This window comes from Nonomuraea sp. CA-143628 (genome assembly GCF_050942315.1).
Taxonomy (GTDB): Bacteria; Actinomycetota; Actinomycetes; order Streptosporangiales; family Streptosporangiaceae; genus Nonomuraea.
On record NZ_CP192072.1, the window covers coordinates 337,660 to 393,802 of the forward strand.

Annotated in this window: 55 protein-coding genes and 2 riboswitches (2 of these 57 running past the window's edge); of the genes, 40 read left to right on the forward strand and 15 right to left on the reverse strand. The window is 69.0% G+C overall.

Translation table 11 applies throughout. From position 1 onward, the window contains the following. From ACQP2T_RS01640 to ACQP2T_RS01665, 6 genes are all read left to right on the forward strand, one after another. A protein-coding gene (locus ACQP2T_RS01640; protein WP_433514426.1) for a FadR/GntR family transcriptional regulator crosses the window boundary here: on the forward strand, window positions 1–579 show its 3' portion. It extends 123 nt beyond the left edge of the window; 579 of the gene's 702 nt are visible here — the last part of the coding sequence; its start codon lies off the left edge, out of view; the stop codon is at window positions 577–579. Window positions 580–596: 17 nt separating this feature from the next. Then, window positions 597–1,844 (forward strand): ABC transporter substrate-binding protein, encoded by a 1,248-nt coding sequence (locus ACQP2T_RS01645; RefSeq protein WP_433514427.1) that lies wholly within the window; start codon window positions 597–599, stop codon window positions 1,842–1,844. A 64-nt stretch (window positions 1,845–1,908) separates the two neighbouring features. Continuing rightward, window positions 1,909–2,754 carry a carbohydrate ABC transporter permease gene (locus ACQP2T_RS01650; protein ID WP_433514428.1) on the forward strand — a complete coding sequence of 282 codons (846 nt, stop codon included), beginning with the start codon at window positions 1,909–1,911 and terminating at the stop codon, window positions 2,752–2,754. After that, a complete protein-coding gene (locus ACQP2T_RS01655; RefSeq protein ID WP_433514429.1) occupies window positions 2,751–3,560 on the forward strand; it encodes a carbohydrate ABC transporter permease in 810 nt (269 codons plus the stop codon). Before ACQP2T_RS01650 ends, ACQP2T_RS01655 begins: the two co-directional genes overlap by 4 nt. Continuing rightward, window positions 3,560–6,571 (forward strand): glycoside hydrolase family 38 C-terminal domain-containing protein, encoded by a 3,012-nt coding sequence (locus tag ACQP2T_RS01660; protein WP_433514430.1) that lies wholly within the window; start codon window positions 3,560–3,562, stop codon window positions 6,569–6,571. The genes ACQP2T_RS01655 and ACQP2T_RS01660 overlap by 1 nt, the downstream gene beginning before the upstream one ends. After that, entirely contained in the window at window positions 6,568–7,800 is a 1,233-nt protein-coding gene (locus ACQP2T_RS01665; protein WP_433514431.1) for an enolase C-terminal domain-like protein, read from the forward strand. Before ACQP2T_RS01660 ends, ACQP2T_RS01665 begins: the two co-directional genes overlap by 4 nt. Before the next feature lie 101 nt (window positions 7,801–7,901). On the opposite strand, the gene ACQP2T_RS01670 is transcribed toward ACQP2T_RS01665, so the two are convergent. Next, window positions 7,902–8,495 carry a TetR family transcriptional regulator gene (locus ACQP2T_RS01670; RefSeq protein ID WP_433514432.1) on the reverse strand — a complete coding sequence of 198 codons (594 nt, stop codon included), beginning with the start codon at window positions 8,493–8,495 and terminating at the stop codon, window positions 7,902–7,904. Between the two features lie 95 nt (window positions 8,496–8,590). Here ACQP2T_RS01670 and ACQP2T_RS01675 point away from each other — a divergent pair, with 95 nt between their 5' ends. The 4 genes from ACQP2T_RS01675 to ACQP2T_RS01690 all read left to right on the forward strand — a co-directional run bounded on the left by ACQP2T_RS01675 (window position 8,591) and on the right by ACQP2T_RS01690 (window position 11,251). Continuing rightward, window positions 8,591–9,469 carry an oxidoreductase gene (locus ACQP2T_RS01675; RefSeq protein WP_433514433.1) on the forward strand — a complete coding sequence of 293 codons (879 nt, stop codon included), beginning with the start codon at window positions 8,591–8,593 and terminating at the stop codon, window positions 9,467–9,469. 101 nt (window positions 9,470–9,570) lie between these two features. Further along, window positions 9,571–10,182 carry a TetR/AcrR family transcriptional regulator gene (locus ACQP2T_RS01680; protein ID WP_433514434.1) on the forward strand — a complete coding sequence of 204 codons (612 nt, stop codon included), beginning with the start codon at window positions 9,571–9,573 and terminating at the stop codon, window positions 10,180–10,182. Beyond that, a complete protein-coding gene (locus ACQP2T_RS01685) occupies window positions 10,179–10,853 on the forward strand; it encodes a VC0807 family protein (RefSeq protein WP_433514435.1) in 675 nt (224 codons plus the stop codon). The genes ACQP2T_RS01680 and ACQP2T_RS01685 overlap by 4 nt, the downstream gene beginning before the upstream one ends. Further along, complete coding sequence (locus tag ACQP2T_RS01690) at window positions 10,850–11,251, forward strand: DUF6069 family protein (protein WP_433514436.1); 402 nt, start codon at window positions 10,850–10,852, stop codon at window positions 11,249–11,251. Before ACQP2T_RS01685 ends, ACQP2T_RS01690 begins: the two co-directional genes overlap by 4 nt. A gap of 216 nt (window positions 11,252–11,467) precedes the next feature. Here ACQP2T_RS01690 and ACQP2T_RS01695 read toward each other — a convergent pair whose 3' ends face one another. The 3 genes from ACQP2T_RS01695 to ACQP2T_RS01705 are packed head-to-tail and all read right to left on the reverse strand — an operon-like array spanning window position 11,468 to window position 14,420. Beyond that, window positions 11,468–12,244: an SDR family NAD(P)-dependent oxidoreductase gene (locus ACQP2T_RS01695; RefSeq protein ID WP_433514437.1), complete on the reverse strand. Its 777-nt coding sequence runs from the start codon at window positions 12,242–12,244 to the stop codon at window positions 11,468–11,470. Continuing rightward, entirely contained in the window at window positions 12,241–13,254 is a 1,014-nt protein-coding gene (locus tag ACQP2T_RS01700; RefSeq protein WP_433514438.1) for a DUF4432 family protein, read from the reverse strand. The genes ACQP2T_RS01695 and ACQP2T_RS01700 overlap by 4 nt, the downstream gene beginning before the upstream one ends. Then, window positions 13,251–14,420 (reverse strand): DUF4185 domain-containing protein, encoded by a 1,170-nt coding sequence (locus tag ACQP2T_RS01705; protein ID WP_433514439.1) that lies wholly within the window; start codon window positions 14,418–14,420, stop codon window positions 13,251–13,253. Before ACQP2T_RS01705 ends, ACQP2T_RS01700 begins: the two co-directional genes overlap by 4 nt. A 174-nt stretch (window positions 14,421–14,594) precedes the next feature. Here ACQP2T_RS01705 and ACQP2T_RS01710 point away from each other — a divergent pair, with 174 nt between their 5' ends. Continuing rightward, the gene (locus ACQP2T_RS01710; protein WP_433514440.1) at window positions 14,595–16,283 is read left to right on the forward strand and encodes a serine/threonine-protein kinase; all 1,689 of its coding nucleotides are present in this window, start codon (window positions 14,595–14,597) and stop codon (window positions 16,281–16,283) included. A 69-nt stretch (window positions 16,284–16,352) separates the two neighbouring features. On the opposite strand, the gene ACQP2T_RS01715 is transcribed toward ACQP2T_RS01710, so the two are convergent. The 3 genes from ACQP2T_RS01715 to ACQP2T_RS01725 form a co-directional block, all read right to left on the reverse strand. Next, on the reverse strand, window positions 16,353–16,817 hold the full coding sequence (locus ACQP2T_RS01715; RefSeq protein WP_433514441.1) for a hypothetical protein: 465 nt from the start codon (window positions 16,815–16,817) through the stop codon (window positions 16,353–16,355). After that, complete coding sequence (locus tag ACQP2T_RS01720) at window positions 16,814–17,338, reverse strand: hypothetical protein (RefSeq protein WP_433514442.1); 525 nt, start codon at window positions 17,336–17,338, stop codon at window positions 16,814–16,816. The genes ACQP2T_RS01715 and ACQP2T_RS01720 overlap by 4 nt, the downstream gene beginning before the upstream one ends. Before the next feature lie 568 nt (window positions 17,339–17,906). Continuing rightward, window positions 17,907–18,368 carry a hypothetical protein gene (locus ACQP2T_RS01725; protein WP_433514443.1) on the reverse strand — a complete coding sequence of 154 codons (462 nt, stop codon included), beginning with the start codon at window positions 18,366–18,368 and terminating at the stop codon, window positions 17,907–17,909. Window positions 18,369–18,526: 158 nt separating this feature from the next. On the opposite strand from ACQP2T_RS01725, the gene ACQP2T_RS01730 reads away from it, so the two are divergent. From ACQP2T_RS01730 to ACQP2T_RS01750, 5 genes are all read left to right on the forward strand, one after another. Further along, window positions 18,527–20,137, forward strand: a complete 1,611-nt coding sequence (locus ACQP2T_RS01730) for an ABC-F family ATP-binding cassette domain-containing protein (protein ID WP_433514444.1) — start codon at window positions 18,527–18,529, stop codon at window positions 20,135–20,137. Window positions 20,138–20,222: 85 nt separating this feature from the next. Further along, complete coding sequence (locus ACQP2T_RS01735; protein ID WP_433514445.1) at window positions 20,223–21,023, forward strand: hypothetical protein; 801 nt, start codon at window positions 20,223–20,225, stop codon at window positions 21,021–21,023. A gap of 168 nt (window positions 21,024–21,191) precedes the next feature. After that, window positions 21,192–22,637: a hypothetical protein gene (locus ACQP2T_RS01740; RefSeq protein ID WP_433514446.1), complete on the forward strand. Its 1,446-nt coding sequence runs from the start codon at window positions 21,192–21,194 to the stop codon at window positions 22,635–22,637. 9 nt (window positions 22,638–22,646) lie between these two features. Further along, window positions 22,647–23,312: a hypothetical protein gene (locus tag ACQP2T_RS01745; protein WP_433514447.1), complete on the forward strand. Its 666-nt coding sequence runs from the start codon at window positions 22,647–22,649 to the stop codon at window positions 23,310–23,312. 57 nt (window positions 23,313–23,369) lie between these two features. After that, entirely contained in the window at window positions 23,370–24,491 is a 1,122-nt protein-coding gene (locus ACQP2T_RS01750) for an NlpC/P60 family protein (RefSeq protein ID WP_433514448.1), read from the forward strand. Window positions 24,492–24,607: 116 nt separating this feature from the next. Here ACQP2T_RS01750 and ACQP2T_RS01755 read toward each other — a convergent pair whose 3' ends face one another. Next, window positions 24,608–25,096, reverse strand: a complete 489-nt coding sequence (locus tag ACQP2T_RS01755) for an inorganic diphosphatase (protein WP_357653916.1) — start codon at window positions 25,094–25,096, stop codon at window positions 24,608–24,610. Window positions 25,097–25,168: 72 nt separating this feature from the next. On the opposite strand from ACQP2T_RS01755, the gene dacB reads away from it, so the two are divergent. From dacB to ACQP2T_RS01810, 11 genes are all read left to right on the forward strand, one after another. Further along, window positions 25,169–26,590, forward strand: coding sequence for a D-alanyl-D-alanine carboxypeptidase/D-alanyl-D-alanine endopeptidase (gene dacB, locus ACQP2T_RS01760; RefSeq protein ID WP_433514449.1), 1,422 nt, complete (start codon window positions 25,169–25,171; stop codon window positions 26,588–26,590). 162 nt (window positions 26,591–26,752) lie between these two features. Further along, window positions 26,753–27,829 (forward strand): zinc-dependent metalloprotease, encoded by a 1,077-nt coding sequence (locus tag ACQP2T_RS01765; RefSeq protein WP_433514450.1) that lies wholly within the window; start codon window positions 26,753–26,755, stop codon window positions 27,827–27,829. Window positions 27,830–27,835: 6 nt separating this feature from the next. Further along, a complete protein-coding gene (tilS, locus tag ACQP2T_RS01770) occupies window positions 27,836–28,828 on the forward strand; it encodes a tRNA lysidine(34) synthetase TilS (RefSeq protein ID WP_433514451.1) in 993 nt (330 codons plus the stop codon). A 10-nt stretch (window positions 28,829–28,838) separates the two neighbouring features. After that, on the forward strand, window positions 28,839–29,390 hold the full coding sequence (hpt, locus tag ACQP2T_RS01775; protein ID WP_225293318.1) for a hypoxanthine phosphoribosyltransferase: 552 nt from the start codon (window positions 28,839–28,841) through the stop codon (window positions 29,388–29,390). A 226-nt stretch (window positions 29,391–29,616) separates the two neighbouring features. Further along, window positions 29,617–31,614: an ATP-dependent zinc metalloprotease FtsH gene (gene ftsH / locus ACQP2T_RS01780; protein ID WP_433514452.1), complete on the forward strand. Its 1,998-nt coding sequence runs from the start codon at window positions 29,617–29,619 to the stop codon at window positions 31,612–31,614. Further along, on the forward strand, window positions 31,611–32,189 hold the full coding sequence (gene folE / locus ACQP2T_RS01785) for a GTP cyclohydrolase I FolE (protein ID WP_358533581.1): 579 nt from the start codon (window positions 31,611–31,613) through the stop codon (window positions 32,187–32,189). The genes ftsH and folE overlap by 4 nt, the downstream gene beginning before the upstream one ends. Window positions 32,190–32,341: 152 nt before the next feature. Next, window positions 32,342–33,148, forward strand: coding sequence for a dihydropteroate synthase (gene folP / locus ACQP2T_RS01790; protein WP_433519695.1), 807 nt, complete (start codon window positions 32,342–32,344; stop codon window positions 33,146–33,148). Next, window positions 33,145–33,588: a nuclear transport factor 2 family protein gene (locus ACQP2T_RS01795; protein WP_214641971.1), complete on the forward strand. Its 444-nt coding sequence runs from the start codon at window positions 33,145–33,147 to the stop codon at window positions 33,586–33,588. Before folP ends, ACQP2T_RS01795 begins: the two co-directional genes overlap by 4 nt. Next, a complete protein-coding gene (gene folB, locus ACQP2T_RS01800; RefSeq protein ID WP_433514453.1) occupies window positions 33,578–33,943 on the forward strand; it encodes a dihydroneopterin aldolase in 366 nt (121 codons plus the stop codon). The genes ACQP2T_RS01795 and folB overlap by 11 nt, the downstream gene beginning before the upstream one ends. A 37-nt stretch (window positions 33,944–33,980) precedes the next feature. Beyond that, the gene (gene folK / locus ACQP2T_RS01805) at window positions 33,981–34,484 is read left to right on the forward strand and encodes a 2-amino-4-hydroxy-6-hydroxymethyldihydropteridine diphosphokinase (RefSeq protein WP_433514454.1); all 504 of its coding nucleotides are present in this window, start codon (window positions 33,981–33,983) and stop codon (window positions 34,482–34,484) included. After that, complete coding sequence (locus tag ACQP2T_RS01810; protein WP_433514455.1) at window positions 34,481–34,936, forward strand: DUF3180 domain-containing protein; 456 nt, start codon at window positions 34,481–34,483, stop codon at window positions 34,934–34,936. The genes folK and ACQP2T_RS01810 overlap by 4 nt, the downstream gene beginning before the upstream one ends. A 13-nt stretch (window positions 34,937–34,949) precedes the next feature. Here ACQP2T_RS01810 and ACQP2T_RS01815 read toward each other — a convergent pair whose 3' ends face one another. From ACQP2T_RS01815 to ACQP2T_RS01825, 3 genes are read right to left on the reverse strand one after another with little or no spacing between them, the layout of a single operon-like run. Beyond that, window positions 34,950–35,150 (reverse strand): hypothetical protein, encoded by a 201-nt coding sequence (locus ACQP2T_RS01815; protein WP_433514456.1) that lies wholly within the window; start codon window positions 35,148–35,150, stop codon window positions 34,950–34,952. A gap of 22 nt (window positions 35,151–35,172) precedes the next feature. Beyond that, window positions 35,173–36,279 (reverse strand): acyltransferase family protein, encoded by a 1,107-nt coding sequence (locus ACQP2T_RS01820; protein ID WP_433514457.1) that lies wholly within the window; start codon window positions 36,277–36,279, stop codon window positions 35,173–35,175. Beyond that, window positions 36,276–37,421: an NADH-quinone oxidoreductase subunit D gene (locus ACQP2T_RS01825; RefSeq protein ID WP_433514458.1), complete on the reverse strand. Its 1,146-nt coding sequence runs from the start codon at window positions 37,419–37,421 to the stop codon at window positions 36,276–36,278. The genes ACQP2T_RS01820 and ACQP2T_RS01825 overlap by 4 nt, the downstream gene beginning before the upstream one ends. A 120-nt stretch (window positions 37,422–37,541) precedes the next feature. Between ACQP2T_RS01825 and ACQP2T_RS01830 the strand changes: the two genes are divergently transcribed. Beyond that, window positions 37,542–38,126 carry a DoxX family protein gene (locus ACQP2T_RS01830; RefSeq protein WP_433514459.1) on the forward strand — a complete coding sequence of 195 codons (585 nt, stop codon included), beginning with the start codon at window positions 37,542–37,544 and terminating at the stop codon, window positions 38,124–38,126. Between the two features lie 2 nt (window positions 38,127–38,128). Here ACQP2T_RS01830 and ACQP2T_RS01835 read toward each other — a convergent pair whose 3' ends face one another. Beyond that, a complete protein-coding gene (locus ACQP2T_RS01835) occupies window positions 38,129–39,415 on the reverse strand; it encodes an aminotransferase class V-fold PLP-dependent enzyme (RefSeq protein WP_433514460.1) in 1,287 nt (428 codons plus the stop codon). A 42-nt stretch (window positions 39,416–39,457) separates the two neighbouring features. Beyond that, a riboswitch (SAM riboswitch) is annotated at window positions 39,458–39,573 on the reverse strand. 102 nt (window positions 39,574–39,675) lie between these two features. Between ACQP2T_RS01835 and ACQP2T_RS01840 the strand changes: the two genes are divergently transcribed. Then, on the forward strand, window positions 39,676–40,401 hold the full coding sequence (locus ACQP2T_RS01840) for a TerC family protein (protein WP_433514461.1): 726 nt from the start codon (window positions 39,676–39,678) through the stop codon (window positions 40,399–40,401). 9 nt (window positions 40,402–40,410) lie between these two features. Then, window positions 40,411–41,601: a cytochrome P450 gene (locus ACQP2T_RS01845; protein WP_433514462.1), complete on the forward strand. Its 1,191-nt coding sequence runs from the start codon at window positions 40,411–40,413 to the stop codon at window positions 41,599–41,601. 313 nt (window positions 41,602–41,914) lie between these two features. On the opposite strand, the gene ACQP2T_RS01850 is transcribed toward ACQP2T_RS01845, so the two are convergent. Further along, window positions 41,915–42,883, reverse strand: a complete 969-nt coding sequence (locus ACQP2T_RS01850) for an SAM-dependent methyltransferase (RefSeq protein WP_433514463.1) — start codon at window positions 42,881–42,883, stop codon at window positions 41,915–41,917. Window positions 42,884–43,128: 245 nt separating this feature from the next. Between ACQP2T_RS01850 and ACQP2T_RS01855 the strand changes: the two genes are divergently transcribed. The 4 genes from ACQP2T_RS01855 (at window position 43,129) to ACQP2T_RS01870 (ending at window position 48,298) form a co-directional block, all read left to right on the forward strand. Further along, window positions 43,129–44,019 carry a Rossmann-like and DUF2520 domain-containing protein gene (locus ACQP2T_RS01855; protein ID WP_433514464.1) on the forward strand — a complete coding sequence of 297 codons (891 nt, stop codon included), beginning with the start codon at window positions 43,129–43,131 and terminating at the stop codon, window positions 44,017–44,019. Further along, window positions 44,010–44,876: a pantoate--beta-alanine ligase gene (gene panC, locus ACQP2T_RS01860; RefSeq protein ID WP_433514465.1), complete on the forward strand. Its 867-nt coding sequence runs from the start codon at window positions 44,010–44,012 to the stop codon at window positions 44,874–44,876. The genes ACQP2T_RS01855 and panC overlap by 10 nt, the downstream gene beginning before the upstream one ends. A 116-nt stretch (window positions 44,877–44,992) precedes the next feature. Then, complete coding sequence (locus ACQP2T_RS01865; RefSeq protein WP_433514466.1) at window positions 44,993–47,512, forward strand: L-aspartate oxidase; 2,520 nt, start codon at window positions 44,993–44,995, stop codon at window positions 47,510–47,512. Window positions 47,513–47,515: 3 nt separating this feature from the next. Beyond that, entirely contained in the window at window positions 47,516–48,298 is a 783-nt protein-coding gene (locus tag ACQP2T_RS01870) for a type III pantothenate kinase (RefSeq protein WP_225293290.1), read from the forward strand. 64 nt (window positions 48,299–48,362) lie between these two features. On the opposite strand, the gene ACQP2T_RS01875 is transcribed toward ACQP2T_RS01870, so the two are convergent. Beyond that, window positions 48,363–48,839: a hypothetical protein gene (locus ACQP2T_RS01875; RefSeq protein WP_433514467.1), complete on the reverse strand. Its 477-nt coding sequence runs from the start codon at window positions 48,837–48,839 to the stop codon at window positions 48,363–48,365. Between the two features lie 171 nt (window positions 48,840–49,010). Between ACQP2T_RS01875 and lysX the strand changes: the two genes are divergently transcribed. Further along, window positions 49,011–50,468, forward strand: coding sequence for a bifunctional lysylphosphatidylglycerol synthetase/lysine--tRNA ligase LysX (gene lysX / locus ACQP2T_RS01880; protein WP_433519696.1), 1,458 nt, complete (start codon window positions 49,011–49,013; stop codon window positions 50,466–50,468). 681 nt (window positions 50,469–51,149) lie between these two features. Continuing rightward, entirely contained in the window at window positions 51,150–51,362 is a 213-nt protein-coding gene (locus tag ACQP2T_RS01885; RefSeq protein ID WP_214641953.1) for a LuxR C-terminal-related transcriptional regulator, read from the forward strand. 63 nt (window positions 51,363–51,425) lie between these two features. Here the strand turns inward: ACQP2T_RS01885 and ACQP2T_RS01890 are convergent, their stop codons facing one another. Continuing rightward, complete coding sequence (locus ACQP2T_RS01890) at window positions 51,426–52,469, reverse strand: C40 family peptidase (RefSeq protein ID WP_433514468.1); 1,044 nt, start codon at window positions 52,467–52,469, stop codon at window positions 51,426–51,428. 5 nt (window positions 52,470–52,474) lie between these two features. Continuing rightward, a riboswitch (cyclic di-AMP (ydaO/yuaA leader) is annotated at window positions 52,475–52,635 on the reverse strand. Between the two features lie 289 nt (window positions 52,636–52,924). Here ACQP2T_RS01890 and ACQP2T_RS01895 point away from each other — a divergent pair. The 4 genes from ACQP2T_RS01895 to ACQP2T_RS01910 form a co-directional block, all read left to right on the forward strand. Next, window positions 52,925–53,482: an amino-acid N-acetyltransferase gene (locus ACQP2T_RS01895; protein WP_357653942.1), complete on the forward strand. Its 558-nt coding sequence runs from the start codon at window positions 52,925–52,927 to the stop codon at window positions 53,480–53,482. Between the two features lie 97 nt (window positions 53,483–53,579). After that, window positions 53,580–54,905, forward strand: a complete 1,326-nt coding sequence (locus tag ACQP2T_RS01900; protein ID WP_433514469.1) for an RDD family protein — start codon at window positions 53,580–53,582, stop codon at window positions 54,903–54,905. Window positions 54,906–55,013: 108 nt separating this feature from the next. Beyond that, a complete protein-coding gene (locus ACQP2T_RS01905) occupies window positions 55,014–55,502 on the forward strand; it encodes an RDD family protein (RefSeq protein ID WP_433514470.1) in 489 nt (162 codons plus the stop codon). 521 nt (window positions 55,503–56,023) lie between these two features. Continuing rightward, window positions 56,024–56,143 carry the 5' portion of a histone-like nucleoid-structuring protein Lsr2 gene (locus ACQP2T_RS01910; protein ID WP_357653944.1) on the forward strand. The gene runs 213 nt beyond the window's last position, so only the first 120 of its 333 coding nucleotides appear in the window; it begins with the start codon at window positions 56,024–56,026; its stop codon lies beyond the right edge, outside the window.

Below are 56,143 nucleotides of genomic sequence, written 5' to 3' on the forward strand. Positions count from 1 at the left end.
TTCGCCGTCACCACCCCGACGCTGCGTGAGGCGCTGCGCAGACTCGAGGCCACCGGGGCCATCGAGATGCGGCACGGGTCCGGCATCTACGTCGGAGCCGACATCGAGCGGCTCGTGCTCCCCAACCCCAACATGCGGGAGATGCACGCCGCCCAGCTGCTCGAGTTGCTCGGCGCGCGCATCGTCATCGAGCCGCCGCTGGCCGCGATGGCCGCGGAACGCGCGACCGGCGAGGAGCTGGTCGCGCTCCAGCGCGTGCTCGAGGCCGCCGTCAGGCACCTGCGCGGCCAGGACGCCGAGCTGCACGACACCAACATGACCTTCCACCGGGCGACGGCCCGGCTGGCGGGCAACAGCGTGCTGCACGAGGTGGTCGACTCGCTGCTGACCGTCCACGGTCCCGAGCAGCGGGAGATCCTGCAGCTCTTCGACGACCGGCGCCGTGACTACGACGAGCACCTGGCGATTCTGGAGGCCATCGAGGCGCGTGACGCCGCGGCGGCCGAGGAGCGCATGCGGGCTCACCTGGTGGACGTCAAGACCGTAATAGAGCAGAGGTTGCAAGACCCCCCCAAATGAAACAAGGAGGCCGGGGCATGATCCGGTCACGCGTTGTCACGCTCGGCGTGGCAGCTCTCTTTCTCGCCGCCTGTGGCGGCAATACCGAGGCGCCGCAGAAGAAGTCCGAACTGTCGCTGTACAACGACAAGGGCGCCTGGAGCAAATACTTCGACGAGATGGGCGCTCTGTCGAAGCAGCAGATCAGCTTAGGCATGAAGCCGGTCGGCTACACCGATTCGGCCCAGTATCAGGCGTTCATCAAGGCGTCGTTCCGCACGAACGTCAAACCCGACCTCTTCACCTGGCAGACCGGCGGGATGCTGGCGGAGATCGTCAAGCAGAAGCAGGTGGCCGACACCTCGGCCATCTGGCAGGAGGCGATCAAGGCCGGCGACCTGTCGCAGGACCTGGCCCCCTATTACACGGTGGACGGCAAGCAGTACTGCGTGCCGATGAACGTCGCCTACTGGGGCATGTTCTACAACAAGAAGATCTTCGACAAGTACGGCCTGCAGCCCCCCACCACGTGGGACGAGCTCGTCAAGGTGGCCGAGACTCTCAAGAAGAACGACGTCAAGGCCTTCTACCACACCAGCGTGCTGTTCTCCTTCGTCTGGTTCGAGCAGCTCATGGCGGGCATGGACCCCGACCTGTACGACCGCCTCTCCACGGGCAAGGCCAAGTACACCGACCCCGGCGTGGTCCAGGTGATGGAGAAGTGGAAGCAGCTCATCGACGCCGGATATTTCATCAATCCTGGCGATAAAACCGACCCGGGCGACGTGCTGAAGAACGGCAAGGCGGCCATGGTCTCCTTCGGCACCTGGTTCAACACCAGCATGACCCAGCGCGACCTGAAGGCCGGCACCGACTACGGCTTCTTCGCCATCCCGAACGTGAACGCCTCGCTCCCCAAGACCTCGATGATCTTCGAGAGCGGCCCGCTCTGCTCGCTGACCAAGGCGGCCGACCCCGAGGCCAGCCAGAAGTACCTCAAGTGGTGGACCACGCAGCCCGCCCAGGACAAGTGGGCCACGACCCGCGGCGACGTCAGCGCCAACCCCAAGGTGACGATCAAGGACGAGGCGCTCGGCCAGGTCACCAAGGACGCGGGCGGCGGCAAGTATCGCCTGGTCAACCGCTACTTCGAGGCCACGCCACCGCCGATCCTGACGGCCGCGCTCGACGGCTTCGGCAAGTTCGTGACCGAGCCTGGCACGTACAAGGAAGTACTCGCGACTATCCAGAAGGCCGCTGACGAGTACTGGAGCACGCATCAGTGAACGAGGGAGCGCCGCCGCCGGAGGCGGCGGCTTTTCGGGCGACCGAGCCTCACGGAGTGAGGCCATGAGCACGCGCGCGCCTATCCTTGGCCGTTTCCGGTACGGCTATGTCGCTCCTGCCGCCTTGCTGGTCGCCGGGCTGCTCTACGTGCCCTTCCTGTGGACGGCGTACCTGAGCTTCACCAAATACGACGGGCTAGCGCCGCCCGAGTGGGTCGGCCTGCGTAACTTCGGCAAGCTGCTCGACGACCCGGCGCTGCTCACCGCTCTGGGCAACACGCTCATCTGGGTGGTCGGCACGATGGCCCTGCCGGTCGGGCTCGGCCTGCTGGTGGCGGTGCTGTCGTACGACCTCAAGGGCGGCGTCTGGTATCGGGTGCCGTTCATGCTGCCCTACGCGCTCAGCGGCGCCGGGCTGGCCATGGTCTGGAGCCCGATCCTCTCGCACGACGGCATCGCGAACATCCTGCTCGGCGTCGACACCGCCTTCCTGCAGAAGGCGCCGCACAACACGATCGCCATGCTGCTGGTCTGGACCTGGCAGCAGCTCGGCGTCAACACGCTGCTGTTCGTGGTGGGGCTGCAGTCCATCCCCAAGGCGCCGATCGAGGCCGCGCGGATCGACGGGGCCTCGGGGTGGACGCTGTTCCGGCATGTCATCTGGCCGCTGATGGCGCCCCTCACCGCGGTGGTGGTGGGGCTGGCGCTGGTGGCGAGCCTGAAGACGTTCGACATCGTCTGGGTGCTGACGCAGGGTGGTCCTGGGCGCAACTCCGAGACGCTCGCGGTGACCATGTACAAGGACACGTTCGTGGCCAGCGACTACGGCTACGGCGCCTCGGTCGCGGTGATGCTCACCGTGGTCACGGGGCTGGCGTCCTACCTCTACCTCAGGAGGCAGGTGCGATGATCCGGCGTGCCGTACTCATCGTGCTCGGCCTGATCTGGCTGGGCCCGACCTACCTGCTGCTCGTCAACGCCGCGCGGCCCGCGGCGTCGTACGACCCGTCGAAGGCGTGGCAGCCGTCCGGCAGCTTCGCGCTGTTCGACAACATCGCTCGGGCCATCGACAGCGCGAACCTGTCGGACAGCCTGGCCAGCACCGCGCTCTACAGCATCGTCTCGCCCACGCTCGGCGTGCTCATCGGGGCGCTGGCCGGCTACACGATCGTGGTGCTCCGGCTGCGGCATGGTTTCTGGTGGTTCCTGCTCATCTTCGGCGGCACGATCTTCCCGTCGCAGATGCTGCTCGTGCCGCTGTTCGTGGGTTACAGCGATCTCGGCCTGTACGACACCAGGGGCGGCCTGCTCCTGGTCTACACGGCGATCAACGTGCCGTTGGCGGCATTCGTGCTGCGTAACTTCTACAGTGGAGTGGCGTTCTCGATCTTCGAGGCGGCCCGTATGGACGGCGCCACCACCTGGCGGATCTTCTGGCGCATCTACCTGCCGCTGTCGGTCAGCGCGCTGGCGGCCGTGTTCATCCTCGAGTTCACCTTCATCTGGAACGACCTCATCTTCGGCCTGACACTCACGCAGACCGAGGACGTACGGCCGGTGATGACCGCGCTGGCCGGACTGATGACCGACGTCTACGCGGGCACCCCGGTGCCCGTGGGCCTCGCGGCGGGGCTCATGGTCTCGCTGCCGACGGTCCTGCTGTTCCTCGCCACCCAGCGGCTGTTCGCCCGTGGCCTGTCTCTAGGGAGTGTTTGATGACCAGCCGGTTGCTGCAGCGGAGCCTCGGCTCGCCGGACTACGACGGGATCAGGCAGGCGCTGCGCAACGACACCTCGACCGCGGTGATCGGCGTGCGCGGCGTGGAGGTGCGTGTCGCGGTGCTGCCGCTGTTCACCCACGACGGCCGCCAGGCGGTCAGGGTGACGAGCACCGTGCCGTTGACGCACGTGCTGGTGGGCGAGGACAGCGCCTCCGGCACCGACGTCACGCTGCTCGTGCCCGAGGTGACCGCGCCCCGCGTGCTGACCCTGGAGTCGCGCGACGACGCCGGGCTCATCGGCTCCGCGGAGATCACGATCACCCCGCAGCGCAAGTGGAGCGTGTTCGTCGTCCACCACTCCCACCTCGACATCGGCTACACCGACCCGCAGGGCACGGTGCTCCGCCACCACCTCGACTACCTCGACGCGGCCGTCCGGCTGGCCGAGGAGACCGCCTCCTGGCCGGACGACGCCAGGTTCAGATGGTCGGTCGAGTCGTCGATGCCGGCGCTGAAGTGGCTCGACGCCCGGCCCGCCGACCAGGTCGCCAAGTTCGCCGCGCTGGCCCGCGCCGGCGTCATCGAGGTGACCGCGCTGCCGTTCCAGCTGCACACCGAAGCCTGCTCGACCGAGGAGCTCTACCGGCAGCTCCGCTTCACCACGCGGCTCCAGGAGAAGTACGGCTTCGCCACCAAGTCGGCCATGCACACCGACGTGCCCGGCGCGGTCGTCGGCGTGATCGACGCGCTGAACGCCGCAGGGGTGCGCTACCTCGCCGCGGCGCACAACTGGGCCGGGCGGTCCGTGCCGTACCTGCACGGGGGCGACAAGCTGACCCGGCCGTTCCGGTGGCGGGCGCCGAGCGGCAAGGAGGTGATCGTCTGGTTCACCGACACCCCCCACGGCATGGCGTACATGGAGGGCAACACGGTCGGGCTCACCGACTCCTACGAGCTGGCCGACGACCTGCTGCCGCGTTACCTGTCGGCGCTGGCCTCGCGTGGCTACCCCTACGGGCCCGGTACGTTCGGCTGGCAGGGTCCTGACGCGCCGCGTGAGCCGTATGAGCTGGATGTGCTGCACCTGCGGGTCCAGGGCGCGCACGCCGACAACGCGGGACCCTCGATCGTGCCCGCCTCCATCGCGCGCAAGTGGAACGAGCAGTGGGCCTTTCCCCGGCTGCGGTCCGCGGTCAACAGCGACTTCTTCGAGCACGTGGAAGAGCGCTACCACGACCGCCTGGCCGTACACGAGGGCGACTGGACCGACTGGTGGGCCGACGGGCTCGGCTCCGGCGCCCGGCCCCTCGGCTACGTACGGCGGGCGCAGTCCGCGCTGCGTATCGCCGAGACGCTGCACACGATCGCCGGCGCCGACGCGACCGAGCAGATCGACGAGGCCTACGACAAGGTGGCGCTGTTCAACGAGCACACCTGGGGCGCGGCCAACCCCTGGGAGGACGCCGAGGAGGCGGGCGACTCGGGCGGCCTGCAGTGGACCCGCAAGTCGTCGGGCGCCTACGACGCGCAGGACGACGCGGCCGACCTGCTGCACGCCGCCGCCCGCCGGTTCGGCGCCGCGCTCTCCGATCAGGGCGTGGACAACGCGGCGGCGCTGGCGTCCTTCGCCGTCTTCAACCCCGGGACGGCGAGCAGGACCGACGTGGTCCGCGCGTTCCTCCCCCGGGACGTTGTCGCGGCGGACGTGCCGATCGCCCTCGTGGACGCGCGCACCGGCGAGACGATCCCGCACCACGAGGAGTTCGTGGACCCGGCCGACTGGCCGACCCGGCCGATCGGGCGGCACCTGCACGCCGTGGTGCCGCAGGTCCCCGGCTACGGCTACGCGCGGCTCGACGTCGTCCGGGGTGAGGTCCGGGCGGCCGAGCCGGTCGAGCTCGACCTGGGCGGAGTGATCGAGAACGAGTTCTACCGGGTCACCTACGACGTCCGCGAAGGCGTCATCCGTTCGATCTTCGACAAGGCGGCCGGGCGGGAGCTGGTCAACGACACCGCCGCCGCCGGGTTCGGCCAGTACGTCTACGACCGCTACGCCACCGCTCCGCACTTCAACCACCTGTCCGGGCACGTCGGGGCGCACGACCGCACCCTGCTCGGCGACCGGGCGATCGGCAGGAACGCCACCATCGTCAAGGCGCAGCGGACCGCCGTGGGCGAGAAGCTGGTCGTCGAGCTGCAGGGCAAGGGCGTCGACTGGCTGCGCACCACGATCGAGCTGCACAACGGCGTCGCCCGGCTCGACCTGACCTACCAGCTGGCCAAGCAGGGCACGCCCGCCAAGGAGGCGGTCTTCCTGGCCTTCCCGTTCGCCTCGGGCCCCGCGACGGCCTGGGAGCTGACCGGCGGTGTCGGCGGGCCGGACGTGCCACGGGTGCCGGGCTCGGCCGAGTACATGCTGCCGATCAGGCACTGGATCGCCTTCGAGGACCCTGAGCTGACCGTCGCCTGGGCCACGCTGGAGGCGCCGCTGGTGCAGCTGGGCACCATCCACATGCCGTACGCGCCGTTCCCGCCGACACTGGACGAGGAGCCGGGCACGGTCTACTCCTGGGCGCTGAACAACATCTGGGACACCAACTTCCCCGCCCAGCAGCAGGGAGAGACCACGTTCCGCTACTCGATCATGTCGGCCCCGGGCATCGAGGGCAGGCGGTTGGGCGCGCGGGCGGCGGCCGGACTGACGGACCAGTTCGTCGGCGCGCTGCTCACCAGCGCGCCCGACGCGGTCAAGTCGTTCGTCTCGGTCGACCACCCCGACGTGCTGGTCACCTCGCTCGGGCAGAACGGCGACAACGAGATCGTGGTCCGGCTGCAGTCGCTGGCCGCCGAGCCGGTCGAGGCGACGGTCCTGCTGCCGGGGCTCCGGCGCGCCCTGGTGAGCGCCGGTCTGGAGCGGGAGCTGCGGCCGCTGGAGGTCTCGGCGGATTCGGTCAAGGTACGGCTGCCCGCGTGCGGTGTGGCCGCTATTTGGGGGACGTGCGAGTGAAGATCGTTGACATCCGGGCCACCACGGTCGCCGTTCCGCTGGAGGCGCCACTCCGGCACAGCAACGGCGCCCACTGGGGCCGGTTCGTCCGCACGATCGTCGAGGTCGAGGCCGACAACGGGCTGATCGGCCTGGGGGAGATGGGCGGGGGCGGGGAGAGCGCCGAGGCGGCGTTCCGGGCGCTCATGCCGTACCTGAAGGGTCATGATCCGTTCCAGCTGGAGGCGCTGCGGTTCAAGATCGCCAACCCGACCGCGTCGCTCTACAACAACCGCACCCAGCTCCTGGCGGCCATCGAGTTCGCCTGCATCGACCTGATCGGGCAGCAGCTCGGCGTGCCCGCGAGCGACCTGCTCGGCGGGCGGCTGCGCGACACCGTGCCGTTCGCCTCCTACCTGTTCTTCCGCTACGCGGCGGAGGGATACGCCGAGGTACGCACGCCGGACCAGCTCGTCGAGCACACCAGGCAGCTCAAGGCGGCCCACGGGTTCACCGTGCACAAGCTCAAGGGCGGGGTGTTCCCGCCCGACTTCGAGCTCGAGTGCTACCGGGCGCTGGCGGCGGCCTTCCCCGGCGACCGGCTCCGCTACGACCCCAACGCGGTGCTGTCGGTGGCCGAGGGGCTGCGGTTCGGGCGGGCCATCGAGGAGCTGAACAACGAATACCTGGAAGACCCGGTCTGGGGACTCGAAGGGCTCAGGGCCATCCGCGAGCAGGTCAGGGTGCCGCTGGCGACCAACACCGTCGTCGTCAACTTCCAGCAGCTCGCCTCCAACGTGCTGCGCCGGGCCGCCGACGTGGTGCTGCTGGACACCACGTTCTGGGGCGGCATCCGGCCGTGCGTCAAGGCGGCAGGGGTGTGCGAGACCTTCCAGCTCGGGGTAGCCGTGCACTCCTCCGGGGAGCTGGGCATCCAGCTGGCGACCATGCTGCATCTCGGCGCGGTCCTGCCCAACCTCACGTACGCGGCCGACGCCCACTACCACCAGCTGCGCGACGACGTGATCGAGGGCGGCAAGCTGTCGTACGCCGACGGGGCCATAGCGGTGCCCACGGGCCCGGGCCTGGGCGTCCGGCTCGACAAGGACCGGGTCGCCCGCTATGCAGAGCTCTACCAGGAGCTGGGCGGATACCCCTACGACCGGGACCCGGGACGGCCCGGCTGGTACGCCCAGGTGCCGAACGAACGCTTCGCCGACCCGACCGTGTCCCTGGAAGTCAGCACGTAGGAAAAGAATCGTCCTTGTTGGCGTGAGTCTGCTTCCGCTGCCCCCTGAATCAAGGTGGGTTGCCGAGGAGGCTCACGCGAACAAAGGTCGGCTCACCTGGGTCAGCTCCGGGGTCGGGCCAGCCGTTGCACCGCGCGCACCACGCTGGCGCGGCGCCGGGCGTGCTCTGTCGCATCGCCGTCGTCGGCGCCGGTGAGCATGCGGGCGAGCTGGGGCGCCGAGACCCACCATGCGGACAGCCCGATGACCAGGAACGCCAGGTGATCGGGGTCGAGGTCGTCGTCGAGGATCCCGGCGCGCTGGGCGGCCGCGTAGGCCCGCGTCTTGTCCTGGTAGAAGGTGGTGCGCTGCGCCTCGTCGGCCACGGGGCCACCGGCCAGGCCCTCCCACAGCAGCAGGCGTACGAGATCGGGATGCGCCACGTGGTAGTCGAAGTTGCGCCCGACGAACTCGCCGATGTTCTCGAAGTCGCCCGGAGGCGGCCCCACCGTCTCGGCGAGTTTCTTGAGCTCGTCGGTGAGCACCGTCTCGAACAGGGCCTGCTTGTCGCCGAAGTACTTGTACAGGCGTTCCTTGTTGATCCCGGCTCGCTCGGCGATGCGGGCCATGGTCGTGCCGTCCGGTCCGCGCTCGGCGAACTCGACCGTCGCCGCTTCCTTGAGCCGCCGCCGCGTCCCCTCGGTGTCCCACGCCATGGCGACATCCTAGCGTTACTCCATCTGCAACGTTGCGGTTGGAGTTTGTCGCGGCTAGCATCAAAAGCAACCGCACCGTTGGAGATGGATTTCAGATGAAAGATACGGACATGGCAGGCAGCCTTCCCGGTGGGACTCTCACGCTCGCGGACGACCTCACCATCACCCGCATGGGCTACGGCGCCATGCAGCTGGCCGGGCCCGGCGTCTTCGGGCCGCCCAAGGACCGCGACGCGGCCATCGCGGTGCTGCGCGAGGCCGTCGAGCTGGGCATCACCCACATCGACACGAGCGACTTCTACGGACCCTTCGTCGTCAACGAGATCATCAAGGAGGCCCTGTACCCCTACCCGGCGGACCTGCGCATCGTTACCAAGGTCGGCGCTCGCCGTGGTCCGGACGGCAGCTGGAACCACGCACTGGAGCCCGAGGACCTAAAGGCCGCGGTCCACGAGAACCTCCAGCGCCTCGCTCTGGACACTCTCGACGTCGTCAACCTGCGCCTGGCCGAAGGAGGCACCGGCGAGGAGTCGCTCGCGGAGCCGTTCGGCGCCTTGGCCGAGTTGCGGCAGGAGGGCCTGATCCGCCACCTCGGCCTCAGCGCCGCCTCCGGGGCCCAGCTCACCGAGGCGCAGGCCATCGCGCCCGTTGTCACTGTGCAGAACCTCTACAACCTCGCCAACCGGCAGGACGACGCTCTCGTCGACCGATGCGCGGCCGAGAACATCGCCTACGCCGCGTTCTTCCCCCTGGGCGGCTTCACCCCGCTCCAGTCCGAGGCGCTCACGAACGTGGCCGCCCGCCTGGAAGCCTCGCCGCAGCAGGTCGCGCTGGCCTGGCTGCTGCGGCGCTCACCCACGACGGTCCTCATCCCCGGGACCTCCTCCGTGGCCCACCTCCGCGAGAACATCGCCGCGGCGAGCCTGGCCCTCCCGGCCGACGCGATCGAGGAGCTCGACGCCATCGGAGGCTGACGCTATTGGAGGAGGACGCTATCGGAGGAGGAGGAGGAGGAGGAGGAGGAGGAGGAGGAGGAGGACTTGCCAGAATTACTCGTGTGAGTTAAAAATTACTCATGCAAGTAAGGAAGGAAGACTCCGTCACGACCTCCGCCCGCCGGGCGCAGATCGTGGCGGCCACGATCGAGACGATCGCCGACCTGGGCTACCACCAGGCGTCCTTCGCCCGCATCGCGGAGCGGGCCGGGCTCAGCAGTACGCGGCTGATCTCGTACCACTTCGATGGCAAGGACGACCTGATGGGCCAGGCGATTGTCACGATCTACGAGGGGATCGCCACGTTCATGACCGAGCGGGTCAGCGCCCAGGCCAGCCCCGGCGCCGCGCTCGACACCTACATCCGCTCGCTGATCGGGTTCATCCGCGACCACCGCCGTGAGATGCGCGCGGCCACCGAGATCTTCCTGAACTTCCGGCCGGAGAAGGGGACCACCGCGCAGGAGGCGGCCATTGACCCGGCCTCTCTGGGGCACATCGAGCGGTTGCTGGTCTGGGGGCAGGAGTCGGGCGAATTCCGCCGGTTCAACACCCGCGTGATGGCGATGGCCGTCCAGCGGGCCATGGACGGCCTGCCGTTCCTGCTGGAGGGCGACCCCGGCGCGGACCTCGACGTGTACGCGGACGAGCTGGTCGAGCTCTTCCGCCTGGCGACCCGGGCCACGCCGTGAGCTCTCGCGCCAAGACGCTGCTGCTCGTCCTCGTCGACATGGCCCTGCCCATCGGGCTCTATTACGTACTGCGCGCGATGGACGTGAGCTATCACTCCGCGCTGCTGATCAGCTCCCTGCTCCCCGGCCTGAGCGTGGTCGCCAGCCTGGTACGCCGCCGCCGGCCCGACGGGCTCGGCCTGTTCATGACGGCCATGATGGTCGGCAGCGCGGCCGTCTCCCTGCTCGTCCACGACCCCCGCTTCCTGCTGGCCAAGGACGGCTGGATCACCGCCATCTCGGGCCTGTGGTTCCTGGCCAGCGTCCGAGGCCGGCAGCCAATGGCCTTCGCCTTCACCCGCTTCGTCCTGGAAGGCCGCATCGGCCCCCTCAAGGGCGGAGACGGCTCGGGCCGCGAGTCCTGGGACGTCCTGTGGGAGCGGTTGCCCGCCTTCCGCAGGATCTGGCGGGTGGCGACGGTCATCTGGGGCATCGGCATGCTGACCGACGCCGCCGTCCGCGTGACCATGGCCTACACCTTGCCGCCCGACGTCGTCCCCGGTCTGGGCGGCCTGCAGTACGGCGTCTTCATGGTGCTGATGCAGGTCGTGATGGCGTGCTACCTCGTCCCCACCGGCCTGTACAACCGCTGGTCCCCGCTCTACTTACCCCTCAAGGAGTCACCCGCGTGACCGCCCCTCGCTCCCTGCCCGGCCCCCGCAACCTGGCCGTTCTCCGCATCCTGGCCGTACTCGGCGCGGCCGCCGCCGCCCTGGCCGTCTGGGCGGTCGTCCACGTCCTCGCCGGCGTCGAGCTGGCCTCGACCTCCGGAGAGGTGACCGCGGCCTCCGTGATCGTCGCCGCCCTGGTCGCCGGCCTGGCCGGCTGGGGCCTCCTGGCCGTACTCGAACGCGTCACGGAACGGCCGCGCGCGATCTGGACCTGGATCGCCGCCGTGTTCCTCGTCCTGTCCCTGGCCGGCCCACTCACGATGGGCACCACGGGTGCGGCCAAGGCGTCACTGGCCGCGCTGCACGTGGTGACCGCGGCCGTCCTGATCGTCCTCCTGCCGCGCCGGCGTACGCGTTAGGCCCACGTCCGTTCCCCCGAAGGGGGTTTCCGTCTAGGGACGCCAGCCACGACGGACGGTCATTTCCCGCTCCCCCGGAGGGGGTTCCCTCCTAGAGACCCCAGCCACCACGGACCGTCATTTCCCGCTCCCCCGGAGGGGGTTCCCTCCTAGAGACCCCAGCCACCACGGACCGTCACATGGACCGAGGCGGTCGTGTAACGAACCTCTCAGGGGCTAGGCCTGCTCAGGCAGCGCAGCCGGATTCCGGGCGAGCAGCCCACCATCCACCCGATGCTCGGCCCCGGTGATGAACGACGACCGCGGCCCCGCCAGGAACGCCACCAGCTCAGCCACCTCCTCCGGCCGGCCCACCCGGCCGAGGGGGTGCGCCCGGCCCCACTCCGCCACCTGCTCCTCCTGCGACAGCCCGCCACGCCACAGGTCGGCCGCCCACCGCAGCATCGGTGTGTCGACCGAGCCGGGGCAGACCACGTTCACCCGGATGCCGTCGGCCGCGTGGTCGAGCGCCATCGCCCTGGTCAGGCCGTTCAGCGCGGCCTTGCTGGCGGTGTAGGCGGCCACCTGCGCCTGCGAGGCGAACGCCTGCACCGACGACATCACCACGATCGAGCCGCCGCCGCGCGCCCGCATCCTGGGGATGGCGGCCTTGCAGGCCAGATAGACGCCCTTGAGGTTGATGTCGAGCACCTCGTCCCAGACGTCCTCCGGCGTGTCCTCGACCGTGCCGTAGCGCTGCACGCCCGCGCACGTCACCACGATGTCGAGCCCGCCGTACCTGGCCACGGCCAGGTCGACCAGGTCGCGCATGTCGCCCGCCCGTCGTACGTCCGCGACCCGCCCGGTCACGTGCTCGCTGTCGAGCTCCGCCCCCTTGTCGGCCCCGCAGAACACCACGGACGCCCCGCCGTCGGCCAGCCGGTCGACCACCGCCCGCCCGATGCCCATCGAACCGCCCGTCACCAGGGCGACCTTGCCGTCGAACTCGCTCATGCCAGCACCTCCGCGCGCAACCTCAGCACCTTCGTCTCGTGTGGGCCCAGGGTGAGCGCAGTGCCGTTCGCCACCGCCTCGGCCAGCCCGTTGGTGGGCATGCTGGAGAACGGTTCGAGCCCGACCGTGTAAGCCCGCCCCCACCAGGGATAGCCGGTGGTCGCACCGACCTCCTGCCACATCCACAGGTACGGCAGGAGCGTCGCATCCCACTCCACACGAATACCTACATCCCCGGAAATTTCGTACCAGCCCTCGGTAAATCCGGTTAGGTAGACGATCTCGCTCGGCGACCCGGGCTCCGGCACCACGCTCAGATCCGTCTCGCCGCCGCCGTCGGCGGGCACCACGGGCCACTTCCACGGCCCGCCCGCCTTGACCCGGCGGCCGTGGGCGTCGATGGCGCTCTCGTGCGGGATGACCGTCACGCCCGCCGGCAGCCGTACGCGGGCGCCCGGCTTGAGGAACGGCCGGCCGTACACGATGTGCTGCCCCCACATGGCGTGCAGCTCGACGCCGGACTCGTTGGTCGCGCGCCCCTCGATCTCCAGCGCGGCCGTCCCCGCCGCCAGCCGGAACGTCTTCTCGATCCGGTACGGCAGGCGCCGGGTGCGCACGCTGAGCCGTACCGCGACCTCCTGCTCGGAGTCGGCCACGACCTCGGCCCGCCACGGCAGCCCGGCGACCTCCCCATGCTGTGCCAGCCGGGCGCCGCGGTATTCGCTGGGCGCGCCGCCGTTGGGGAAGATCTCCTGCCAGCCGCCCTCGTAGTGGTCGATGAACTGGGCGACGTCGTCGGCGGCGCCCTGGAGGTGGTCGTGCGGGTCGCGGAGCCCCTGCGGCGAGAGCCAGACGAAGTCCGTGTCGGTTGGCTTGTGCAGAAATTCGATGACATCGCCGCCCTTATCGGGCACGACGGTCACGCGGAGCCGTTCGTTCTCCAGCACGACCGCCCGCAGCCCGTCGATCACGACGTGCCGCAGGCGAGCCGCCCAGTTCCGTGTACTCACCCGAAAGTCACATCGATGAAGCGCGGCCGGTAGATCGAGGAGTCCCGGTAGTGGTCGGTGTTGACGAAGCTGTTGACGTTGTAGGAGACGACGAGTCCGTTGCCCGCCACGTCGGGGTGCGCGTGGGCGTTGTAGGTGAAGATGTTCCCGTTCGTCTCGGGGGTGGTGTAGACGGCCTGCTTGCCGGTGAACGGGCCGAACGGCGAGCACGAGGTGTAGGCCACGATGTGCGAGCTCAGGACCTCGGTCGTGTCATGGGTGATCAGTACGTAGCCGTTGCCCACCTTGGTGACGCTGTACTCGTTGGCCACGCCACTCATGATCCGGGCCGAGTCGGCCTCGTTGCTCGACCAGGTGCCGTCGGCCTTGAGGTACTGCCACTGTCCGAGCAGGCTCTGGCCGGGCACTCTGGCGATGTGCATGTACTTGGGCGAGCCGAGATCCTCCACCCCGTAAACGTAGGTGTAGCCGCCGTCCTTGAGGATTCCGGAGGCCCAGGACACGCCGGCTGACGACGGCAGGTCGGTCACGCTGATCGGCTGGTCGAGCCGGCTCTGCGCGAACCTGGCCACCACGTTCCGGTGCCAGCGCCAGTCCCACGCGCCGGTACCGTAGCGCTCGTACTCCTGGTAGGTCACCTCCACGATGCCGCCCGCCAGGGTGGCGTCGCCGGCCCAGTACCAGTGGTTCTGGTCGCGCGGGGGCATCACCGCGGTCGGCTTCTCGGTGGTGCCGGCGTGGATCGTGGAGAGCTTGCCGTCGCGCTCCACGGCGAAGGAGTTGTTCAGGAAGACGGTCGTGCCGCCCTCTTCGACCACCGGCGGGCGGCTGCCGTCAGGGTTGATCTTGCCAAGGAAAGTGTCGGAGAAGACCCACACCTCTTTCCCGCTGGGCAGCTTCAGCGAGTACGTGCCGTCGGCGCCGGTCCAGTCGTCCAGGCGGCTGTTGTCGTTGCCGTACGCGGTGAACAGGCTGGTCAGCCTCGCGTCCACGGACGCGCCCCGCACCGTCGGCCCGCATGTCGCACGGGTGGTGGCCTGCTGCGTCGTGGCGGCGGAGACGGACGGCACCGGCTTGGGCGGTGCGGCCAGCGCCTGCTGGGGCACGGCCGCGAGGCTCAGCAATCCGATGGCGAGGGGGATGAGGGCGGACCGGAATCTCGTCATCACACGTCCTAAGGGAGGGGGGTTCCCTACAGTTCTAGTCATTTGATCACTTTGTGTCTAGGGCCTCACAGCGCAATGATCCAAATGTTGTGGAAGGCGTGGTTTCCCGGGATTCGTAGCCATCTTGTGGCTTTTTCCGGGCATGACGTGAGGATGATCGGGTAACCCGCCCCCATGTCCTTTGCGCGCTACGAGGGATGGCTGCTGGCCGGGCGCTACCGGTTGCTGTCCGAGCTGGGCCGGGGCGGCATGGGCAGGGTCTGGCGGGCTCACGACGAGCTCCTGGATCGCCAGGTCGCGGTCAAAGAGGTCACCATCGTCGGCCCACAGCACGAGGAGCTGATCGGCCGGACGATGCGCGAGGCCCGCATCGCCGCCCGGCTGAGCCATCCGCACATTGCGGCCATCTATGACGTGGTGCTGGTCGACGAGCGTCCGTGGATCGTCATGCAGCTCGTCCCCGCCCGCAGCCTCGCCCAGGTGATCGCCGAGCAGGGCCCGCTGCCCGTGGCCACCGTCACCCGCATCGGCCTGGAACTCCTGGACGCCCTGCGCGCCGCGCACGCCGTCGGCGTGCTGCATCGCGACATCAAGCCCGCCAACATCCTGCTCACCGACGACGGGCACGCGGTCCTGACCGACTTCGGCCTGGCCACGACCGTGGACGACGAGTCCCACGTCACCCAGACGGGCATGGTCGTCGGCACCCCCGCCTACATCGCTCCCGAACGGGCCGGCGGCGACCCGTCCACGCCACAGGCCGACCTGTGGTCGCTGGGCGCCACCTTGTACACGGCTGTGGAGGGCCACTCACCCTTCGGCCGCAGCACCGAGACGGCCACGCTGACCGCGATACTGACCAGCACCGCCTACCCGTTCACCCTGGCCGGCCCGCTCGCTCCGGCCATCGCCGGCCTGCTGGACAAGGACCCCGACCAGCGCAGCGACGTGGCCCGCGCCCACGACCAACTCCGGCGAGTGGCCGCCCGAAGCGAGCTGGGCCTCGCGGTGCCGTCGTACCTTACGGGCCGTGCTGCGTACGTGCGGGACGAGCCCCACCACGCGGCCCCGGCCTCGCACCAGCACCTGAGCCCGGCCCCGCACCACCCGGGCGCGGCCTCGCACCTGGGCCTGGACCCGCGTGTGGGCCTGGACCCGCTTGTGGACCTGGACCCGCGTGTGGACCGGTGCTCGCACCCTCACCCTCGCCCCCACCTCCGCCCGAGGCCGGGCTCGCGCTCGCTGAAGTCGGCGCGAGGGCTGGTGCGATGGTCGGGACCACGCTTAGGGACGATGCCACGTTTAGGGTCGATGCCCCGGTCAGGGACGATGTCACTGTCAGGCTCGACGCCAGGGTGGGTGGCGATGCCACAATCGGGCGTGATGTGGCGGTCGGCCATGGCCCGGCGGTCAGGCGTGGTCCGACAGTCGGAAGCGGCGCGGCGGTCGGCGGCGCTGCGGCGGTCAGAGGCGGTGCGGCGGCTGATCACCGAGCGCTGGCGCGAGACGGCCTTGATCGCCGCCTTGATCGTCGCGGTGATCGCCACCGGCTCCTGGTGGAACGCCGTACCCGGCAGCCCCGCTCACAGCACTCCCGCCGACAGCACTCCCGCCGACATCGCACCCGTCCTGGCCCTCGACCTGACCAGCATCCCGCAGGCCCACGCCGTGTCCCGCAAGCGACTCACGGAGACCTCCGACGGCCGCGAACGAGCCGACATCCGCCCCAACCCAGCCCCGGCCGCCACCTCCGGCAAGACCGCCACCGCGCTGAAGAAGGCCGAGAAGGCAGCCCAGAAGGCGGCGAAGAAGGCAGCGAAACAGGCGGCCAAGCTCGGTAAGACCCACGGCAACAAGCATTAGCCGGCCTGTCTCCCGAACCATGCTGACGCTGGCAAGGGCTTCTCATGGAGGTTGGGGCAGGGGTCGCTTTCAGTACGGCCGCATCTGGTCCAGCACTTTGGTAGCAAGTGTCAGAAATTCCTCCGCCTTCGGCAAGTCTCGGATGACATCGTCGGCGGTGATTTCCGGGCTGTCGGGCAGCGGGTATTCGGCGCCGTTGCGTCGGCGGCGCATCCGGTCGAAGGGGCGGAGAGACTGCCCGAGAGGCGGGTCTAGCTGGGCTGTGACCGCATCAAGCACCGCGATGTGGCCTCCTCTGCTGGTGGCTCGCAGCCCTTGATTCTCCAGGATGGATGCGAGGGCTTTCCTGGAGGCGTCATAGACAAGTTGGTAGGCGCCCGTCGGATCTGTCCGGCAACCGCTGCGTGCGAGTTCGACATGTCGCCTGGCTTGGGTAAGCAGAGTTTCGGCATGTTCCCGGCTCGCCGGTACGCGTTCCAACTGCCCTGACGACAGCATCATGTCGATCTGGTCGCGGCCTTGCATCCATCTCATGAGCTGTCCTCTTTCTTGATCAGGGGATGAAGGGGCTTGCCGCGAAGGGATGCTATGAACGGCTCGGGCGTGTCGCTGATCCATGACATCGATGAGATCCGGGTGATGTTCACTTCGCGGCCGAGGGCCCGCTCGGCTGTTCGCGCCGCGTCATAGAGCTCGTCCTCGTCGGATGAGCCCACGATGAGGACATCGACGTCTTGGGGCGGTGGTCCCGGCTGGTTCGCGTGTCGAGCGGCCCAAGAGCCGTAGATGTACGCCTCGTCAATGCCTGAGATGGGCCGGAGGAGAGGGGGCAGTACGGCGGCCGGACCGAAGGTCACGGTCAGCAGATCGGTGAGAGGTTTCGCGATGATCGTGTCGGTGTCGGCGCGGATCAGGCGAAGGTTGCCATGCCGCCTTTCCCGGATCAGGCCGGCCGCAGCGAACCGGTCCGCTTCTCGGCTCACCGTCGACTGCGACGTTTCGGTCCATACGGCGAGATCGGTGGTCGAGTACTCGTTCTCCGGGTGGAGGTACAACCAGGCGAGCAGCTCACCGACGGCGTTGGAGCGAAGGAGAGGCAACAGCAAGGGCGGGATCGGCCTCATAGATGCATACTACTATGCATCTTTAGCAAGTCCAATACTCTATGTAATCAACAGAGATCATGCCGTCACCGTCGAAGAGCGGCGGGTCTTCCCAGACGTCCCTCGAGCTCGGTAAGACCTACGGCAACAAGCACTAACCGGCTTGCCTCCCGTTAGCCGCGCCGAGAGTCAGTCTGCTTCGGGTGGCCGGTCCGCGCACGAGTGATCCACAAGGTGCGGTCCTCGTCGTCGATCGCGTACCAGATGCGGCCCCCCGATGTGGCCTCCTACTGCCATTGCTCCAGTGAGTCACCGCCCACCTTCACGACGCCCAGAGCGCCTTTGAGCGGGTGCTGGCGACTGTCCACATGTCGCGGATCACTGGTGATGGCGACCCAGGCCCGGTCGAGGTTCTCCCTGGCGTGGGCGAGTAGATGACCCCAACCTTCGGCGGCGCGTCGGTCGGCGAACCGTACACGCCATGGGTGAGGCCGGGGAACATCGTCACCTCGGCCTGCCATCACGACTCGCTGGTCGGGCGGGGGACCTCTGGCCCATCGCCGGGGAAGGGGCCTTGGAGCTCACGGGCGAGTTTCGGATCGCTCCAGACGACGGCCGTGGATCGCCAGGAAGCCAGCGCGCGGCCGAACGGCAGCAGCTCACCCGTGTCCGCCCCCGCCACCAGGTGGTCCAGCAGTTCGCGTACGCATTCACCGCGCTCGGCGTCGGGCAGCCAGGTGACCCAGGGAAGTTCCTCGGCAAGAACCTCCTCGGCCAGGCCGACGTTACGGCGAGCGACGATGGCCAGCGCACGTGCGGCGATGCGCAGGCTGGCGGTTCCCGCCTCGAAACGCTCCGCGCGCATCAAGATGAGGTCCTCGTCGTCACGCCGCTCAAGGATGACGTCGGCGTTGTCCAGTGAGGGAAGGATCTTCGAGGGGCCGCGAAGAAAGGCGCTGTACGAAAACCTCTTCGTCCCCATGGGTGCAGTGTATCTGAAGTAGTTCAGACATGCTGGCCATCCGCCCTGCATGAGGTCCAGCTCGGTGCAAAAGGCCGATGCCGGGACAGCGGAAATCCAGATGTCCACCGGGCCGGTTCGCAGGTACCCTGCGCGGGGGAATTGCGAAGGGAATCGCCGTGGCGCACGTCGAAGTAGGACATCTGACATACGTACTGCCCGACGGGCGGCCGTTGCTCAACGACGTGTCCTTCCGGATCGGCGAAGGCGTCAAGGCCGCGCTGGTCGGGCCCAACGGGGCGGGCAAGACCACGCTGATGCGGCTCGTCGCCGGGGACCTGCAGCCGGTGGCGGGGAGTGTGGCCAGCTCCGGTGGGCTGGGGGTGATGCGGCAGTTCATCGGCAGTGTGCGTGACGGGAGCACGGTGCACGATCTGCTGCTCAGCGTCGCTCCACCGGCCGTGCGGGAGGCGGCGGCGCGGCTGGAGCGGGCCGAGCTGGTGATGATGGAGCGCGACGACGAGAAGGCGCAGATGCGCTACGCGCAGGCCATCACCGACTACACCGACGCCGGTGGCTACGACATCGAGGTGCTCTGGGACACGTGTACGGTGGCCGCGCTCGGCGTGCCGTACGACAACGTGAAATATCGGGATGTGGCGACGTTGTCCGGCGGCGAGCAGAAGCGGCTCGTGCTCGAAGCGCTGCTTCGCGGACCGGACCAGACGCTGCTGCTCGACGAGCCCGACAACTACCTCGACGTGCCGGGCAAGGAATGGCTGGAGCAGGCGCTCAGGGAGACCCCCAAAACGGTCCTGCTGGTCAGCCACGACCGGCAGCTGCTGGCCAACGCGGCCGACCGGATTGTCACCGTCGAGTCCGGAAATATCTGGATCCATGGTGGTGGGTTCGCCACGTACGCGGAGGCCCGCAAGGCCCGCAACGAGCGCCTCGACGAGCTGCGCAGGCGCTGGGACGAGGAGCACGCCAAGCTCAAGGCCCTGGTCATCATGCTGAAGAACAAGGCCAGGTACAACGACGGCATGGCCCCCGCCTACCACGCGGCTCAGACACGGCTGCGCAGGTTCGAGGAGGCGGGGCCGCCCGAGGAAGCTCCCGCCGACCAGAACATCAAAATGCGCCTCAAAGGCGGTCGCACCGGCAAGCGCGCGGTCATCTGCGAGGGGCTGGAGCTGACCGGCCTGATGCGGCCGTTCGACCTGGAGGTCTGGTACGCCGAGCGCATTGCGGTGCTCGGCTCCAACGGCTCTGGCAAGTCCCACTTCCTGCGGCTGCTCGCGGGCGAGCGGATCGGCCACTCCGGCGTCGCCAGACTCGGCGCCCGGGTGGTCCCGGGTCACTTCGCCCAGACGCACGCCCGGCCCGACCTGCTGGGCCGCTCGCCGGTGGAGATCGTCATGACCGAGCACGCCAGGCTGAAGAACGAGGCCATGAAGGTCCTGGCCCGCTACGAGCTGGCCGGGCAGATCGCGGAGCAGCGGTTCGACACGCTCTCGGGCGGTCAGCAGGCGCGGTTGCAGATCCTGCTGCTGGAGCTGTCCGGCGCGACGCTGCTGCTGCTCGACGAGCCGACCGACAACCTCGACCTGGCCAGCGCCGAAGCGCTCCAAGCGGGTCTGGACGCGTTCGCGGGCACGGTGGTGGCGGTCACGCACGACCGCTGGTTCGCGGCGGATTTCGATCGTTTCCTGGTGTTCGGCGCGGATGGCACCGTTTACGAGGCTTCCGAACCGGTCTGGGATGAGGCCAGGGTCGTCCGTCCCCGCTGAACGCGTTAAAGGGCTCCATAAAGAGTTGGTACGGCAGGCGCGTGTCCCGCCCCTGCCGTGCCCATAGACCGGCTATCACGGCAAAGTGATCCCGCGTAGCCGAACCGTCAGCCTCCTCGCACTCGGGGCGATCTGCCTAGCCGGGTGCTCCAGCGAGGAACCGTCCAAACAGCAGCTCAAGCCCCTCGTCCTCAAGGAGCAGGTGTCGAACGTCGTCAAGTCGTCCGACGGCTACGCCGTGAACTGGGCAGGAATCCTCACCAACGCCAACCCGTGGCACTTCGGCGAGCACGTGGTGGCGACGATCGTCGGGCGTGACGCCGCCGGCACCGAGGTGGTCCGGATGGACCAGTCGCTCGACGCCGTACCGCCGGGCGGCTCGCTGGCCTTCACCGGCCAGGTCAACGCGCCCCAGAAGCCGGCCAAGGTGACCATCGACTATCGCCCCGCCCAGTGGCGGCCCGCCGCTCGCATCGCGTCGGCGTTCAAGGAGTTTCCCGTTTCACGGGTGCAGACGCTCCGGCAAAAGGACCGTTCTTATCTTATTACCGGCTATGTCGACAATCCCTATCAGCTAACCGCCAGTAGCCTGGTGGTGAACGTGTTGCTGCGCGACAAGGCGGGCAAACTGCTCGGCGGCGGCAGTACGTTCGTCGACGACGTGAAGGCGGGCAGCCCGCCGCGCTTCATCCTGACCGTGGGCGGCCTGCCCGCGGGCAGCGTGGTGGCCAAGACCGATGTGACGGCCCGGACCTGGGGTTCGACCGGCCGGCCCTTCGAGGATCTGGCGCTGGGCGGCGCGGTGCCGCTGCACACGATCAAGCCGACCACCGAGCCGTTCGCGATAGACCGCGGCAGCCAGGCCATGACCGAGCACCAGCAGTGAATTGCTCATCAAATATCAATCAAATAAGCCGATAAATCGGGCAGGGCGGCCGTCAGCTGCGAACCATGCCAAGCGCAACGAATTTCTTCGGCGGAGTGTCGTCGGCAAGGGCTTCATTCCCACAGAAGGAGTGGAACTACTAGTTACTAATCCATTACCTTCAGTCATATGAATGACCGCGCCCTGGTCGAGTCACTCCGCGCCCGTGACCCGGGTGCCCTCGCCGCGCTCTACGACGCCTACGCCGAGGGCATCCACAGATACTGCTGGTCCCTTCTCCTCAGCTCCGACGGCGCCCAGGTGGCGCTGCGCGACACGATGATCGCGGCGGAGGCCCACGCCGGCTCCCTGGCCGATCCCGGCCGCCTGCGCCCATGGCTGTACGCCCTGGCCCGCGCCGAATGCCTGCGACGGCGGATGGCCGAGCCGCCGAACGCCGACGAGGCCCTGGCGCAGGCTCCGCCCCCGGACAATCCGGCCGACGCCGACCTGCGCGTCGTGGCCTGGAACGCGATCCAGAGCCTGTCCCACGACGACCGTGAGGTGCTGGAGCTGTCGGCCCGGCACGAGCTGCCCACCCCGGAGCTCGCCGCGGTGCTGGGGGTCGCGGCGCGCCACGTCGAGGCGGCCCAGGAGGAGGCGCGCGAGCGACTGCGCGACGCGATCACGGCGGAGCTCCTGGCCAGGAAGAGTCCCTACGACTGCGCGGCACGGGCCGGCATCCTCAAGGGCTTCTCCGGCAGGCTGACGCCAGAGACGCGCGCCCGGCTGGTCGGGCACCTCTCGGGCTGCCTGACCTGCTCCCCCCACCGCACACGCCAGGTGTCGGCGGCCAAGGTCTTCGAGCTGCTGCCCCGGATCCCGCTGCCGGAGTCGCTCGCGGTCAGGGTGATGAGCTGCTTCGCCGACCCCGAACTCCAGCCCTACCGCCGCTACGTGGCCCGGCGCTCGGGGGCGCTGGACGCCGCCGGGTTTCCCGTTGCCCCGCGCAAGAACGCTCGCAGATGGCCTCAGGCGCTGGCTGGCGCGATGGCGGCGGTCGCGACCGTCGCGGCGATAATGGTGATCTTCCAGCAGTTCGGGGTCGAGGGCGGAGTGCCGGGCCTCGCGTCCGCCGCCTTCCCCGCGCCGGGCGAGCCGCCGGGCATCAGACTGCCCTGGCAGCCCGAGCCCCAGGACCCGCGGATCAGCGTCGAGCCCATCCTGGACAGCACGGCCACCGTCCCGCTGGGCGCCCTGCCCTCGGCGGCGACGCCGTCAACGGGCACCGTGCCCACCATCGGCGACCCGGCGAGCTCCGCCCCGTCCAAGGCCCCCGAGACGCCCGAGCCCCAGCCCGACCAGGTCACCCCCACCCCCGACCACCAGTCCGGCGAGCCCGGAGGGCCGGACGCGCACCCGGGCAGGGAGCCGGACAAGCAGCCCGGCAGGCACCCGCACAAGCACTCCCGCACACCCCGCCCCGACGACCTCCCGACGCCCGCCGCGACGCCGACCCAGACACCGGTCCCCCCGCCGGTCGTCACTCCGGCACAGACACCGGCCCAGACGCCCGGCCAGACGCCGGCACAGACGCCGACCGCGCCGCCGCCCGCCACCGTCCCGGCCGGCTGAGGCCCCTGCATGGAGGCGTACCAACTGCGCGAGGACCCTCAACTGGGCTGCCGGGTCTGTCCCCTGCCGGTCAGCGAGGAGCGGGCCGAGCTGATGACCAGGAGCCATCACGTCGCCTGGCCCACCTGGCTCGATCAGGGCCCCCGCATGCTCCGGGACGTCCTCGAACTGTGCCGCCTGCGCACCGCCCGCGGCCTCGCAGTCCTGTCCTGGCTCTCCGGGAGCGAGCCGCCCGGCCCGCCCGCCGAGCTCGGCTGGCTCTGGTCCTCGCGCCGCCTGACCGGGCAGCGCCAGGAGCGCCTGTACGCGGCCGCCGCCGCGGTGCCGGAACCCGTGCTCGGCCTCGTGCTCGCCAACTGGACCTGGGCGCTCGGCACCTGCCACGGCGGCCGGGTCGCCGCCCCCTACCTGGCGGGCACCGCCTACCCCGGCGACGGGTCGGTGGCCGCCGCCGCCACGATGACCCTCTACCAGACCTTCGACCGCCATCCGGAGTCCCGCCCGGCCATCGCGGCCGCCTGGGCCGCGGCACGGGCGGGCGCCGACTGGTGCCGGGCGGCCGAGCTGCACGCCGCCTACGGGACGCAGACGCCGGTCTTCACCTATCCCCGGGGTACGAGCCCGATCCCGGTGGGTGTGCGGCCGTGGATAGAGCGCCTGTTCCGCCTGCGTTGACGATGTTACGAAAGTGACCAGGATTACACAGAGTGACAGGCGGGAACTGTGTGCACTATGCACGCCATCAGAGCCGGACTCATGGCAGTCTGCCTGGTCGTCACCCTGTGCCCGCCGGCCGACGCGGCTCCCGGGCCGTCCCGCCGGAAGGTGATGCAGGCCCGCCACGCCGTACGGGATCGTACGCGGCAACTGGGCACCGCGAGCGCGCGGCTCGCCGAGGCCCAGTCACGGCTCGACGATCTCGCGGCCGGGGCGGAGCGGCTGGTGGAGGCGTACAACGGGGAGCTCGTCCACCTCGAACGCGCCAGGCGGGCCCGCGACCAGGCCCAGGCCCGGCTGGCGCTGGCCGACGCCGAGGTGGAGAAGGCCCGCGCGCCCGTCGCGCTGCTCGCGGCGCAGGGCTACAGCGGGCTCGACATGATCACGCCGATGCTCGGCATGATGACCGACATCGGCGACACCGACGGCTTCCTGCACCGGGCGAGCGTCCTGGAGCAGCTCAGCAGCGAGCAGGGCGCGGTGCTCGACCGGATGCGCGACGCCCAGGAGGTCTCCGCCATCCTGCGGAGCGCGGCGGCCGACGCCTACGCCGAGCACGAGGCCGTGTCCGAGCGCGCCAGGCAGGCGAAGGTCGCCGCCGAGGCGGCCGTCGCCGCGCAGAAGCGTGAGACCAGAGGGCTGGAGGTCGAGCGCGCCGCGTGGCAGCGGCGGGTCGACGCCGCGCGTACCCACGCGAACCTGCTGGCCAGGCGGCGGGAGGCGGCGCTGGCGCAGGCGCGCCTCAGCCGCGGGCTGCACGCGTCCGGCTCGCTCATGGGCGACGTCGCGGCCAACTGGGCGCTGACCCAGCTCGGCAAGCCGTACGTGTGGGCGGCCGACGGCCCGGACAGCTTCGACTGCTCGGGCCTGACCATGCGCGCCTGGGAGCAGGCGGGCGTCGGGATCGACCACTGGACCGGCACGCAGTGGACCTCGGGCCCGCACGTGCCGCTCGACCAGTTGCGCCGCGGCGACCTGCTGTTCTTCGGCTACGTCAGCAGCGACCCGAGCACGATCCACCACGTCGGCATGTACGTGGGCGACGGGCTGATGGTGCACGCGCCACAGACCGGCGACGTGGTGCGGGTCGCCTCAATGTGGCGAGGAGACCTGGTGGGCGCCACCCGGCCCCAGTGACCCGCGAAGGAGCGCCGGTGTCTGGAGTGAGGAGGGAGGGAGCGTAGCGACTGACCGACGATCGGAAGACGCCGGATTCCAGCGACTGAGCCGCGATCCGAAGGATCGCCATCAACTCAGTGACCTTCGTCCTTGGCGCGCTGGAAGGAGCGTTTGATCTCGACCTCGGCCTCCATCCGGCCCACCCAGTTGGCGCCCTCGACGGACTTGCCGGGCTCCAGGTCCTTGTAGACCTCGAAGAAGTGCTGGATCTCCAGCCGGTCGAACTCCGGCACGTGATGGATGTCGCGAATGTGCTCCATCCGCGGGTCGGTGGCCGGGACGCACAGAACCTTGTCGTCGCCGCCCTTCTCGTCCGTCATCCGGAACATCCCCACCGCGCGGCAGCTGATGTAACAGCCCGGGAAGGTCGGCTCCTGGAGCAGCACCAGCGCATCGAGCGGGTCGCCGTCCTCACCGAGGGTGTGCTCGATGAAGCCGTAGTCGGCGGGGTACTGCGTAGAGGTGAACAGCAGCCGGTCAAGCCTGATGCGACCGGTTTCGTGGTCCACTTCATACTTGTTCCGTTGTCCCTTGGGAATCTCAACGACAACGTCGAACTCCACCGCGGTTCCTCCGCTCACGCCGAGTGGGCGTTAATGTCTCGTAGGCGAACACCAGGAGAGAGGTCAGGCGACGTGGCGCGGCACGAGCGGTGGGTGATGCTGACCACTCTCGCCATGCTCCAGGTGCTGACGATCGTCATCGGCCTCTATGCGATGACCAACGACTTCAGCCTGGGCGCGCTGACGAGGGGATCGTCACCGACCGAGCCGACAGCGTCTCCTCAAGGGTCTCCCCCCGTCTCCGTGGTCACCGCGGGGCCGGTGCTGGCCCAACTCCAGGTGAGGGCCGGAGACGGACCTCTCACTACTAAGCGTACTTTGACCCAGCAGCTCACCCGCGCCCTGGGTGACGAAGCGCTGGGCGCTCGGGTGGGCGCCGTGGTCCTCGACGCGGCCACCGGCGAGCAGGTATTCGCCGCTAACCCCGACGTCGGCATCACTCCGGCCTCCACCACAAAGTTGGTCACCTGCACGGCCGCGCTGGCCGCGCTCGGTCCCGACACCCGCCTGTCCACCCGGGTGACGCAGGGCCAGTCGGCCAACTCGATCGTGCTGGTGGGCGGCGGGGATCCGACGCTCGCCGGGCCGTCGGCCAAGTCCCTGTCCTATCCCAAGCAGGCGTCGCTCGCCACGCTGGCCTCGCGCACCGCCGCCGCGCTGAAGGCCAAGGGCGTCACCAAGGTCACGCTCTCCTACGACGCCTCCCTGTTCACCGGTTCCACGCTGGCGCCCGGATGGAAGCCGGGCTACGTGCCCGACGGCGAGGTGGCGCCGGTCTACGCGCTGGCGATCGACGAGGGACGGCGCGACCCCACCGCGCGGCAGCCGCGCGTGTCCAACCCGCCGCAGTACGCCGCCGCCGCGTTCGCCCGGCTCCTGACCAAGTACGGCGTGAGCGTCGGCAAGTCGGTACGACCGGGCAAGGCACCCGCCGGGGCCGCCGAGCTCGGCCGGGTCGACTCGGCGCCGCTCTACGCGCTGGTCGAGCACACGCTGACGTTCAGCGACAACGACCTGGCCGAGGCGCTGGCCAGGCACGTCGCCATCAAGGAAGGCCAGCAGGCGTCCTTCGAGGGCGCGACCAAGGCCGTGGTCGGGGTGCTGCAACGGCTCGGCGCGGCCAAGGGCGTACAGGTCTTCGACGGCAGCGGCCTGTCCGCGCGCAACCGCATCAGCGCCGACGCGATGGCCCGGGTCATCGCGATCGCCTCCGCCGCGTCCCACCCCGACCTGCACCCCATCGCCTCCGGCATGCCGATCGCCGGGTTCTCCGGCACCCTGGGCAACGGCAGACGCTTCACCGGCGGCGACAGCAAGGGCCAGGTCGGCCTCGTACGCGCCAAGACCGGCACCCTCAACAACGTCAACACGTTGGCCGGCATGGCCACCACCAAGGAAGGGCGCCTGGTCACCTTCGCCTTCCTGGCCGACCGCGTCCCGAGCACCGCCGAACCGGTGCTGGACAGACTCGCCGCAATCGTCGCGAGATCATGAAGGTGCTTCTTCGCTGTGTTGATGGCGATCCTTCGGATCGCGGCTCAGTCGCTGGGATCCGGTGTCTTCCGATCGTCGGTCAGTCGCTTCGCTCCCTCCCTCCTCACTCCAGACACCGGCGCTTCTTCGCGGGCCTGACAAGAACCACGTACGGTGGACGGTATGCAGGTGATCGACTGGGATCTGGCCGTCACGACCGGCACGCGCCTGGTGCGCCCCGGTCCTCAGGTGAGCCGGGAGGAGGCCAGGCAGGCCGTCACCGAGCTCCGCGCGCTGTCACGTGAGGCCGAGGGCCACGTACGCGAGTTCACCAAGATTCACACTGAGACCGCGCCGCAGGCGGCGACCATCGTCGACCGTCCCGGCTGGATCAAGGCCAACGTCGAGGGCTTCCGCGTGGTGCTCGAACCGCTCACCGAGCGGGTCGGCGCCGGAGCCAACCCGCCGCCGGCGTTCGTCACGGCCGTGGGCTCCCGCATCACCGGCGTCGAGGTGGGCGCGGTGCTCGCCTTCCTCGCCTCGCGGGTGCTCGGCCAATATGAGCTGTTCCTGCCGCCGGACCCGACGGGCCGCGAGCCGGCCGGGCGTCTGACCCTCGTCGCGCCCAACATCGTGCACGCCGAGCGCGAGATGAACGTCGACCCGCACGACTTCCGCCTCTGGGTGTGCCTGCATGAGGAGACGCACCGGGTGCAGTTCACCGGGGTGCCGTGGCTGCGCGAATACATCCGCTCGCAGATGACCGAGTTCCTGCTGGCCTCCGACCTCGACCTGGGCACGCTGCTGGAGCGGCTGCGCACCGCCGCCGACACGGTGGCCGACGTGGTGCGCGGCGGCGAGGGCAACCTCATCGACGCCATCCAGTCGCCCGGCCAGAAGGAGATCCTCGACCGGCTCACGGCCGTGATGACACTGGTCGAGGGGCACGGCGACTACGTCATGGACGCCGTCGGCCCCTCGGTGGTGCCGTCGGTGGCCGACATCCGCGCCAAGTTCGCCCATCGCCGCGAGGGCGGCTCGCGCCTCGACCGCACGGTCCGGCGGCTGCTGGGCATCGAGGTCAAGATGAAGCAGTACGCCGAGGGCTCGGCCTTCGTCCGCGCGGTGGTGGACCAGGCCGGCATGGACGGCTTCAACCGCGTCTGGACCTCGCCCGAGACCCTGCCGACGACACCCGAGATCACCGACCCCAGCGCCTGGGTACGCCGCGTCATCGGCACCAACGCCCTGCCCGCCTGACTCGTCATGGGCCCGCACCCGGCCGTCGCGGACGTCCGAAGGGCCGTCCGTGAGGCGCTGGCCGACATCGGCGACGGCGCGCTCGTGCTGGCGGCGTGCAGCGGGGGAGCCGATTCCCTCGCGCTCGCCGCCGCGCTCGGCTTCGTCGCGCCGCGCGCGGGCCTGAAGGCCGGGCTGCTGACGGTGGACCACCAGCTCCAGGAGGGCTCCGCCGCCCGCGCCGAGACGGTGGCCGCGCTGGCCCCGGCCTTGGGCCTCGACCAGGCCGAGATCCTCACCGTCGACGTCGGCACGTCCGGCGGCCCGGAGGCGGCGGCCAGAGACGCCCGCTACGCCGCGCTCGCCGAGGCGGCCGACCGGCTCCAGGCCGCGACCGTGCTGCTCGGTCACACCAGGGACGACCAGGCCGAGACCGTGCTGCTCGGCCTGGCCAGGGGGAGCGGGCTCAGATCGCTGTCCGGCATGGCCCCGGTGACCGGCCGCTACCGCAGGCCGCTGCTGTCCCTCTCCCGTGCCACCACCGTCGCCGCGTGCGCGGCGCTCGGCCTCAGCCCTTGGGACGATCCGCACAACGAGGACCCCCGCTACACCCGCGTACGGGTACGGACCAGGGTGCTCCCGCTGCTGGAGTCGGAGCTGGGGCCCGGCGTGGCCGACGCGCTCGCCAGGACCGCCGATCTCGCCCGGGACGACGCCGACGCCCTTGACGAATGGGCCGACACGGCATATCAGAATTGCGCTCTAAGCGATATCACCGGTTCGGTGACGCTGTCCGTACCCGAGCTGGAACGCCTCCCAGGCGCCGTCAGGCGGCGGGTCCTGCGGCGGGCGGCCATCGCGGCGGGAACACCGTCCGGAGCCCTCTCCGCGACCCACGTACGTGCCGTCGACCGGCTCATCACGGCCTGGCGCGGGCAGAAGGCCGTGGATCTACCCGGGGGTCTGGCCGCTGTGCGGCGGTATGACACCCTGATACTCGCCATCAGTCCCATCCCGTAAGGAACCACAGGTGGACGCTGCCGATATGGGCAAGGACCTCGAGAAAGTCCTGATTCCCCAGGACGAGCTCCAGGCCAAGGTGAAAGAGCTTGCCGGGCGGATCGACGCCGACTACGCGGGCACGGAGCTCCTGCTCGTGGGCGTGTTGAAGGGCGCGGTCATGGTGATGGCCGACCTGGCCAGGGCGTTGCACGTGCCCGTCCAGATGGACTGGATGGCCGTGTCGTCCTATGGCGCGGGCACGAAGTCGTCCGGTGTCGTGCGGGTGCTGAAGGACCTCGACACCGACATCATGGGCCGCCACGTGCTGATCGTCGAGGACATCATCGACTCGGGGCTGACCCTTCACTGGCTGCTGGAAAACCTCAAGTCGCGCAACCCGGCCTCGCTGGAGATCTGCGCCGCTCTGCGCAAGCCCGACGCGGTAAAGGTGCCGATCGACGTGAAGTACGTCGGCTTCGACATCCCCAACGAGTTCGTCATCGGTTATGGCCTCGACTACGCGGAGCGTTACCGCAATCTCCCCTTCATCGGCACCTTGGCTCCCCATGTTTACAAGTAGGCGCCGGGAACACCGCGCCACCTGACGTACGTTGGTAGGGCAAGACCGGTGTAGCGGGCGGTCCCTCCGCGCGCTTCCCCGGTGTACCTTCTGAACTCCGGGAGGGTGACCAAGCGTCCCCTTCGGGTAGTCAGAAGTCGCGGCGTCGGATGCCGCGGCCCTGGGAATTCCCGGGGTTCCAGGCCATGGTCAGGAAGGGACGGGCCCGCAAGGGGTTCCGCATCGGATGGATCTCAAGCGATTTACACGTGGGCCACTGCTGTGGATCCTGGGCATCGTCGTGCTGCTCCTGCTCGTCACCCAGCTCTGGAGCGGCGGCGGCAACTTCAAGCAGGCCGACACGTCCACAGTCCTCCAGCAGATTCGCACCGGCAATGTAAGCAACGCCAAGATTGTCGACAAGGATCAGCGCATCGAGCTGACGCTGATCAAGCCGATCACGGTCAGGCCGGGTGACACGGCGACCAACATGATCCAGTCTGACTGGGTCGCCGGCTACGGGCCGAAGCTGACCGAAGAGCTGCAGGCGCAGGTTCAGGCGGGCACGACCAAGAGCTTCACCACCGAGGTGCCCCAGGAGAACTTCCTGGTCAGCATCCTGGTGAGCTTCCTGCCGATCGTCTTCATCGTCCTCATCTTCCTGTTCATCATGAACCAGATGCAGGGCGGCGGCTCGCGGGTCATGAGCTTCGGCAAGTCCAAGGCGAAGCTGATCACCAAGGACACCCCCAAGACCACTTTCGCCGACGTCGCGGGCGCCGACGAGGCCATCGAGGAGCTCCAGGAGATCAAGGAGTTCCTGCAGGCCCCGGCCAAGTTCCAGGCGATCGGGGCGAAGATCCCCAAGGGCGTGCTGCTGTACGGCCCGCCCGGCACCGGCAAGACGCTGCTCGCCCGCGCGGTCGCGGGTGAGGCCGGCGTGCCGTTCTACTCGATCTCCGGCTCCGACTTCGTCGAGATGTTCGTCGGCGTCGGCGCCTCGCGGGTCCGCGACCTGTTCGAGCAGGCCAAGGCCAACGCGCCGGCGATCATCTTCATCGACGAGATCGACGCCGTCGGCCGGCACCGCGGCGCGGGCCTGGGCGGCGGTCACGACGAGCGCGAGCAGACGCTCAACCAGCTGCTCGTCGAGATGGACGGCTTCGACGTCAAGGGCGGCGTGATCCTCATCGCCGCGACCAACCGGCCCGACATCCTCGACCCGGCGCTGCTGCGTCCGGGCCGATTCGACCGCCAGGTCACCGTCGACCGTCCCGACCTGGAGGGCCGCAAGGGCATCCTCAGGGTCCACGGTCGCGGCAAGCCGTTCGAGCCGGCGGTCGACCTCGACGTCATCGCGCGTCGCACGCCCGGGTTCACCGGTGCCGACCTGGCCAACGTGATCAACGAGGCGGCGCTGCTCACCGCGCGCGCCGACAAGAAGCTGATCTCGATGGACATCCTCGAGGAGTCGATCGACCGCGTCATGGCAGGACCCGAGCGCAAGTCGCGGGTCATGTCCGACAAGGAAAAGAAGATGATCGCCTACCACGAGGGCGGTCACGCGCTGGTGGCGCACGCGCTGCCCAACTCCGACCCGGTCCACAAGATCACGATCCTGTCCCGTGGCCGCGCCCTGGGTTACACCATGACGCTGCCGATGGAGGACAAGTTCCTGGCCACCAGGTCCGAGATGATGGACCAGCTCGCGATGCTGATCGGCGGTCGCGCGGCGGAGGAGCTCGTCTTCCACGAGCCCACCACCGGCGCCTCCAACGACATCGAGAAGGCCACGGCGGTCGCCCGCCGCATGGTGACCGAATACGGCATGAGCGAGCAGCTCGGCGCCCGTAAGTTCGGCTCCGGCCAGGCCGAGGTCTTCCTGGGCCGCGAGATGGGCCACGAGCGCGACTACTCCGAGAAGATCGCTTCGACGATCGACGAGGAAGTCCGCCGGATGATCGAGACGGCGCACGACCAGGCGTGGGACATCCTGGTCGAATACCGCGACGTGCTCGACAACCTGGTGCTGCAGCTCATGGAGAAGGAGACGCTCTCCCGCGACCAGGTGCTGGAGGTCTTCGCCTCGGTCGTGGTCAAGGAGCACCGCCCGTCCTACGCGGGCTACGGCAAGCGGCTCCCCTCGGACCGCCCGCCGATCCTGACCCCGAAGGAGCAGTCGGCCAACGGCTCGCTCGCCGCGGCCAGTCACCAGGACGCGCTGCCCTCTGGAGACAGTGCGTGAGTTCGCAAGACGTAGACCTGGGCCGGATCGAGAAGGCCGTCCGCGAGATCCTTTACGCCATCGGCGAGGATCCCGACCGTGACGGCCTGCTCGACACGCCCTCTCGGGTGGCCCGGGCCTACGCCGAGCAGTTCTCCGGCCTCGGACAGACGCCGGAGAGCGTGCTCAACAAGGTTTTCGACGTCGACCACGACGAGATGGTGCTCGTCAGGGACATCGAGGTCTACTCCACCTGCGAGCACCACCTGGTGCCCTTCCACGGGGTGGCCCACGTGGGCTACATCCCCAACGAGCGCGGCCAGGTGACCGGGCTGTCCAAGCTGGCCCGCCTGGTGGATGTCTTCGCCCGCCGCCCCCAGGTGCAGGAGCGGATGACCTCGCAGATCGCCGACGCGCTGATGCGCGTGCTGGAGCCGCGCGGGGTGATCGTGGTGGTGGAGTGTGAGCACCTCTGCATGACCATGCGCGGTGTCCGCAAGCCGGGCGCGAAGACGGTGACCTCGGCGGTGCGCGGAGATTTCCGTACGAGCGACAAGACCCGCGCCGAGGCGATGGCGCTGATCCTGCACCGATAAGCGTGCTGACTTTGCACCGATAAGCACCAGTCGGCGAGCCTGTGGCACTGATCGGATTGTTATTTGCGTGTGGGCACCCTCCACAGACCCCATCAACCATGACCGCCTAGGCTTGGGGCATGGTTGTCGGAGCAGAGGCGCGGTGCCTCGTCATGGGCGTGGTCAACGTCACGCCGGACTCGTTCTCCGACGGGGGCCTGTGGTTCGACGAGGCGGCCGCTGTCCGGCACGGGCTGGAGCTGGTCTGTGAGGGGGCCGACATCGTCGACGTGGGCGGCGAGTCCACCCGCCCCGGCGCCGCCAGAGTGCCGCTCGACGAGGAGCTGGCCCGCGTCGTGCCGGTGATCAGGGCGCTCAGCGCCGAGGGAGTGGCGGTCAGCGTCGACACCATGCGCGCCGAGGTCGCCAAGGCGGCGGTGGAGGCGGGGGCGAGGCTGGTCAACGACGTGAGCGGCGGGCTGGCCGATCCCGAGATGCCGCGCGTGGTGGCCGACACCGGCGTCGACTACGTGGTGATGCACTGGCGCGGCCACAGCCATGACATGGACCGCCGGGCCGTCTACGACGACGTCGTGACCGAGGTGCGCGAGGAGCTCGCCAAGCGGGTCGACCTGGTGCTGGCCGAGGGCGTGTCCGAGGAGCAGATCGTGCTCGACCCCGGGCTGGGCTTCGCCAAGAACCCCGCGCACAACTGGGAGCTGCTCGCCGGGATGGGGGAGCTGGCCGAGCTCGGCTATCCGCTGCTGATCGGGGCCTCGCGCAAGCGGTTCCTGGGGCGGCTGCTCGCCGACGCCGACGGCACGCCGCGCCCGTTCAGCGGCAGTGATTCCGCCACGGTGGCCGTGACGGCGCTGGCCGCGCACGCCGGTGCCTGGTGCGTACGAGTGCACGAAGTAGGTCCCAATGCCGATGCCGTGCGCGTGGCCGCCGCATGGAAGAGACCCGGAGCCAACACATGAGTGTCGACACCGCCGCGATCGAGACGGTCAACCAGGACTTCTATCTCGCGATCGAGGACGCCAACCTCGACAAGATGACCGAGATCTGGGCCGAGGACTCCGCCGACGAGCAGGTCAGCTGCGTACATCCGGGCTGGACCCTGCTCTCGGGGCGGTCCGAGGTGCTGCGCTCCTGGGCGCTCATCATGGCCAACACCACCTACATCCAGTTCGTGCTGACCGACGTCAACACCACTGTGCTGGGCGACGTGGCCGTGCTCACCTGCGTCGAGAACATCCTCACCGCCGGCGAGGAGGGCGAGTCCAGCTTCGCCGCCGGCAAGGTGGTGGCCAGTAACGTCTACGTGCGCACGGCGCAGGGCTGGCGGCTGTGGATGCATCACGGTTCGCCGGTGCTCCAGGGTGACGACGACGAGGAGGAAGGCGAGCTTGAGGTCTGATCGCATCACGCTGAAGGGCCTGCGGGCCAGGGGCCGGCACGGCGTGCTGGCGGCCGAGCGTGAGCTGGGTCAGGAGTTCGTGGTCGACGCGACGCTGTTCCTCGACACCGCCCCCGCCGCCGCCTCCGACGACCTCGGCAAGACGGTCCACTATGGTGAGCTCGCCCAGGCGCTGGTCGCCGTGGTGGAAGGCGAGCCGGTCGAGCTGATCGAGACGCTCGCGCAGCGCCTGGCCGACGTGTGCCTGGCCGCCGGCCTGGTGGAGTCGGTCGAGGTGAGTGTGCACAAGCCCGCGGCACCGATCCCGCTGCCGTTCGACGACGTGGTCGTCACCATTCAACGGAGTCGCGAATGAAACGTGGTGAGCTGTAGGTGAGCGAGAGGAGTAGCACGTGAACGTCGTACTGTCTCTCGGTAGCAATCTCGGACGGCGCTTCCAGACCTTGCAGGACGCCATCGACACCCTTTTCGACGCACCGGGGCTGGAGTTCGTCGCGAGCTCGCCCGTCTATGAGACCGACCCGGTCGGCGGTCCCGCCGGGCAGCGCCCCTACCTCAACGCGATCGTCATCGCCGAGACCTCGCTCCAGCCGCAGGCGCTGCTGGAGCGGGCGCAGGGCGTCGAGAACGCCTTCGGGCGGGAGCGCAACGAACGCTGGGGTCCGCGCACGCTCGACATCGACCTGATCGTCGTGGGTGACACGGTCTCCGACGACCCCGACCTGACGCTGCCGCACCCGCTCGCGCACGAGCGGGCCTTCGTCCTCGTCCCGTGGGCGGACGTGGACCCCGGCGGCGTGCTGCCCGGCCAGGGTCAGGTCGCCGACCTGCTCACGGACCTCGACCAGAGCGGCGTACGGCTGCGCGCTGACCTCAAGCTGCAGAGTCCGGATTGAGGCCCACTCGCCCCGGCCTGCTGGTCGGCATCATCGTCGTCGTGGCGCTGGTCGCCTGGATGGTGGTCAGGGAGTTCTACGCCGACCTGCCCATCGTGCCGTGGACCGCCATCCCCACCGTCCTGCTGCTGGCCCTCGGAGAGGCCTACAGCGGGTGGGTGACGAAGGCCCGGATCGACCGCAAACCTGACACCAAGCCGGTCGAGCCGCTGGCGGTGGCCCGGCTGGCGGCCTTGGGCAAGGCGTCGGCCTATGTGGGTGCGGTGTTCGCGGGCGTCTTCGGTGGGTTCGTCCTGCACACGGTTCAGCTGTTCACCAGGGAGACGCCGCGGTTCGAGTTCTTCGTCGCGGTGGGCTCGCTGCTGGCGTTCGTGGTGCTGATCGCCGCCGCCCTCTTCCTGGAGCACGCCTGCCGCATCCCGAAGGACCCGGAGGATCAGAGGCCCAGGTAGATGGCGCCGCGAATCACCAGGCGTTCGCTTCCTCGGACAGGTCCTCGTCGGCCAGGCGTACGGCGTCGGCGCGGGCCCGCGTGAGCCAGACCTCCCGTTCGAGCAGGCGGAGCGCGCGCCGGATCACGTCACTCGCCTGCTCGCCCTCCCGCATGGCGGCCTGGATGATGCGCTCATCCTCCGGAGTAGCCAGGAACCCGATGCCGGCCGTCATGGGCCCAAGCTAGCGGCCATGGTCAACTCTTGTCAGGCACTTGTTCGGCAGGGGCTCGTTTGCGGCCGAAGAGGTAGATGACCGGGAGGGTGCAGATCAGCGGGCCCAGGATGGCGAGCGGGCGTTCCAGCCACCATCTGAGGTCCGGTGGCACCTCGCCGCCGAGCGTGCCGAAGAACCACCACAGCAGACCCAGCGCGATCGCCATCCCCGTGGTGTGGAAGAGGAACAGCGGCAGGGCGTAGCGGTTGATGGTGCCGTTGACCCGGCGCCACCCGGGCTTCTCCAGGACACGCTCCATCGACGGCCGCAACACCTCCACCAGGCCGATCTGGAACAGCAGCAGCGCCACGATGACGAAGGTGGGCGGCGCCATGTTCGACCACTTGTCGCCCGGCACCCCGACCATCGAGCCCGGATAGATGCCCGAGTAGACCAGGCCGAACAGGGCGAACAGCCCGGTCCACAGGACCCCCACGTCATAGCGCCTGGGCAGGATGACGATCCGGTCGTAGAAGAAGCCGGCCTGGTGGGCCAGCCCCCAAACGATGATCATGTTCAGCCAGCCGACCCACTCGACGCCGTATCGGAAGCGGACCACGTCGATCACCAGGGCGGCGCCGCCCAGCCAGATGAGCGCCAGCACGTCGTAGTGGCGGTGCAGCCACAACGCCACGGGCAGCAGCGCGATCAGCACCAGATAGACGCCGAGGAACCAGAGCGGGCTGAGCACCAGCAGCACCACCCGCCACATCCACTCGACGTGGAACATCCAGGTCACGACCGCGCCGATGGTGATCCACACGCCCGACAGCACGAGCGCGGGCGCGGCCAGCGCGCGGATGCGCCGCCAGACGAACCGGCCGATGCCGATGCCGCGGGCCTGGGCGCGGCTCCACGACAGCAGGTGTACGTGGCCGCCGACGTAGAAGAAGAGCGGCAGCACCTGAAGCAGCCAGGTGAGTATCCACAACCCCGAGGTGAAGCCGAGCGGGCTGGTCGGTTCGGGCCCTTCGGGCTTCCACTGCAGGATGGTGAACGCCCAGTGCCACACCACCACCACGATCAGACTGAGAGCGCGCAGCCAGTCGACATATTTGTCCCGCTGCGGAGTCGCGACGTCGGTCACTTGTCGATGTCACCCACGACGAAGAACATCGAGCCGAGGATCGCCACCATGTCGGCCACCAGATGCCCGGGCAGCATCTCCCGGAGCACCTGGATGTTGCTGTAGGACGCGGAGCGCAGCTTCAGCCGCCATGGAGTCTTGTCCCCCTTGGACACGAGGTAGTAGCCGTTGATGCCGAGCGGGTTCTCGGTCCAGGCGTACGTGTGGCCTTCCGGCACCTTGAGCACCTTGGGCAGCCGCTGGTTGATGGGGCCCGGCGGCAGCGAGCGCAGCCGGTCGACGCACGCGTCGGCGAGGTCCAGCGAGACTCTGAGCTGGTCGAGCAGGATCTCGAAGCGGGCGTGGCAGTCGCCCGCGCCGCGCGTGACCACCTTCACCGGCAGCTCGGGATAGGCCAGGTACGGCTGGTCGCGCCGCAGGTCGAGGTCGACGCCGGAGGCGCGGGCGATGGGGCCGCTCACGCCGTACTGCAGGATCTGCTCGCGGGTCAGGACGCCGACGCCCTTGGTACGGGCCAGGAAGATCTCGTTGTCGAGGATGAGATTCTCGATGTCGGGCACCCGGCGCCGGGTCTCGGCGACGGTCTCGGAAACCCGGTCCAGCCAGCCGTACGGCAGGTCCTCCTTCAGCCCGCCGACCCGGTTGAACATGTAGTGCATCCGGCCGCCGGAGATCTCCTCCATCACGGCCTGGATGCGTTCGCGCTCGTTGAAGGCGTAGAAGATGGGCGTGATCGCGCCCAGCTCCAGCGGGTACGAGCCGAGGAACATCAGGTGGCTCAGCACCCGGTTGAGCTCGGCCAGCAGCGTGCGCGCCCACACGGCCCGTACCGGCACCTCCATGCCCAGCATGCGCTCTGCGGCCAGCACGACGCCCAGCTCGTTGGCGAACCCGGCCAGCCAGTCGTGCCTGTTGGCCAGCATGATGATCTGCCGGTAGTCGCGGACCTCGAACAGCTTCTCCGCGCCCCGGTGCATATAGCCGATGATCGGCTCGGCCGTGGCGATGCGCTCACCGTCGAGGGTGAGCCGCAGCCTGAGCACCCCGTGCGTCGACGGGTGCTGCGGGCCGATATTGAGGATCATGTCCTCGGTGGCCAGCTCTTTCGCCCCGACGCCGATCCCGACCACGCGTTCCGTCATATGGCAATGCTGCCACCGGCAGTCGTGGTGATCCAGCACAGGAAGAGGTCAAGGAACCCTATATCGGTGCATTCCGCCCACTGGACAGGGGAGGAACATCGGGAACGGGGGGAGAAAACCGTGCAAAGAATTCTTTTCGATCTTGCCGCCCTGATCTCGCGGGTGGTGATCGGTGTGATCTTCGTGACCCACGGATGGCAGAAGATGCAGATCGGGGTACCGGTCACGGCCGCCGCCTTCAACCAGATGGGGATTCCGCTGCCGTGGCTCTCGGCCGGGTTCGCCATCCTCGTCGAGACCGTCGGCGGGATCCTGCTCATCATCGGCCTGCTGGTCCGGCTGGCGGCCCTCGGGCTGGTGGTCAACATGCTGGGCGCGATCATCTTCGTCCACGGCGCCCGCGGTGTCCTGATCCAGAACGGCGGCTGGGAGCTCGCCGGCGCGCTGGCCGTGGCCTGCCTGCTGCTCGTGGCGGTGGGCGGTGGCCGGCTCGGCATCGACGGCATCCTGCACAACAGCTACCGGCGGCGCGCCGAGCGTCGCGCGGCCGAGCAGGATCTCGCCGGCCACGCGCCGGCCACCTCCATCAGGCCGGAGGCCCCATCGGAGGCGGACACCGCCCCCAGGCCGGTGCAACCGACGGCCCGGGACGATGACATGAGGAACGTGGACGAGCCGTCACACGGACGTTCACCGAGCGCCTGACCTCAGCGGGCGGCGAGGTCGCGGAGGGCGTCGACGAGGCGGTCCACGTGCTCCTCCGTGGTGCCGATGCCGATCGAGGCGCGGACCGCGGAGGCCGTGTCGTCCTCGCAGCCGCCATCGGCGGTACCGAGCAGGTGCCGGACGAACGGGTGCGCGCAGAACTTGCCGTCACGCACGCCGATCCCGTACTCGCCCGACAGCACCTCGGCCACCTCGCGCGCCGAGTGTCCGTCCACGACGAACGAGACGATGCCCACGCGCGGCTGGTCCGCCCCCCACAGCGACAGCTCGCGCACGCCCTCGATCGCGGCCAGCCCGGACCGGAGCCGGGCGATCAGCCGCTCCTCCTCGCGCACCAGCGCGGTCCAGCCGGTCGCGCTGAGCGCGTCGCAGGCGGCGGCCACGGCGATGGCGCCCAGGACGTTCGGGGTGCCCGCCTCGTGACGCGGCTCGGCGTCCTCGTGCCACTCGATGTCCTCGTCGACGGAGCGTACGGCGCCGCCGCCCTTGAGGTACGGCTCGCCGGAGGAGAGCCAGTCACGGCGGCCGACCAGCACCCCGGCCCCGAAGGGCGCGTAGAGCTTGTGCCCGGAGAAGGCGACGTAGTCGAGGTCGAGCGCGGTCAGGTTGAGCCGCCGGTGCGGCACCAGCTGGGCGGCGTCCACCAGGATGCGGGCTCCGTGGCGGTGCGCGATGTGCGCCAGGGCGGCGATGGGCCAGAGCTCGCCGGTGACGTTCGAGGCGGCGGTGACCACGAGCAGCTTGGGGCCGTCGATCCCGGCCAGGGCCTCGTCGGCGGCGCGGACGGCCGCGCCGGGGAAGGCGGGCGGCGCCAGGCGTACGGACCGCGTCCAGGGCAGCAGGGAGGCGTGGTGCTCGGTGTCGAAGACGACCGCGGTCGTGCCCTCGGGCAGGCAGCGGGCCAGCAGGTTCGTCGCGTCAGTGGTGTTGCGGGTGAAGATCACGGCGTCGTCGGGGCGGGCGCCGACGAAGGCCCTGACCGTGTGGCGGGCCTGCTCGTAGCGGGCGGTGGTGAGCTGGGAGGCGTAACCCGCGCCGCGGTGCACGCTGGAATAGGCCGGGAGCGCGGCGGTGACGGCGGCGCTGACCGGCTCCAGACAAGGGGCGCTCGCCGCGTAGTCGAGGTTGGCGTACGTCACCAGCTTGCCGCCCTTGACCGGCACTTCCAGATCGGCGCCCAGCACGGCGGGGATCGGACGGGCGCGCTCGACGGCCGGCGCGTCGGTGGCCTGGGCGGGCAGGGAGCTGAAGATCGTCAACGTGGACACGGCGAACCTCCTGGGGCCATCGGACCCCCGGAACACCCAGCGAGCCCGCGCTTGCCCACCACACCTCGTGGCGGACCAGGTCTTCACCCGGGGCACCCCGCCGCGGACGCGAGGGTTGCCGGCCAGCAAGCCGGGGCTGTGCGCTGGCACTCATGACCTACATCCGCACTATAACCGACACCCGGCCATGAATCGCAACCGCGAACTTATGCGGCCCCTGCCTCGTTGGTAACTGAAACCCCTGCTGTGAGGAGTACCTAATGCTGGACTGGGTGGCCGACCCTCAGATCTGGATCGGGTTTTTCACCCTGGTCGCACTAGAGATCGTTCTTGGCATCGACAACATCATCTTCATCTCCATCCTGGCCGGGAAGCTGCCGCCGGAGCAGCGCGACAAGGCCCGGGTCATGGGCCTGGGCGCGGCGCTGATCAGCCGGCTGCTCCTGCTGCTGGCGCTGTCGTGGGTGGTCCGGCTGACCACGCCGTTGTTCGAGGTCTTCGGCTACGGGATATCGGGGCGTGACCTGATCCTGCTGCTGGGCGGCCTGTTCCTGCTGGCCAAGAGCGTCACCGAGATCGGCCACAGCATGGAGCTGAAGGAGGAGGGCGGCAAGGGGCGGGCCGTCACGTCGTTCACCTCGGTGATCGTGCAGATCATGATCCTGGACGTGGTGTTCTCGCTCGACTCGGTGATCACCGCCGTGGGCATGGTGGACGAGCTCGGCGTGATGGTCGCCGCGGTGATCGTGGCGGTGCTGGTCATGCTGTTCGCGTCCGGGCCGATCAGCAGGTTCGTGGACAAGCATCCGAGCATCAAGATGCTGGCTCTGGCGTTCCTGGTGCTGATCGGGGTGGTGCTCATCGCCGAGGGGCTCGGCCAGCACATCTCCAAGGGCTACATCTACTTCGCGATGGCCTTCTCGGTGATCGTGGAGCTGCTCAACATCCGGATGCGGAGCAGGCACGCCAAGCAAACCTCCTCATAAGATGAAAAAGTGCGATTCGATCCCTGGAATCCGGATTTTGTTGCCTACCCCTACGGCGCGTACGCGGAGCTGAGGCGTGAGGCCCCCGTCAGCTACTTCGAGCCGACGGGGCAGTGGCTGATCTCCCGGCACGCGGACGTCAACGCGCTGCTCAGAGACCGTCGCCTGGGCCGCTCCTACCTTCACGTGGCCACGCACGAGGAGTTCGGCAGGCCGGAGGAGCCGGCGTTCCAGGAGCCGTTCTGGCGGGTGACCAGGGCCGGCATGCTCGACGTCGAGCCGCCGGTGCACACCAGGCTGCGCCGGTTGGTCTCCAAGGCGTTCACCCCGCGCATGGTCGAGTCGCTGCGCCCCCGGGTCAGGGCGATCGCCGAGGGGCTGGTCGGGGCGTTCGTCGAGAAAGGCGGCGGCGACCTGATCGCCGAGGTGGCCGAGCCGCTGCCGGTGACCGTCATCGCGGAGATGCTCGGCGTACCCGAGGCGGACCGGCACCTGCTGCGCCCCTGGTCGGCCGACATCTGCCGGATGTACGAGCTGAACCCGAGCGTGGAGTCGCAGCACGTGGCCGCCAAGGCGGCGGCGGAGTTCGCCGCCTACCTCGCGGACCTGGCCCGCGAGCGTGCCGTCCGGCCGGGCGACGACCTGATCAGCGCGCTCGCGGCGATCGAGGAGCTCACCGAGGACGAGCTGGTCGGCACCTGCGTGCTGCTGCTCAACGCCGGTCACGAGGCGACCGTGAACGTGACGGGCAACGGCTGGTGGTCCCTGTTCAGGAACCCCGCCGAGCTGGTACGCCTGCGCGAGGACCGGAGTCTGCTGCCCACGGCCGTTGAGGAGCTGATGCGCTGGGACACGCCGCTGCAGATGTTCGAGCGGTGGGTGCTGGAGGACATCGAGGTGCACGGGGTCGAGATCCCGCGCGGGGCCGAGGTCGCGCTGCTGTTCGGCTCGGCCAACCGCGACGAGGCGGTGTTCGATGACCCTGACCGGCTCGACGTGGGACGGCCGGACAACCCGCACATCTCCTTCGGGGCGGGGATCCACTTCTGCCTGGGCGCGCCGCTGGCCCGCATCGAGCTGATCGAGTCGTTCGGCGCCCTGCTGGAACGGGCGCCGAAGCTGGAGCTCGTCAGCGAGCCGGAATGGAAGCCGGGCTACGTCATCCGCGGCCTGAAGTCCCTCGACCTGACGACGGGTTAGCGCGGCCCCGACGGACGGTCCGCTCCCCCGGAGGGGGTCCCCTCCTAAGGACGTCAGCCACAGCGGACCGTCCGCTTCCGCTCCTCCGGAGGGGGTCCCCTCCTCACGACTGTCACGGTCTCTGTGACGGTCCGTCGTGGCTGTGGTCCCTCGGGAGGAACCCCCTTCGGGGGGAGCGGAAGTAGCCGGTCCGTCGTGGCTGGGGTCCCTGGGGAGGAACCCCCTTCGGGGGGAGCGGAAGTAGCCGGTCCGCCGTGGCTGGGGTCCCTGGGGAGGAGCTCCCTCCGGGGGTGGAAGTAGCTTCGCCGACGGGTCAGAGGCGCTCCTGGACGAGCCAGCCGAAGCCGCCGAGCCCCCTCGGGTCGATCAGCTCGCCCTCCTCCGAGGCGCAGGCCAGCGCCCGGAGGTAGGCCGTCGGATCGGCGTGCGCGAGGTCGATGGGCGGACGCGTGCCGGTGACCCCCAGAGCCCTTAGCGCATCGCGCTGTGTGGACAAGCCTGTGGATATCGCACCGGCCCGCCGCCCGGCCTCCGCGCACGCGTCGAGCGCCACGTGAGCGGTGATGTCGCAGGTGCCGTCGGGGATGGGCGCGACGACCGCACCATCTCGGTAGCCGGTGAGTGTGCCATGGCACGGACGGTTATCCACAGGGTGTGCATAATCGATGGCCACCGCGCGACCCCTCCTGAGCCGGGTCACCACGGCCGCCCACGCGGCGTCCCGAGGGCACCCGATCTCCCCGCGCGAGCCGATACGGCCCAGCGACGGCCACCACCGGTCGAGCCAGGCGCGGTCGGTGTCGGACACGGGGTCGCCCAGCCGCTCCTCACCCGTCTCGGTGTCGACCAGAACCAGCCGCGGCCCATCGGCCGTCTGCTCGGCCACGTCGAGCGGGACGTTGTCCAGCCACTCGTTGGCGATCGCCAGCCCGGTGATGACGGAGGGGATCCGGGGCCGCCAGTCGATGCTCTTGGGCAGGTCGTCGGGTCGGGGCGAGAGGTCGACGGCGGTGATGTTGAGCCTGGCGCGCAGCCCTGGGTCGGCGGCGTCGAGTACGCGGGCGACCAGGGCGCCCTCTCCCGCGCCGATGTCGACCAGGTCGATGCTGTCCGGGGCGCCGAGGTCGGCGTCGACCTGGGTGAGCAGGGCCAGAACCGCGTCGGCGAAGGCGGCCGAGGCGCTGACCGACGTACGGAAGTGGCCCGAAGGGCGCTCGCGGAGGTAGAAACCGTCCTCGCCGTACAGCGCGTGCTGCATCGCGGCGCGCCAGGTGAGCCACATGCCCTGGACTATCTCACGAAGTAGGCCCCCCGTAGATCAACGCGGGCGTCGGGTCGTCAACTCGGCGCCCGCCACCACGAGATGAACCCCTCTCCTCATCTCTTCCGACAGGGGGTGCATGTTTTGTATGCCCTTGTCCCTTTTGTGGGTAACTCAACATGCGGCAAAAGCCTGGTCACGTACGCAGTCGCGAACGGCCGTTACTCTGGGCGGCAGTGCCATCAGGGTCGACAGGGGTGGACGTCATGGACGCAGGGGATCGGCCGGCGCGGCTGGCCGTGGGCGTGCTGGGCGCGGGCAAGGTGGGTTCGGTGCTCGGTGCCGCACTGGCGCAGGCCGGACACCATGTGGTCGCCGCCAGCGGAGTCTCCGACGCCTCGCACCGGTGGGCGGCGGAGCGGCTCGGCGTGCGGCCGACCCGGCCCGAGGAGGTCGTCAAGACGGCCGGGCTGATCCTGCTCACCGTGCCTGACGACGCGCTGCCCGATCTGGTCAACGGTCTCGCGTCGACCGGCGCGGACCTGCGGGGCAAGCTGCTCGTGCACACCAGCGGCGCGTACGGGCTGTCGGTGCTGGAGCCGGCCGCCAGGGCGGGCGCGCTGCCGCTCGCGCTCCATCCGGTGATGACGTTCACCGGGAGGGACGACGACCTCAACCGCATCACCGGCATCTCGTTCGGCGTGACGGCGCCCGACACGCTCAGGCCCATCGCCGAGGCCCTGGTGATCGAGATGGGCGGCGAGCCGGTCTGGATCGCCGACTCCGACCGCGCCCTCTACCACGCGGCCCTGGCCGGGGCGGCCAATCACATGGTCACGCTCATCGCCGAGTCGCAGGAGCTCCTGCGGGGCATCGGTGTGGAGCACCCGGGCATCATGCTCGGCCCGCTGCTCGGCGCGGCGCTCGACAACGTGCTGCGGCTCGGCATCGCCGGGCTGACCGGTCCGGTGGTGCGGGGCGACGCGGGCACCGTACGCAAGCATGTGGACGCGCTGATCCTGGCGGCACCCGAGGCGGCCGACGCCTACATCGCCCTCGCTAGGCTCACGGCGGACCGCGCGCTCGCCGCGGGGCTGCTGAAGCCCGAAGAGGCCGAGCGCCTGCTCGACGCGCTCGGAGGCAACATATGGACCTGATCGTCGCCAAGAACCGCACCGACCTGGTCAAGGCGCGCGGCGAGGGGAGCGTCGCGCTGGTGCCCACCATGGGTGCGCTGCACGAGGGTCACCGCTCCCTGATCCGCGAGGCCCGCGTCCGCGCCGACCACGTCGTGGTCAGCATCTTCGTCAATCCTCTGCAATTTTCGCCAAACGAGGATTTTTCCCGCTATCCGAGGACGTTCGACGCGGACCTGGAGGCGTGCCGGGCCGAGGGCGTGGACGTCGTCTTCGCCCCGTCGGCCGACGACATGTACCCCGCCGGTCGCCAGGTCAGCGTCCAGTCGGGCGAGATGGGCACGATCGTCGAGGGCGCCGTCCGGCCCGGCCACTTCGACGGTGTGCTCACCGTGGTGCTCAAGCTGTTCAACCTCGTCCAGCCCGACGTGGCGGTCTTCGGGCAGAAGGACGCCCAGCAGCTCGCCATGATCCGCAGAATGGTCGCCGACCTCGACCTGCCGATCGACATCGTCGGCGCGCCGACCGTCCGCGAGCCAGACGGCCTGGCGCTGTCGAGCCGCAACCGCTACCTGTCCGCCGACGAGCGGCAGGTCGCTCTCACGCTCTCCAGGGCCCTACGGGCGGGCGCGGCGGAGGCGGCGGCCCTTGCGGAAGGGGCGGCTGAGCCCGTCCCGGCCAGGATCCGGGCGGCGGCGCTGGCCGTGCTCGAGGGCGCGGCTCCCCGGCTCGCGCTCGACTACCTGGTGCTCGTCGATCCGGCCACGTTCGCCGAGGTGAGCGAGTCGTATCGGGGCGAGGCGGTGCTGGCGGTGGCCGCCAAGGTCGGCACCACCCGGCTGATCGACAACGCCGTCCTGTCGCTCGATCCGGCCTGACAGAGGCATCGCCACAGCTCTACGCGTACCCGGAGGGCTGAGCCACCCCCCGGAGGCACCACCTTCGCTCGTGGGTTATCGTCATGTTGACGAAATCGCCTCAATGAGGAGACTCCATGAGTGCACCGGCGATTCCCCTCCGACTGACGGCCCCCGATCCCGGCTGGATCGCCGAGGCGGACGTGGTCGTCGTGGGCTCCGGCATCGCGGGGCTGACCGTGGCCCTGCGCTATGCCGAGCTGGATCCCGCGGCCAAGGTCCTCGTCGTCACCAAGGACGTGCTCTCGTCCGGGTCGACCCGATGGGCCCAGGGCGGGATCGCGGCCGTGCTCGACCCGCGCGACAGCCCCGACGAGCACCTGAGCGACACGCTGATCGCCGGAGTGGGCCTGTGCGACGTACGGGCCGTACGGACGCTGGTGACCGAGGGGCCGGGCGCGCTGCGGCGGCTGATGGAGCGCGGCGCCCGGTTCGACCGGACCCCCGACGGCGAGCTCCAGCTCACCCGGGAAGGCGGCCACCGGCGCGACAGGATCGTGCACGCGGGCGGCGACGCCACCGGAGCCGAGGTGCAGCGGGCGCTGGTCGAGGCGGTCAGGGCGGGCGCGGTGGAGGTCATCGAGCACGCGCTGGTCCTCGACCTGCTGACGGACGCGCGCGGCCGGGCCAGGGGCGTGACGCTGCACGTCATGGGCGAGGGCGCCCGCGACGGCGTGGGCGCGGTGCACGTGCGGGCGGTCGTGCTGGCCACCGGCGGCATGGGGCAGGTGTACGCGTCCACCACGAACCCCGTCGTCTCCACCGGCGACGGCGTCGCGCTCGCGCTCAGGGCGGGGGCCGTGGTGCGTGACATCGAGTTCGTCCAGTTCCATCCCACGGTGCTGTGGCTCGGCGAGGAGTCGACCGGGCAGCAGCCGCTGATCTCCGAGGCGGTCAGGGGCGAGGGCGCCTTCCTGATCGACCACGAGGGCCGCGCGTTCATGAACGGCGTGCACGAGCTGGCCGACCTGGCGCCGCGCGACGTCGTCGCCAAGGCCATCATGCGCACGATGCGCGAGAGCGGGCAGAGCCACGTCTTCCTCGACGGCCGCCACTTCGGCGCGGAGCGGTGGAAGACCCGCTTCCCCACGATCTACGCGGTCTGCCGCGAGCACGGCATCGACCCGGCCACCGAGCCCATCCCCGTCGCCCCGGCCGCCCACTACGCCAGCGGCGGGGTCAGGACCGATCTGCACGGCCGTACCTCCATCGAGGGCCTGTACGCGTGCGGCGAGGTCGCCTGCACGGGCGTGCACGGCGCGAACAGGCTCGCGTCCAACTCGCTGCTGGAGGGCCTGGTCTTCGCCGAGCGCATCGCCGCGGACATCCACGCGGTGAGCGGGGCCGGGGAGCAGGCGCCGATACAGCGGGCTCAGACGGCAACGGGCCTGGCCGACCCGCGGATCCGTACCAAGGTCCAGGCCCGCATGAGCGGGGGAGCGAGCGTGCTGCGCAGCCGCGAGTCGCTCGCGGAGACGGCGCGGGCGCTCCGCGACGCCCGCTGGACCCCCGTCCAGGTGCAGCCGTGTACGGAGTCGTGGGAGGCCACGAACCTGCTGACCGTCGCCACCGTGCTGGTCGGCGCCGCCTGGGCCCGGCTGGAGACCCGCGGCTCGCACTGGCGCGAGGACTTCCCCGACCGAGACGACAATGACTGGCTGGGCCACCTGGACGTGACCCTGACCGAGGAGGGGCCCCAGATGACGTACACGCCGCACGGCGACACCACGCCGCCGCGACTGGCGCAGGAGCTCGCCGCCGCCGGGCTGGATCCGGCGGAGATCGACGCGCTGATCGACCGGGCGCTCGCCGAGGATCTCCAGGAGGCGGGCGACGTGACGAGCCTGGCCACCATTCCGGCGGAGCAGCGCGCGGTCGCGGACGTGGTGGCCCGCAAGGACGGCATCGTCGCCGGGCTGGCCGTGGCCGAGGCGGTGTTCGTCCGGCTGGGCGCGGCCCGTACGGAGCGGCGGGCCAAGGACGGCGAGCGCGTCCGGGCGGGCGACGTACTGATGACCGTGGAGGGCCCGGTCAGGGGCCTGCTGACGGCGGAGCGCACCGCGCTCAACCTGGTCACGCACCTGTCCGGCATCGCGACACTGACCGGAAGGTGGGTCGAGGCGGTCAGCGGCACCCGGGCGAGGGTGCGTGACAGCCGCAAGACGCTGCCCGGGCTGCGGGCACTGGAGAAGTACGCGGTGCGGTGCGGCGGCGGCGTCAACCACCGGATGTCCCTGTCGGACGCGGCGCTGATCAAGGACAACCACGTGGTGGCCGCCGGTGGCGTGGCCGAGGCGTTCCGCGCGGTGAGAGAGCGCTATCCGGAGCTGCCGATCGAGGTGGAGGTGGACCGGATCGATCAGCTCGGCCCGGTGCTCGAAGAAGGCGCCGAGGAGATCCTTCTCGACAACTTCACGGTCGAGGAGACCGCCCAAGCCGTCCACATCGTGAGAAATCGGGCGAAGCTTGAGGCTAGTGGAGGGTTGACCTTGGAATCGGCCCGTGCTGTGGCCGAAACTGGCGTTGACTACCTTGCGGTGGGAGCGCTCACGCACTCGGCGCCGGCCCTCGACATCGCACTGGATCTACGGGGGTAATCGATGCTGCTAACGATCGACGTCGGCAACACGCACACGGTGCTCGGCCTGTTCGAGGGCGAGGAAGTCATCGAGCACTGGCGGCTGGCCACGGACGCCCGCCGCACCGCCGACGAGATCGCGGTCGTGCTCCAAGGGCTGCTCGCCCAGTCCCCATTGCTCAAGGGAGCCGATGTCAGCGGCATCGCGATCTGCTCGACTGTGCCGAGCGTGCTCAACGAGATGCGCGAGATGTGCCGCCGCTACTACGGCGATGTGACCGCGGTGATCGTGGAGCCGGGCATACGCACCGGCGTGCCCGTCCGCATGGACAACCCCAAGGAGGTCGGCAGCGACCGCATCGTCAACGCGCTGGCGGCCATCGACCAGTACGGCGGCCCCTGCGTCATCGTCGACTTCGGCACCGCGACCTCGTTCGACGCGGTGTCGGCCAAGGGCGAGTACATCGGCGCGGTCACCGCGCCCGGCATCGAGATCTCCGTCGACGCCCTGGCGGCGGCGGGCGCCCAGCTGCACAAGGTGGAGCTGGTCAGGCCGCGCTCGGTCATCGCCAAGAACACCGTCGAGGCGCTCCAGGCCGGCATCATCTACGGCTTCGCGGGCCAGGTCGACGGCATCGTCGAGCGGATGACGGCCGAGCTGGCCGACGACCCCGACGAGGTGACGGTGGTGGCCACCGGCGGGCACGCGGCGCTGGTGGTGGGTGAGTCGCGCTCGATCGACGTGCACGAGCCGTGGCTGACCCTGATCGGCCTGCGGCTGATCTACAACCGGAACACGGCATGAACAAGCGGCCCCCCGCTCGGGTGAGGGGGCCGCTTGCGTTCGTGGACCGTCTCTACCTGGCCGGTTACTCGGTCTCGGAGTCGCCGGTGTAGATGGAGCTCCAGCTGCCGCAGTTGCGCGGGTAGGAGCCGTGCAGGTCGATCTGGCAGACCTTCACGCGGAGGCTGGAGACGTCGTCGCTGTCGAAGGAGAAGCGCTTGAAGGCCGGGTAGCCGCAGTACTTCTTGGTGTAGACCGTCGACCAGTTGTCGTCGAAGTCGCTGGCCTGGAACTTCACGTACGCGCACTTGCCGCCCTCGTCGTAGCTGCGGTTGTCCAGGTCCCAGAGCTTGCCCCTGACAGTGATCGTGTTCGACTCGTGGTCGTCGTCGGCCCAATCCACACTGACCCAGCCGGAGGCCTTGGCCTGGTAGTGCTGCGAGTAAACCGGACCCCAGGAGTCGGAGTCCGCGGTGCTGGCGCTGGCGGCCGACGGCAGCGCAAGGGCCAGCGCGCTCGTGGCGGCGACGGCGGCGAGGCCGGTCGCGAGCTTCTTCATCATGATCTCTCCTTGAGCTCCCCCTGGGCCGGCGCCTTGCCGGTTCCCCCCTGAGCTCGATGTGGCATTTGTACGGGAGAGTTCTTGCAGCCACCCTGCAGAGAGGTGACGAGTCCTTGCAGTTCGCCATATCCCCTACGCTTTGATGCTGTGAGCGACGAACTTCCCGAGCAGATGCGCATCCGGAGGGAGAAGCTCGACCGCCTTCGCAGTGAGGGCGTCGATCCTTACCCGGTGACCTTTCCCCGCACGGCGACCAACGCGGAGGTCAGGGAGAAATACCAGGCCCTCGATCCGGACACCGCGACCGGTGACAAGGTCGGCGTCGCGGGCCGCGTCATGCTCAACCGCGTGGGCGGCAAGCTCTGCTTCGCCACGCTCCGCGACGGCAGCGGCGACCTGCAGGTGATGATCTCGCTCGACAAGGTCGGCGAAGAGTCGCTGGCGGCCTGGAAGCGCGACGTCGACCTGGGCGACCACGTGGGTGTGGAGGGTGAGGTCATCACCTCCCGCCGCGGCGAGCTGTCGATCCTGGCCGACCGCTGGCAGATCACCGCCAAGTGCCTGCGCCCGCTGCCGGAGAAGCACGTCGGCCTCACCGACCCCGAGGCCCGCGTACGCCAGCGCTACGTCGACCTCATCGTCAACGACGAGGCCCGGGAGATGGCCCGCATCCGCAGCGCCACGGTGCGCGCGGTGCGCGACTTCTGGCACGAGGAGGGCTACCTCGAGGTCGAGACGCCCATGCTGCAGCCGATCCACGGTGGCGCGGCGGCCCGGCCGTTCAAGACCCACATCAACGCGTACAACATGGAGCTCTACCTTCGCATCGCGATCGAGCTCTACCTGAAGCGGCTCGTGGTCGGCGGCATCGAGAAGGTCTTCGAGATCAACCGCAACTTCCGCAACGAGGGCGCGGACTCCACGCACAACCCCGAGTTCACCATGATCGAGGCGTACGGCACCTACCTCGACTACAACGACATGGCCGACCTTACCCAGCGGATGTACCAGAAGGCCGTCGTGGCCGCCCTGGGCACCTCTGTGGTCGTTCACGACGGCGTCGAGGTGGATCTGGGCATCCCGGAGTGGCCGCGCATCACCCTGTACGGGGCGGTGTCCGAGGCGCTCGGCGAGGAGATCACCACCGAGACCCCGCTGGAGCAGGTCCGGAAACTCGCCGACGGGCGCGAGATCCACTGGGACCCGAAGTGGGGCCAGGGCAAGCTCGTCCAGGAGATCTTCGAGGCCCTCGTCGAGCACACGCTCATCCAGCCGACGTTCGTCATGGACTACCCGCTGGAGACCTCCCCGCTGACCCGTCAGCACCGCGACAACCCGCTGCTGACCGAGAAGTGGGACCTCATCGGGTTCGGCACGGAGCTGGGCACCGCCTACTCCGAGCTCGTCGACCCGGTCGAGCAGCGCCGGCGCCTGGTGGAGCAGTCGCTGCTGGCCGCCGGAGGCGACCCTGAGGCCATGCAGCTCGACGAGGACTTCCTGCAGGCGCTGGAGTACGCCATGCCGCCCACGGGTGGCATGGGGGCCGGGATCGACCGGATGATCATGGCCTTCACCGGCAAGAGCATCCGGGAAACGATCTTGTTCCCGCTGGTCAAGCCGACCAACTGACCCACCTGCCACCGAAGGGTGTCGGCCCGGCTGCCACGCCGGGCCGCATCGGTTCTGTCGGCCCGGCTCCCACGACGGGCCGTACCCGTCCGGCTCGCCGGTTCGCGGGCGCTGTCGGCGGTGAGGTTGACAGCGGTCCAATCTCCTGCGGCGAGTAGGAGAACGCGGGCGGCGATTTCCGCCAGTTTCTTTACGCGAGCGACGACCTTCGCCAGTTTTTTGACGCGGGCCGACGCGGTGAGCCGGCCATCTCCCGACCGCCTGCGCCGGGCCGCGATGAGCGGCGCCCCCTATGGCGCATGAACCGTTCATGGTCTTTGGCACGCACTGCCGACCCGGCCGCGCGGGGGTACGAAGGAGTGCCCCAAGCAGCCACATTTCCGATATCTCGCATATTGAAGGCGAATAATATTCGCGTTTTGTGGATCTAAGCCCAGCGGGTCCACAGTGCCCCTGGGGAGAGGGCTGTAAGGGCGGCTGTGATCCCTCATCGAGCCCCGAAGTGTGCCGACATATGGCGAGTACTTCACATACTGCCGATCATGTCAATGGCGATGGTCAGAGAGCGGTATTCGCTGGCTTGACGACCTTTCCAGAATGCGTTTACCGTCTGCGAGGACGAGCAGCAGCCCTGCTCGGACATAGACGTCTCGAGTTCTGCTGTTGGGGGGAGGGCTCCCGATGTATGTGCTCACTGAGGGCGTCGAGCTTAGCCACGCGGATCTGGCGTTGCTGGCGGAGCTTGCCAAGGGGGTCACGGTTGATCGGGTTGGCAGACGACTGGATATCAGCGGGCGCACGGTACGCCGGAGACTTCGGGGTATCTGCGATCGCATCGGCGTCGCCACCGCGATCGAGGCCGTTGCCTGGGCCGCCCGCCGTCAGCTCATCTGACCGCTCTATCGGCCCAGCCGCCCGGGCTCCAGCCGTCAGAGTGCTTGTCGTGGTGTCCGGAGGTCAGTCGGCGATGCGTACGGCGCCCGCGAACGGACGGCGGGCGATGGACGCGATGCGTACGACGTCGCCGGTCTGCGGCGCGTGGACCATCATGCCGCCGCCGATGTAGATGCCGACGTGGTGCAGGTCGCCATAGAAGAAGACCAGGTCGCCGGCGCGCAGCTCCTCCTTGGAGATGTGCCGTCCGGCCGTCCACTGGTCGCCGGTGTAGTGCGGCAGTGAGATGCCCACCCGCTGGTAGGCCGCCATCACGAGGCCGGAGCAGTCGTACGAGGTCGGCCCCTCGGCGCCCCAGACGTACGGCTTGAGCTGCTGCGTGAGCGCCCACCTGGCGGCCGTGGCCGCCTTGCCGGCGCCGATGACCGGCAGGTCGACCCGCGTGGCCCGGGTGCCGGGACGGCCCGCCTCGCCGATCGCCCGCTTGAAGAGGCTGCTCTCGACCTTGGTGACGAGACTGGTGATCTTGTCGCGCTTGGTGCCGAGGTCCTCGACGATCTTCTGGACCTCGTCGATGCGCGTCTTGGCGCTGGCTCTGGCCTCCTCGGCGGCCTGCCTGGCCGTGGTCACCTGGTTGACCTCGAAGCCCTGCTGCTGCTCCAGCGCGTAGGTGGTGGCCGCCCGGTCGAGGAAGTTCTCGGGGTCGTCGGAGGTGGCGAAGTTGAGTGGCTGGCCGAAGCCGCCGTTGATGTAGGCGCTCTGGGCCAGCAGCGCGGCCTTGGCGTGCTTGGCGGCCAGATCGGCCTCGCTGGTGGACAGCGTCTTCTGGGCCGCCTCAGCCGTCTTCTTGGCGGTCTTGAGCTTCTCTCGCTGGCCGTTGAACTGCTCGCTGAGCGTCTCGATCTCGGTGTGGAGCTCCTCGGCCTGCTTGGACAGGTCCTTCAGCGAGGGCTTGGGATCGGCGACGGCGGAGCCGACGGGTATGGCGAAGAGGAGGGTGGCGATGGTCGCCGCGATGACACCCAGTCGGGTGGGGATCTTCCGGAGCTCCGGAGGGCGGGCGTGAGCGCCTGCCGGCTTCCCCTCGCGATCGCGGGTCTGCTTCACCAACCAGCTCCTCTCATCGGCGCCTACCGGGTTAGCTGACGGGTTCGGGCCGGAGCAGCCCTACCGAACGACTCGCTCGGATTCACCCCATGGGTGGTGGCGTCGGGATGAGGTCGCCACCGGCGGGTCCCCGGCTCCCCTTACGGGGATTGGGCGCGTCTCCACGCTGGCTCGCGTGAGTGACATCGTCGCTGGACACTAGTGCACTCCGGGTTCGTGCTCAACCAGAACTGCCAAGTCTGTAGAGGTTTCGCAACCGAAGGGTCACGAGGTGGTCTCGTGCCTGCCGGTGCTGAACAAACTTTATGTCCTTTTTGCACCAAGTTCGCCAAGACATGGAAGCCTGTCGGCCAAGGGGATCCCTCATCGTGCTCGATCAACCACGAGATGTCATGAGATGGGAGAGACGTCAGAGTTAGGGGGAGGCCGTAATCGGATCTGTACGCTGGAGACCCATGGAGCAGGTCGCCGAAGTGACAGTCCCGGACACGGAAGTCGTCGTCCGGCGTGCCCGCACGCCGGATGTCAGGACGATCCGTCTCCTGGTCGACACCTACGCGGGCGCCGGGCCCCGGCTTCTGGAGAAGGCCACCGTCACTCTGTACGAGGACGTGCAGGAGTTCTGGATCGCCGAGCGCGGCGGCCAAGTGGTCGGTTGCGGCGCGCTGCACGTGCTTTGGGAGGATCTCGCGGAGATTCGCACGGTGGCCGTCGATCCGGAGTTCCGAGGCTTCGGAATCGGGCACCGGATCGTCTCTTCCTTGATCAAAACGGCCCGGGAACTCGGCCTGCGCCGGGTTTTCTGTCTGACTTTTGAGGTGGATTTTTTCGCGAGGCATGGATTCCGTCCCGTACAGGGCACTCCGGTCTCACCCGAGGTCTATGCGGAGCTGCTGGCCTCGTACGACGAGGGTGTCGCCGAGTTCCTCGACCTCGAACACGTCAAGCCCAACACCCTGGGGAACACCCGCATGCTTCTCCACCTGACATCGGGTGACGCGGACCTTGACTAATGGGAAAGGTGATTGTTGATACCTATGTCGATACGTTGGGCAGCACAGGCATGTGTCCTGACACGTGCCACATGCGCACTCGAAGCGAGGTGACACGGTGAGCACCGGACAGCCGCCGTATCCACAGGACGAATCCGGCGAGAACTCTGCGCCTGGCGGATCTGAATACGGACATCACAACGCGGGCCGTCCCTATGGCGAGCCCGACCCGGATGCGACGGTCGTTGGCTACCGGGCGGACGACGCCTACGGTCAGCAACCCAACTACGGGCAACAGCAGCCGGGCTACGGCCAGCAGCCGCAGTACGGTCAGCAGCAGCAGCCGGGCTACGGCCAGCAGCCGCAGCAACCGCAGTACGGGCAACAGCCCCAGTACGGGCAGCAGCCCGGCTACGGCCAGCAACCGGAATACGGCCAGCAGCCCAGTTACGGTGGGCAACCCGGATACGGTCAGCAGCAGGCTTCGGGTCAGCAACCCGACTACGGCCAGCCCAACTACGGTCAGCAGCCGCAATCGCAACCCGGTTACGGCCAGCAACCGCAGTCTCAGCCTGGATACGGCCAGCAACCCAGTTACGGGCAGCAGCAGCCGTCCCAGCCGGGCTACGGGCAGCAGCAGCCGTCGCAACCCGGCTACGGGCAGCAGCAGTACGGCCAGCAGCCCCCGTCGGGCCAGCAGCCCGGCTATGGTCAGCAGCCCCAGTACGGCCAGCAGCCCGGTTATGGGCAGCAGCAGCCGTCCCAGCCGGGCTATGGCCAGCAGCAGCCGTCACAACCCGGCTACGGCCAGCAGCAGTACGGCCAGCCTGACTACGGTCAGCAGCAGCAGTACGGCCAGCCCGCCTACGGCCAGCCCCAGTACGGCCAGCAGCCCGGCTACGGGCAGCAGCAGCCGCACGGGGTCCAACCGCCCGGCGCCCCGGCCCCGCTCGCCGAGTGGTGGCAGCGGCTCGTGGCGAGGATCATCGACGGTGTCATCTTCGGCATCGCGAACTGGGTGATCGGTCTCGTCTTCGGGGCCATCCTGCTCTCCAGCTACAACTCCGTGACCGGCGTCTCAAGCGGCCTGCTGGGGGCGACCGCCTACGCTGCCGTCATCGCCATCGTGATGACGGCGGTGTACGTCGCCTACGAGTTCTTCATGACCAAGATGAGCGGCCAGACGGTCGGCAAGATGGTCATGGGGATCAAGATCGTGCCGACGGGCACCATGCTGCCTCCGGGCGGCCTGTCGAACGACGTGGCGCTCAAGCGGGCCGGCATCACCTGGGGTGGATACATCCTCGGCATCATCCCGTGGGTCGGGTCGCTGCTCGGCGGGATCGTCGTCGCCCTGAACGGCGCCTCCCAGCTCTGGGACAAGCCGCTGCAGCAGACGTTCGCCGACAAGTTCAGCAACACGGTGGTAGTGAAGATCAAGTAGTCTTCGCGGACGCGAAACAGAGGCCGGCCCGTGGCTGGCCTCTGTTTTGTATGTGCGGGCGGCGGCAAAATGGGTAGCGGTCGGTTCGCCGAAGGGGCGAGGTGGGTTATGACCGGGTTGCCGCCGTGGAGTGACGCCGTCCCCGCGGAATGGTGGGAACGCCTGGCCGCCCGGCTCATTGAAGCCCTCGTCTTCGGTGTCTTCTATTACATTCTGTTCGTCGCGCTGTGGGGCGGCTTCCGAACTGTCGGGTTGCTGGAGGTGTTCGACGGCCGGTTGCCCGGCGTGTTCGCCTGGCTGCTCGGTGGGCTGGGATATACGGTCTATGACTGGGCCGCGCATTCCATGAGCGGCCGTACGTTCGGCAAGGCGATCATGAGGATTCGCCTCGAACCGAGCGGCCTTCGGCGCGGTGCACTGCTGAAACGAGCCCTGGTCTATCCGGGAGCGGCGATGGTCATGGGCATTCCGGTGCTCAATGTGCTGGCCGGAATCTTCGTCTTCGGCGTCGGGATCCTCATCTTGATCGACAAGCCGCTGCAGCGTGGGCCGCACGACCGGCTCGCCGGAACGCGGGTGATCAAAGATCTCCGCTGAGCCTTGTGGGCCTGGACAGAAGTCTTTCCGCAAAATTTTCGCTTGATCCGGTAAGGAGCCTGGAGAGACTGGCATTAGGCTATGGGGCGTCCGGGTTGCCGGATGTTGGCGCACATGGCACATGGACGGCATCCATGTACCACTATGGTCAGGTGCGGGCGGTTGTCCACCTCGTGAGGCATGAGGGGCGCTCATGCCCAGGCCGCTTGTGGATAAAGCGCCCATCGAAACCCCCGTCCGCTGTGGAGGCGAGGACGAATGCAGGCCGTTACCGACGTATTGTCAGCGCTGATCCCGCCGGTGGTGGTGGGCGCCGCCTTCATCTTTGGCGTAGTGAAGTTGGTCCGATCCGAGGCCGCTGGACGCCGTCCAAACCCCCAGGATCAGGCCGAGAACCACAACTGAGCCGCAACTGAGCCGCCGCTCAGCAGAATCTCTCTAGCGCTGAATTGTCTCCGCGCCTTTCCGGGTATATGTTTGCCCTGGCGAATGAAACAATGCTCCGCGAAAGGATTGCGTAGATGGCCAAGCAGATCCAGGAGATTCTCATCGATGACCTCGATGGGGGCGAGGCCAATGAGACGGTCAGCTTCGCTATTGACGGCTCCTCCTATGAGATTGACCTGAGCGACCTTAACGCC

Bases quoted from the DNA above. Each gene is read 5' to 3' on its own strand.
- ACQP2T_RS01765 (WP_433514450.1), top strand. From the start codon at position 26,753: ATGCAGGTGATCGACTGGGATCTGGCCGTCACGACCGGCACGCGCCTG.
- ACQP2T_RS01815 (WP_433514456.1), bottom strand. From the start codon at position 35,150: ATGACGGCCGGCATCGGGTTCCTGGCTACTCCGGAGGATGAGCGCATC.
- lysX (WP_433519696.1), top strand. From the start codon at position 49,011: ATGCGCATCCGGAGGGAGAAGCTCGACCGCCTTCGCAGTGAGGGCGTC.
- folP (WP_433519695.1), top strand. From the start codon at position 32,342: ATGGGCGTGGTCAACGTCACGCCGGACTCGTTCTCCGACGGGGGCCTG.
- ACQP2T_RS01740 (WP_433514446.1), top strand. From the start codon at position 21,192: ATGAATGACCGCGCCCTGGTCGAGTCACTCCGCGCCCGTGACCCGGGT.
- ACQP2T_RS01695 (WP_433514437.1), bottom strand. From the start codon at position 12,244: ATGAGCGAGTTCGACGGCAAGGTCGCCCTGGTGACGGGCGGTTCGATG.
- ACQP2T_RS01905 (WP_433514470.1), top strand. From the start codon at position 55,014: ATGACCGGGTTGCCGCCGTGGAGTGACGCCGTCCCCGCGGAATGGTGG.
- ACQP2T_RS01795 (WP_214641971.1), top strand. From the start codon at position 33,145: ATGAGTGTCGACACCGCCGCGATCGAGACGGTCAACCAGGACTTCTAT.
- ACQP2T_RS01660 (WP_433514430.1), top strand. From the start codon at position 3,560: ATGACCAGCCGGTTGCTGCAGCGGAGCCTCGGCTCGCCGGACTACGAC.
- ACQP2T_RS01750 (WP_433514448.1), top strand. From the start codon at position 23,370: ATGCACGCCATCAGAGCCGGACTCATGGCAGTCTGCCTGGTCGTCACC.
- ACQP2T_RS01650 (WP_433514428.1), top strand. From the start codon at position 1,909: ATGAGCACGCGCGCGCCTATCCTTGGCCGTTTCCGGTACGGCTATGTC.
- ftsH (WP_433514452.1), top strand. From the start codon at position 29,617: ATGGATCTCAAGCGATTTACACGTGGGCCACTGCTGTGGATCCTGGGC.
- ACQP2T_RS01895 (WP_357653942.1), top strand. From the start codon at position 52,925: ATGGAGCAGGTCGCCGAAGTGACAGTCCCGGACACGGAAGTCGTCGTC.
- ACQP2T_RS01885 (WP_214641953.1), top strand. From the start codon at position 51,150: ATGTATGTGCTCACTGAGGGCGTCGAGCTTAGCCACGCGGATCTGGCG.
- tilS (WP_433514451.1), top strand. From the start codon at position 27,836: ATGGGCCCGCACCCGGCCGTCGCGGACGTCCGAAGGGCCGTCCGTGAG.
- panC (WP_433514465.1), top strand. From the start codon at position 44,010: ATGGACCTGATCGTCGCCAAGAACCGCACCGACCTGGTCAAGGCGCGC.
- ACQP2T_RS01645 (WP_433514427.1), top strand. From the start codon at position 597: ATGATCCGGTCACGCGTTGTCACGCTCGGCGTGGCAGCTCTCTTTCTC.
- ACQP2T_RS01865 (WP_433514466.1), top strand. From the start codon at position 44,993: ATGAGTGCACCGGCGATTCCCCTCCGACTGACGGCCCCCGATCCCGGC.
- ACQP2T_RS01680 (WP_433514434.1), top strand. From the start codon at position 9,571: ATGCAAGTAAGGAAGGAAGACTCCGTCACGACCTCCGCCCGCCGGGCG.
- ACQP2T_RS01710 (WP_433514440.1), top strand. From the start codon at position 14,595: ATGTCCTTTGCGCGCTACGAGGGATGGCTGCTGGCCGGGCGCTACCGG.
- ACQP2T_RS01850 (WP_433514463.1), bottom strand. From the start codon at position 42,883: ATGTGGCTCACCTGGCGCGCCGCGATGCAGCACGCGCTGTACGGCGAG.
- ACQP2T_RS01670 (WP_433514432.1), bottom strand. From the start codon at position 8,495: ATGGCGTGGGACACCGAGGGGACGCGGCGGCGGCTCAAGGAAGCGGCG.
- ACQP2T_RS01715 (WP_433514441.1), bottom strand. From the start codon at position 16,817: ATGAGATGGATGCAAGGCCGCGACCAGATCGACATGATGCTGTCGTCA.
- ACQP2T_RS01870 (WP_225293290.1), top strand. From the start codon at position 47,516: ATGCTGCTAACGATCGACGTCGGCAACACGCACACGGTGCTCGGCCTG.
- ACQP2T_RS01675 (WP_433514433.1), top strand. From the start codon at position 8,591: ATGAAAGATACGGACATGGCAGGCAGCCTTCCCGGTGGGACTCTCACG.
- ACQP2T_RS01840 (WP_433514461.1), top strand. From the start codon at position 39,676: ATGCTGGACTGGGTGGCCGACCCTCAGATCTGGATCGGGTTTTTCACC.
- ACQP2T_RS01855 (WP_433514464.1), top strand. From the start codon at position 43,129: ATGGACGCAGGGGATCGGCCGGCGCGGCTGGCCGTGGGCGTGCTGGGC.
- ACQP2T_RS01745 (WP_433514447.1), top strand. From the start codon at position 22,647: ATGGAGGCGTACCAACTGCGCGAGGACCCTCAACTGGGCTGCCGGGTC.
- ACQP2T_RS01705 (WP_433514439.1), bottom strand. From the start codon at position 14,420: ATGACGAGATTCCGGTCCGCCCTCATCCCCCTCGCCATCGGATTGCTG.
- ACQP2T_RS01875 (WP_433514467.1), bottom strand. From the start codon at position 48,839: ATGATGAAGAAGCTCGCGACCGGCCTCGCCGCCGTCGCCGCCACGAGC.
- ACQP2T_RS01725 (WP_433514443.1), bottom strand. From the start codon at position 18,368: ATGGGGACGAAGAGGTTTTCGTACAGCGCCTTTCTTCGCGGCCCCTCG.
- ACQP2T_RS01655 (WP_433514429.1), top strand. From the start codon at position 2,751: ATGATCCGGCGTGCCGTACTCATCGTGCTCGGCCTGATCTGGCTGGGC.
- ACQP2T_RS01825 (WP_433514458.1), bottom strand. From the start codon at position 37,421: ATGACGGAACGCGTGGTCGGGATCGGCGTCGGGGCGAAAGAGCTGGCC.